53 protein-coding genes (1 of these 53 running past the window's edge) are annotated in these 55,871 nt (G+C 59.3%); 27 read left to right on the forward strand and 26 right to left on the reverse strand.

The window, feature by feature from the left end:
* Nucleotides 1–1,070 precede the first annotated feature (1,070 nt).
* Nucleotides 1,071–2,852, forward strand: coding sequence for an AMP-dependent synthetase/ligase (locus tag ABEA08_RS05265; RefSeq protein WP_425557333.1), 1,782 nt, complete (start codon nt 1,071–1,073; stop codon nt 2,850–2,852).
* A 132-nt stretch (nt 2,853–2,984) separates the two neighbouring features.
* Complete coding sequence (locus tag ABEA08_RS05270; RefSeq protein WP_345334011.1) at nt 2,985–3,329, forward strand: hypothetical protein; 345 nt, start codon at nt 2,985–2,987, stop codon at nt 3,327–3,329.
* 51 nt (nt 3,330–3,380) lie between these two features.
* On the opposite strand, the gene mtnC is transcribed toward ABEA08_RS05270, so the two are convergent.
* Complete coding sequence (mtnC, locus tag ABEA08_RS05275; protein ID WP_345334013.1) at nt 3,381–4,061, reverse strand: acireductone synthase; 681 nt, start codon at nt 4,059–4,061, stop codon at nt 3,381–3,383.
* Between the two features lie 67 nt (nt 4,062–4,128).
* Entirely contained in the window at nt 4,129–5,358 is a 1,230-nt protein-coding gene (hutI, locus tag ABEA08_RS05280) for an imidazolonepropionase (RefSeq protein WP_345334015.1), read from the reverse strand.
* A 101-nt stretch (nt 5,359–5,459) separates the two neighbouring features.
* On the opposite strand from hutI, the gene hutC reads away from it, so the two are divergent.
* From hutC to ABEA08_RS05300, 4 genes are all read left to right on the forward strand, one after another.
* Entirely contained in the window at nt 5,460–6,197 is a 738-nt protein-coding gene (hutC, locus tag ABEA08_RS05285) for a histidine utilization transcriptional repressor HutC (RefSeq protein ID WP_345334017.1), read from the forward strand.
* Nucleotides 6,194–7,870 (forward strand): urocanate hydratase, encoded by a 1,677-nt coding sequence (gene hutU / locus ABEA08_RS05290; protein ID WP_345334019.1) that lies wholly within the window; start codon nt 6,194–6,196, stop codon nt 7,868–7,870. The genes hutC and hutU overlap by 4 nt, the downstream gene beginning before the upstream one ends.
* On the forward strand, nt 7,870–9,417 hold the full coding sequence (hutH, locus tag ABEA08_RS05295; RefSeq protein ID WP_345334021.1) for a histidine ammonia-lyase: 1,548 nt from the start codon (nt 7,870–7,872) through the stop codon (nt 9,415–9,417). The genes hutU and hutH overlap by 1 nt, the downstream gene beginning before the upstream one ends.
* Before the next feature lie 127 nt (nt 9,418–9,544).
* On the forward strand, nt 9,545–10,804 hold the full coding sequence (locus ABEA08_RS05300; RefSeq protein WP_425557334.1) for a mechanosensitive ion channel family protein: 1,260 nt from the start codon (nt 9,545–9,547) through the stop codon (nt 10,802–10,804).
* A 52-nt stretch (nt 10,805–10,856) separates the two neighbouring features.
* Here the strand turns inward: ABEA08_RS05300 and ABEA08_RS05305 are convergent, their stop codons facing one another.
* The 3 genes from ABEA08_RS05305 to ABEA08_RS05315 are packed head-to-tail and all read right to left on the reverse strand — an operon-like array spanning nt 10,857 to nt 13,397.
* On the reverse strand, nt 10,857–11,408 hold the full coding sequence (locus ABEA08_RS05305) for a lysophospholipid acyltransferase family protein (protein ID WP_345334025.1): 552 nt from the start codon (nt 11,406–11,408) through the stop codon (nt 10,857–10,859).
* Between the two features lie 55 nt (nt 11,409–11,463).
* Nucleotides 11,464–12,225, reverse strand: coding sequence for a hypothetical protein (locus ABEA08_RS05310; protein ID WP_345334027.1), 762 nt, complete (start codon nt 12,223–12,225; stop codon nt 11,464–11,466).
* Between the two features lie 8 nt (nt 12,226–12,233).
* Nucleotides 12,234–13,397, reverse strand: a complete 1,164-nt coding sequence (locus tag ABEA08_RS05315; RefSeq protein WP_345334029.1) for a cyclic di-GMP phosphodiesterase — start codon at nt 13,395–13,397, stop codon at nt 12,234–12,236.
* Nucleotides 13,398–13,750: 353 nt separating this feature from the next.
* Between ABEA08_RS05315 and ABEA08_RS05320 the strand changes: the two genes are divergently transcribed.
* Both ABEA08_RS05320 and ABEA08_RS05325 read left to right on the forward strand, forming a co-directional pair.
* Nucleotides 13,751–14,338 carry a YhgN family NAAT transporter gene (locus tag ABEA08_RS05320; RefSeq protein WP_345334031.1) on the forward strand — a complete coding sequence of 196 codons (588 nt, stop codon included), beginning with the start codon at nt 13,751–13,753 and terminating at the stop codon, nt 14,336–14,338.
* Nucleotides 14,339–14,542: 204 nt separating this feature from the next.
* Nucleotides 14,543–15,586: a sensor domain-containing diguanylate cyclase gene (locus ABEA08_RS05325; RefSeq protein ID WP_345334033.1), complete on the forward strand. Its 1,044-nt coding sequence runs from the start codon at nt 14,543–14,545 to the stop codon at nt 15,584–15,586.
* Here the strand turns inward: ABEA08_RS05325 and ABEA08_RS05330 are convergent.
* Together ABEA08_RS05330 and rsmD are read right to left on the reverse strand one after the other, a co-directional pair.
* Nucleotides 15,524–15,790: a DUF1145 domain-containing protein gene (locus tag ABEA08_RS05330; RefSeq protein WP_345334036.1), complete on the reverse strand. Its 267-nt coding sequence runs from the start codon at nt 15,788–15,790 to the stop codon at nt 15,524–15,526. The two genes, ABEA08_RS05325 and ABEA08_RS05330, sit on opposite strands and share 63 nt — an antisense overlap.
* Nucleotides 15,791–15,813: 23 nt before the next feature.
* Nucleotides 15,814–16,416 (reverse strand): 16S rRNA (guanine(966)-N(2))-methyltransferase RsmD, encoded by a 603-nt coding sequence (gene rsmD, locus ABEA08_RS05335; protein WP_345334038.1) that lies wholly within the window; start codon nt 16,414–16,416, stop codon nt 15,814–15,816.
* A gap of 115 nt (nt 16,417–16,531) precedes the next feature.
* Between rsmD and ftsY the strand changes: the two genes are divergently transcribed.
* The 5 genes from ftsY to ABEA08_RS05360 all read left to right on the forward strand — a co-directional run bounded on the left by ftsY (nt 16,532) and on the right by ABEA08_RS05360 (nt 21,095).
* A complete protein-coding gene (gene ftsY, locus ABEA08_RS05340; protein WP_345334039.1) occupies nt 16,532–18,127 on the forward strand; it encodes a signal recognition particle-docking protein FtsY in 1,596 nt (531 codons plus the stop codon).
* A 24-nt stretch (nt 18,128–18,151) separates the two neighbouring features.
* Nucleotides 18,152–18,823, forward strand: coding sequence for a cell division ATP-binding protein FtsE (gene ftsE / locus ABEA08_RS05345; protein ID WP_345334041.1), 672 nt, complete (start codon nt 18,152–18,154; stop codon nt 18,821–18,823).
* Nucleotides 18,820–19,773 carry a permease-like cell division protein FtsX gene (gene ftsX / locus ABEA08_RS05350; RefSeq protein ID WP_345334043.1) on the forward strand — a complete coding sequence of 318 codons (954 nt, stop codon included), beginning with the start codon at nt 18,820–18,822 and terminating at the stop codon, nt 19,771–19,773. The genes ftsE and ftsX overlap by 4 nt, the downstream gene beginning before the upstream one ends.
* A 121-nt stretch (nt 19,774–19,894) precedes the next feature.
* The gene (gene rpoH, locus ABEA08_RS05355; protein WP_345334045.1) at nt 19,895–20,755 is read left to right on the forward strand and encodes an RNA polymerase sigma factor RpoH; all 861 of its coding nucleotides are present in this window, start codon (nt 19,895–19,897) and stop codon (nt 20,753–20,755) included.
* A 79-nt stretch (nt 20,756–20,834) separates the two neighbouring features.
* A complete protein-coding gene (locus tag ABEA08_RS05360) occupies nt 20,835–21,095 on the forward strand; it encodes a YkgJ family cysteine cluster protein (RefSeq protein ID WP_345334047.1) in 261 nt (86 codons plus the stop codon).
* Here ABEA08_RS05360 and ABEA08_RS05365 read toward each other — a convergent pair.
* The 4 genes from ABEA08_RS05365 to gpmM are packed head-to-tail and all read right to left on the reverse strand — an operon-like array spanning nt 21,082 to nt 25,694.
* Nucleotides 21,082–21,843, reverse strand: coding sequence for a divergent polysaccharide deacetylase family protein (locus ABEA08_RS05365; RefSeq protein ID WP_345334049.1), 762 nt, complete (start codon nt 21,841–21,843; stop codon nt 21,082–21,084). The two genes, ABEA08_RS05360 and ABEA08_RS05365, sit on opposite strands and share 14 nt — an antisense overlap.
* Nucleotides 21,791–22,984 carry a S41 family peptidase gene (locus ABEA08_RS05370; RefSeq protein ID WP_345334051.1) on the reverse strand — a complete coding sequence of 398 codons (1,194 nt, stop codon included), beginning with the start codon at nt 22,982–22,984 and terminating at the stop codon, nt 21,791–21,793. The genes ABEA08_RS05365 and ABEA08_RS05370 overlap by 53 nt, the downstream gene beginning before the upstream one ends.
* 38 nt (nt 22,985–23,022) lie before the next feature.
* Entirely contained in the window at nt 23,023–24,153 is a 1,131-nt protein-coding gene (locus ABEA08_RS05375) for a murein hydrolase activator EnvC family protein (protein ID WP_345334053.1), read from the reverse strand.
* A 5-nt stretch (nt 24,154–24,158) separates the two neighbouring features.
* Entirely contained in the window at nt 24,159–25,694 is a 1,536-nt protein-coding gene (gene gpmM / locus ABEA08_RS05380) for a 2,3-bisphosphoglycerate-independent phosphoglycerate mutase (protein ID WP_345334055.1), read from the reverse strand.
* A 349-nt stretch (nt 25,695–26,043) separates the two neighbouring features.
* Between gpmM and ABEA08_RS05385 the strand changes: the two genes are divergently transcribed.
* From ABEA08_RS05385 to ABEA08_RS05405, 5 genes are all read left to right on the forward strand, one after another.
* Nucleotides 26,044–26,481, forward strand: a complete 438-nt coding sequence (locus tag ABEA08_RS05385) for a rhodanese-like domain-containing protein (RefSeq protein WP_345334057.1) — start codon at nt 26,044–26,046, stop codon at nt 26,479–26,481.
* A gap of 146 nt (nt 26,482–26,627) precedes the next feature.
* On the forward strand, nt 26,628–27,116 hold the full coding sequence (gene secB / locus ABEA08_RS05390; protein WP_345334059.1) for a protein-export chaperone SecB: 489 nt from the start codon (nt 26,628–26,630) through the stop codon (nt 27,114–27,116).
* 18 nt (nt 27,117–27,134) lie between these two features.
* Entirely contained in the window at nt 27,135–28,139 is a 1,005-nt protein-coding gene (gene gpsA, locus ABEA08_RS05395) for an NAD(P)H-dependent glycerol-3-phosphate dehydrogenase (protein ID WP_345334061.1), read from the forward strand.
* An 89-nt stretch (nt 28,140–28,228) separates the two neighbouring features.
* Nucleotides 28,229–29,425 carry a BaiN/RdsA family NAD(P)/FAD-dependent oxidoreductase gene (locus ABEA08_RS05400; protein WP_425557330.1) on the forward strand — a complete coding sequence of 399 codons (1,197 nt, stop codon included), beginning with the start codon at nt 28,229–28,231 and terminating at the stop codon, nt 29,423–29,425.
* A 264-nt stretch (nt 29,426–29,689) separates the two neighbouring features.
* A complete protein-coding gene (locus tag ABEA08_RS05405; protein ID WP_345334065.1) occupies nt 29,690–32,110 on the forward strand; it encodes an EAL domain-containing protein in 2,421 nt (806 codons plus the stop codon).
* On the opposite strand, the gene ABEA08_RS05410 is transcribed toward ABEA08_RS05405, so the two are convergent.
* The 8 genes from ABEA08_RS05410 to ABEA08_RS05445 form a co-directional block, all read right to left on the reverse strand.
* Nucleotides 32,104–33,042, reverse strand: a complete 939-nt coding sequence (locus tag ABEA08_RS05410) for an alpha/beta fold hydrolase (RefSeq protein ID WP_345334067.1) — start codon at nt 33,040–33,042, stop codon at nt 32,104–32,106. The genes ABEA08_RS05405 and ABEA08_RS05410 overlap by 7 nt on opposite strands.
* Complete coding sequence (locus tag ABEA08_RS05415; RefSeq protein ID WP_345334069.1) at nt 33,039–33,344, reverse strand: DUF1244 domain-containing protein; 306 nt, start codon at nt 33,342–33,344, stop codon at nt 33,039–33,041. Before ABEA08_RS05415 ends, ABEA08_RS05410 begins: the two co-directional genes overlap by 4 nt.
* A gap of 13 nt (nt 33,345–33,357) precedes the next feature.
* Nucleotides 33,358–35,076, reverse strand: a complete 1,719-nt coding sequence (locus tag ABEA08_RS05420) for a DUF885 domain-containing protein (RefSeq protein WP_425557331.1) — start codon at nt 35,074–35,076, stop codon at nt 33,358–33,360.
* Nucleotides 35,077–35,206: 130 nt separating this feature from the next.
* Nucleotides 35,207–36,577, reverse strand: a complete 1,371-nt coding sequence (hemN, locus tag ABEA08_RS05425; protein WP_345334071.1) for an oxygen-independent coproporphyrinogen III oxidase — start codon at nt 36,575–36,577, stop codon at nt 35,207–35,209.
* Between the two features lie 181 nt (nt 36,578–36,758).
* The gene (locus tag ABEA08_RS05430; RefSeq protein WP_345334073.1) at nt 36,759–37,208 is read right to left on the reverse strand and encodes a DUF2489 domain-containing protein; all 450 of its coding nucleotides are present in this window, start codon (nt 37,206–37,208) and stop codon (nt 36,759–36,761) included.
* 3 nt (nt 37,209–37,211) lie between these two features.
* Nucleotides 37,212–37,742 carry a Der GTPase-activating protein YihI gene (yihI, locus tag ABEA08_RS05435; RefSeq protein ID WP_345334075.1) on the reverse strand — a complete coding sequence of 177 codons (531 nt, stop codon included), beginning with the start codon at nt 37,740–37,742 and terminating at the stop codon, nt 37,212–37,214.
* A 36-nt stretch (nt 37,743–37,778) separates the two neighbouring features.
* Complete coding sequence (locus ABEA08_RS05440; RefSeq protein ID WP_345334077.1) at nt 37,779–38,414, reverse strand: class I SAM-dependent methyltransferase; 636 nt, start codon at nt 38,412–38,414, stop codon at nt 37,779–37,781.
* Between the two features lie 798 nt (nt 38,415–39,212).
* Entirely contained in the window at nt 39,213–39,842 is a 630-nt protein-coding gene (locus tag ABEA08_RS05445) for a c-type cytochrome (protein WP_345334079.1), read from the reverse strand.
* A 171-nt stretch (nt 39,843–40,013) separates the two neighbouring features.
* Between ABEA08_RS05445 and yihA the strand changes: the two genes are divergently transcribed.
* Nucleotides 40,014–40,649: a ribosome biogenesis GTP-binding protein YihA/YsxC gene (yihA, locus tag ABEA08_RS05450; protein ID WP_345334081.1), complete on the forward strand. Its 636-nt coding sequence runs from the start codon at nt 40,014–40,016 to the stop codon at nt 40,647–40,649.
* A gap of 423 nt (nt 40,650–41,072) precedes the next feature.
* On the opposite strand, the gene polA is transcribed toward yihA, so the two are convergent.
* Nucleotides 41,073–43,838 carry a DNA polymerase I gene (gene polA / locus ABEA08_RS05455; RefSeq protein ID WP_345334083.1) on the reverse strand — a complete coding sequence of 922 codons (2,766 nt, stop codon included), beginning with the start codon at nt 43,836–43,838 and terminating at the stop codon, nt 41,073–41,075.
* A 607-nt stretch (nt 43,839–44,445) separates the two neighbouring features.
* On the opposite strand from polA, the gene elbB reads away from it, so the two are divergent.
* The gene (gene elbB / locus ABEA08_RS05460) at nt 44,446–45,102 is read left to right on the forward strand and encodes an isoprenoid biosynthesis glyoxalase ElbB (RefSeq protein WP_345334085.1); all 657 of its coding nucleotides are present in this window, start codon (nt 44,446–44,448) and stop codon (nt 45,100–45,102) included.
* A gap of 150 nt (nt 45,103–45,252) precedes the next feature.
* Here elbB and ABEA08_RS05465 read toward each other — a convergent pair whose 3' ends face one another.
* From ABEA08_RS05465 to ABEA08_RS05475, 3 genes are all read right to left on the reverse strand, one after another.
* The gene (locus tag ABEA08_RS05465) at nt 45,253–45,717 is read right to left on the reverse strand and encodes a GNAT family N-acetyltransferase (protein ID WP_345334087.1); all 465 of its coding nucleotides are present in this window, start codon (nt 45,715–45,717) and stop codon (nt 45,253–45,255) included.
* Nucleotides 45,714–46,370 carry an HD domain-containing protein gene (locus tag ABEA08_RS05470; protein WP_345334089.1) on the reverse strand — a complete coding sequence of 219 codons (657 nt, stop codon included), beginning with the start codon at nt 46,368–46,370 and terminating at the stop codon, nt 45,714–45,716. Before ABEA08_RS05470 ends, ABEA08_RS05465 begins: the two co-directional genes overlap by 4 nt.
* A gap of 152 nt (nt 46,371–46,522) precedes the next feature.
* The gene (locus tag ABEA08_RS05475; protein ID WP_345334091.1) at nt 46,523–47,188 is read right to left on the reverse strand and encodes a 7-cyano-7-deazaguanine/7-aminomethyl-7-deazaguanine transporter; all 666 of its coding nucleotides are present in this window, start codon (nt 47,186–47,188) and stop codon (nt 46,523–46,525) included.
* Nucleotides 47,189–47,419: 231 nt separating this feature from the next.
* On the opposite strand from ABEA08_RS05475, the gene moeA reads away from it, so the two are divergent.
* Both moeA and moeB read left to right on the forward strand, forming a co-directional pair.
* Nucleotides 47,420–48,646 carry a molybdopterin molybdotransferase MoeA gene (gene moeA, locus ABEA08_RS05480; protein ID WP_345334155.1) on the forward strand — a complete coding sequence of 409 codons (1,227 nt, stop codon included), beginning with the start codon at nt 47,420–47,422 and terminating at the stop codon, nt 48,644–48,646.
* Entirely contained in the window at nt 48,646–49,395 is a 750-nt protein-coding gene (gene moeB / locus ABEA08_RS05485) for a molybdopterin-synthase adenylyltransferase MoeB (protein WP_345334093.1), read from the forward strand. Before moeA ends, moeB begins: the two co-directional genes overlap by 1 nt.
* Before the next feature lie 55 nt (nt 49,396–49,450).
* Here moeB and cyaY read toward each other — a convergent pair whose 3' ends face one another.
* A complete protein-coding gene (cyaY, locus tag ABEA08_RS05490) occupies nt 49,451–49,768 on the reverse strand; it encodes an iron donor protein CyaY (RefSeq protein ID WP_345334095.1) in 318 nt (105 codons plus the stop codon).
* An 82-nt stretch (nt 49,769–49,850) separates the two neighbouring features.
* Here cyaY and lptM point away from each other — a divergent pair, with 82 nt between their 5' ends.
* From lptM to xerC, 5 genes are read left to right on the forward strand one after another with little or no spacing between them, the layout of a single operon-like run.
* On the forward strand, nt 49,851–50,006 hold the full coding sequence (gene lptM, locus ABEA08_RS05495) for an LPS translocon maturation chaperone LptM (RefSeq protein WP_425557332.1): 156 nt from the start codon (nt 49,851–49,853) through the stop codon (nt 50,004–50,006).
* A gap of 27 nt (nt 50,007–50,033) precedes the next feature.
* The gene (gene lysA / locus ABEA08_RS05500) at nt 50,034–51,278 is read left to right on the forward strand and encodes a diaminopimelate decarboxylase (RefSeq protein WP_345334097.1); all 1,245 of its coding nucleotides are present in this window, start codon (nt 50,034–50,036) and stop codon (nt 51,276–51,278) included.
* A gap of 34 nt (nt 51,279–51,312) precedes the next feature.
* A complete protein-coding gene (dapF, locus tag ABEA08_RS05505) occupies nt 51,313–52,140 on the forward strand; it encodes a diaminopimelate epimerase (protein WP_345334099.1) in 828 nt (275 codons plus the stop codon).
* Nucleotides 52,137–52,799: a DUF484 family protein gene (locus ABEA08_RS05510; protein WP_345334101.1), complete on the forward strand. Its 663-nt coding sequence runs from the start codon at nt 52,137–52,139 to the stop codon at nt 52,797–52,799. The genes dapF and ABEA08_RS05510 overlap by 4 nt, the downstream gene beginning before the upstream one ends.
* On the forward strand, nt 52,792–53,682 hold the full coding sequence (gene xerC / locus ABEA08_RS05515; RefSeq protein WP_345334103.1) for a tyrosine recombinase XerC: 891 nt from the start codon (nt 52,792–52,794) through the stop codon (nt 53,680–53,682). Before ABEA08_RS05510 ends, xerC begins: the two co-directional genes overlap by 8 nt.
* Before the next feature lie 56 nt (nt 53,683–53,738).
* Here xerC and ABEA08_RS05520 read toward each other — a convergent pair whose 3' ends face one another.
* Complete coding sequence (locus ABEA08_RS05520; protein ID WP_345334105.1) at nt 53,739–54,656, reverse strand: MBL fold metallo-hydrolase; 918 nt, start codon at nt 54,654–54,656, stop codon at nt 53,739–53,741.
* Nucleotides 54,657–54,669: 13 nt separating this feature from the next.
* Nucleotides 54,670–55,871 carry the 3' portion of an alkyl sulfatase dimerization domain-containing protein gene (locus ABEA08_RS05525; protein ID WP_345334107.1) on the reverse strand. Its footprint extends 175 nt past the window's final position, so only the last 1,202 of its 1,377 coding nucleotides appear in the window; the start codon falls outside the window, past its right edge; its stop codon occupies nt 54,670–54,672.

A 55,871-nucleotide genomic window follows, 5' to 3' on the forward strand; every position in this document is an offset into this window, starting at 1 on the left:
GCGCGTTCTCATCCTCGAATCGCTGGCTTTCTTGGCAAGCTGCTTGAAATCGCTGGAAGTATGCATCGTCGGTGCTCGGGTCACTAATCAAAGCACCATTAGATCAAACTTTTAGTGCTATTGGTATAAGTGCTCCTGCCAGACAGACATTTTTGCCGTCCTTGGCGGTCAGCGAAGCAATCGTGCCGAGGGTGGTGTGGCCAGATGGAAAGCGTCTATGTGGCTGCTCGTAAGAACGAGCAGCCACCGCCAAGCGCTGCGCTTGTGAAAGATTAGAGATTGAGGCCCATCCGCAAGGATGGGCCTTTGTCGTTGGTGCTGGGTGACAAAGCGTTGTGATCCCACCCAAGCTGCTCATACGGGTTGGGTGGGTTGATCCTCTGATGGCAGGGCGGCAGTCATGTATGAGCAGATCACCGCCGAGTGCTTGTTCAGATTAAGGCCCATCTTGATGGTTGGATCTGTGTCGCTGTGCTCGGCGGGGGCATAGAGCAGATCGTTGCGCCGGTCGTGCTATGCCTCTTGGTGAGCGGCAGTCTTGATGTGATCCGGGCAGTTTAATGCTGGCTGATCGGCTTGAGGCGATCCGCATGAGCGCTGCATTTACTGTGGCTTGAGTTCGGTGCTGGTAAGGCCTGGGTTAGCTTTGAGCTGGGCAAGGCTCGTCGGGGGCACTCACTGAATTTGTTGTCAGTCTTGGGTTGGGGACGAAGTCTGTCAATGCATCGGTTATTGCGGTCTGAAATGAGGCAGAAATAAAGTAAATTCACTGCTGAGAGGGTCAGTTTAGATGGAGTGCTCTATAAACTTGTGCGAACAACTGTTAACTGACTGCCTTAGTGGGGTTAATTGTGATGAAACATGCGCCAAATGGGCGCTATTTTCGGCGAATGAGCGTTCTTAAAAGTGTGCATTAAGACGCAAATTGAGGGGGAAGGGCTACTAATTTTGCTTCTAATCGGTAAGATTGGCCTCAATAAAGCGTACGGGTGTACGCTAAATCAAATTATCGCTACCCATGGAGAATGGCCGTGAAAACACCGCTTGAGCAACTGCATCTGGTTAAGGTTATGCGTCAACGCTTTGCCGAAATGGGCGACGCCCCGGCTCTACGCCAGAAGCAGAGCGGTCAGTGGCAAGATATCAGCTGGACTGAGTTTGGTCTGCGTGTCGATGCCGTCTCTCGGGCGCTGCTGGCGATGGGCTTGGCGGTGCAGGATAAGGTCGCCATCTTTGCGAACAACTGTGCTGAATGGACTATCGCTGACATTGCGACGGCGCAGATCCGTGGTGTCAGCGCGCCTATCTATCCAACCAATACAACAGAGCAATCCGCTTACATCATTAATGATGCCGGTGCCAAGGTACTGTTTGTGGCCGGAGCAGAGCAATATAAAAAAGCTCAGACGTTACTCAGTGATTGCCCGACCCTAACTGATGTGGTTTTGTTGGATGAAGCGCTTGAACCTGTAGATATGGCTGCGCGTGTCCATCGCTTGGCGGATCTGATCAATGCTGACAATGCCGCGTATCAGACCGAACTTGAGCTGCGCATTGGTGACAGTGCGTTGGATGATCTGTTTACACTGATCTACACCTCGGGTACCACGGGTGAGCCGAAAGGGGTGATGCTGGATTACCGTAATTTTGCGAGCGGTATCAGACAGCATATCGATTTTCTACCGATGGGGGCGGATGATGTGTCTTTGGCATTCTTACCGCTTTCGCACGTGTTTGAGCGTGCCTGGTCACTGTACAGTTTGAGCCAGGGTTCGACGGTGGCGTACATTGATGATCCAATGCAGGTGCAAAATGCGCTTGCGGAGGTTCGTCCACATGTGATGTGCGCCGTTCCTCGTCTGTACGAAAAGATCTTCTCTGCAGTGTTCGAAAAGCTGGAAACCGCTTCTGCGAACAAGCAGCGGTTGTTCCGGTGGGCGCTGGCTGTCGGCATGAAACGTTTTGAGAGTGAGCAGGGGCGTTATACGCTGGGCGCAATGGACAAGCTGCAGCTGCAGATCGCGGATAAGTTAGTCTTGTCCAAGGTGCGTGAAAAGCTGGGTGGTCGGATCCGCTTTATGCCGGCCGGCGGTGCTGCGCTGGATCCTAAGGTCAATGAATTCTTCCAAGCGGTGGGGCTGAGAGTTATTTGTGGTTTTGGTATGACCGAAACTACGGCCACGATCACCGCGAATCATCTGGGTAAGATCGGTATCGGTACCAACGGTCATGCATTAGAGGATGTCCAAGTTAAGATCGGCGATAACGACGAGATCCTTGTGAAAGGGGATACCGTGATGCGTGGTTATTACAATCGTCCAGAAGCGACGGCTGAAACTTTTACCGAGGACGGCTGGCTGCGAACCGGTGATTGCGGACGTTTTGATGAGCAAAATCGTTTGTTGATCACCGATCGCATCAAGGAGCTGATGAAGACCTCCAACGGCAAATACATCGCCCCGCAACGCGTTGAGGGCATGGTCGCACGTGATCCTTTGGTTGAGCAGGTGGCGATCATCGCCGATGCGCGTAACTATGTGTCTGCCCTGATCGTACCGGCCTTCGAAGCGCTCGAAGCTTGGGCCAAGGAGAAAGGCATTCAGTACAAGGACAAGATGGAGCTGGTTGAGCACGCTCAGGTGAAGGCACACTTCGAAGAGCGCCTGAAAGCGGTGCAGTCTGAGTTGGCTCGTTTTGAGCAGGTGAAGCAGTTTACCCTGCTGCAACGCGAGTTCTGCATGAAGCTGGGTGAGATCACTCCGACCATGAAGCTGCGCCGTAAGGTGATTAACGAGCGCTTTGCCGAGCAGATCGAAGCGATGTACCAGAAGGTTCGCCGCGCCCGCGCCTAAGATTCACCTAGATGCGATAGACAAAGCCACTCCTCGGAGTGGCTTTGTTGTGTTTGCGGCCTGAATTCGCGGTTTTTGTGCGCAGTGACTATGGTTCTGATCCCCCCTTTTTTTGGCTGTTGGGAGATCAGAATGAGAGCAGGCTTGATGACATTAGCGGCGGTGCTGATCAGTAGTGGCAGTGCTATGGCGTGTGAAACGGTGTCGTTCACCGATCCGGCCGATGGCTCCGCCCTAGTGACGGCACGGGTGTGTCAGCGGATCAGCAGCGATGGTCAGTTCGCCACCGTGGCGTGGATGAATGATACGGCTGAGCCGCTGTATCTTTCTTATCGGGCGCAATGCGGCGATCAGCGAAATGGTGGCGGAGGTGAAGTGGTTGCGGATGGACGGTTCGGTGAGCGGCAGGCGCTTGGGTTGTGCCGCGAAGCCTGGAGTCGGCTTAAGCTGGACTATGTGTTGATCACCCAGTATTAGATGAAAAAAGCCCTGTTTAAACAGGGCTTTGTGCTATTTAACGTGGGCGTTCTAGCCCTGTCGAACCTGGGTAAAGTCGACCGCGGTTGGGTGACTTCCTTGGCGAACATCGTCGCTACGGACGATCTGGTAGGTATTCAGCCCGGCTTCGCGTGCGGCATTCAGCTCAGCCAACTCGTCGGACAGATACAGTACCTGCTTAGGGCGCAGGCTGATGGTGTTGAGGATGTTCTTGTAGGCCTGTACGTCATTCTTCTGACCCAGCATGGTATCGAAGTGGCCATAGAACAAGCCGCTGATATCGCCTTGATCGCTGTGACGGAACAGCAGTTCCTGTGCATCGGCGGAGCTGGAAGAGAAGCTGTAAAGGCGCTTACCCGAGCTTTGCCACTGCTTGAGCATCCGCACCGCATCGGCGTAAACGTGCCCTTTGAAGTCGCCGCTTAAGTAGCCCTGCTGCCAGATCAGCCCTTGCAGGGTTTTGATGGCCGTTGCCTTGCTGTCGTCGTGGATCCAGGCCACCAGCAGGTCAACCAATTCATCGGTGTTGAGGTCCTTTTTACCGGCCAGTTCCTGCACGTCATCGAGTAGATTAGCGATGGCGAAGTCATTGCGATTGTTAGCGATAAAGGCTGGCATGGCCTGCTCGGAATACGAGAACAGGACTTCCTTAATAAACTGGAAATCCGTAGTGGTACCGGCGGTATCCACGATAATGGCTTTGATCCCCATCTTTCCCTGCTCTTAAAAGTAGTTTGGTTAAGGATAGTACCGTCGGTAAAGCCAGCTGACCAGTCTCTTAACGGTGGGTTATGAACTTGCCCGCCTTCATGACTTCGACCGCCGGTGCCGTACCGTATTGCCAGGCCAGCTCGGCCGGGTGACGGATAGCCCATTGAACCAGATCCGCATCCATTCCGACAGTAATTTGACCAAGCCGGTGTTGCTGACCCAATGCCCGAGCGGCATGCCGGGTGACGCCGGCCAGCGCCTCTTCCGGGGTCAGGTTAAACAGGGTGCAGCTCATATTAAGCATCAGCAGGGTGGAGCACAGTGGTGAGCTGCCGGGGTTGTAGTCGGAGGCCACCGCCATGGGGATACCATATTGGCGCAGCAGCTCGATCGGCGGCTTGCGGGTTTCGCGCAGGAAATAGAAGGCGCCGGGCAGGAGCACCGCGACGGTGCCGGCGTCCGCCAGCGCCGCCACCCCGGCTTCATCGAGACATTCGATGTGATCGACCGAGAGGGCACGGTAACGCGCGGCGAGTTGGCTGCCACCGAGATTGGACAGTTGTTCGGCGTGCAGTTTGACCGGCAGGTTGTGGCGCTGGGCTGCCTGGAAGATCCGCTCAGTTTGGGCGAGATCAAAGCCGATGGTTTCGCAAAATACATCGACCGCGTCCATCAATCCAGCGTCCGCCAGCAGCGGCAACTGGGAGTTGATCACCGAATCAATATAACCGTTGGCATCATCTTTGAATTCGGCGGGGAGGGCGTGCGCGCCCAAGTAGGTGGTGTGGATCTCTAAAGGATGCAGCCGGCCGAGGTGGCGGGCGACCTCAAGCATGCGCTGCTCGGTGGCCAGCTCTAGGCCGTAGCCGGATTTGATCTCCACTGTGGTGACCCCCTCGCGCAGTAGGGCGTTCAGACGAATTCGACCGTGCTGGAACAACTGCTCTTCATCGGCTTTGCGGGTTGCTTGGACCGTCGAGAGGATCCCACCGCCCGCTTCGGCGATCTGTTGATAGCTGGCTCCGTGCAGGCGTTGTTCGAACTCATTGGCCCGGCTACCGCCGAACAGCAGGTGGGTATGGCAGTCGATCAGTCCTGGTGTCAGCCAATTGCCGTCGCCGCGCTGAATGGGCAGGGAAAACGGATCAAACTCCGGCAGTTCACTGCGGGGGCCGACCCAGGCGATCTTGCCATCCTTGATGGCGACGGCGGCGTCTTCGATGGCGCCGTAGGCGGCGGTGCGCGCCGGATCCAGCGTCGCGACATTAATGTCTAACCAGAGGAGATCCCAATCCATGTGCTCATTTCCTGACAGTCTGTTGTTGAACTATTGTGCTGGTATAGTCTTGTCTATACAACCGGTGCGTGACAAGGTATTAACCAGTATGACACTCAGGGATGCAGGTTGTGATCGCGAAATTCGAGGCGATAAAGCGCGCGTTGATCGGGGAGATCGAGGCCGGTCGCTGGTTGGAGCACCAGCAGATCCCGTCGGAAAATGCGTTGGCGGCGCGGTTTGGTTGCAGCCGGATGACGGCGCGACGGGCGCTGACCGAGTTGGTTGAGCAGGGCGTGCTGGTGCGCAGCCAGGGGCTGGGTACCTTTGTCGCGCCGTTTCGCTCGCAAAGCAGTTTATTGACCATTCGCAATATCGCCGATGAGATCCGCGAGCGCGGTCATCGACACCGAGCGCAGCTGTTGGCTCTCGATGCGTGTCCGGCGGACATGGAAACGGCTATTGCGTTGGGGTTGGCGCCACAAGCACCGATCTATCACTCCCGTTTGTTGCACCTGGATAACGACCAGCCGGTGCAGCTGGAGGAGCGGTACGTCAATCCTATCTTGGTGCCGGACTATCTGCAGCAGTCTTTCCAGCAGCAGACACCCCACGAATATCTCTCCAGCGTCGCACCATTGCTGCAGGCGCATCATCAGATCGAGGCGATCGCCCCGACCCCTGAGCAACAGCGGCTCTTACAGTTGAGCCATGCCGAGCCCTGTTTACGGATCTGCCGCCGCACCTGGTCCTCCTTAGGTGCGGTGAGTTTTGCTCGATTGTTGCACCCTGGCAGCCGATTCCGGCTGGGGGGGCAGTTGCCTTTGGGCAACCTATCACTGGAAAAGGAAGCACCATGACACGACACGATCCTACGCGGGTGATCCGCGCACCGCGCGGCTCGCAATTGACCGCCAAGAGTTGGTTAACCGAAGCCCCGCTGCGCATGTTGATGAACAATCTGGATCCGGAGGTGGCCGAGCGGCCGGAGGATCTGGTGGTGTACGGCGGTATTGGCCGCGCTGCGCGAGACTGGGAGTGCTACGACAAGATCGTCGAAGCGCTCACCCGATTGGAAGCGGATGAAACCTTGCTGGTGCAATCCGGTAAGCCGGTTGGGATCTTTAAGACCCATGCCAATGCACCCCGGGTGCTGATCGCCAACTCCAACCTGGTGCCGCACTGGGCCAATTGGGATCACTTCAATGAGTTGGATAAGCAGGGACTGGCGATGTATGGCCAGATGACGGCTGGCTCCTGGATCTACATCGGTACCCAGGGGATCGTTCAGGGAACCTATGAGACCTTTGTGGCGGTGGCCAAGCAGCATTTCGATGGCGTGGCGCAGGGACGTTGGATCCTCACCGGTGGACTTGGCGGCATGGGCGGTGCCCAGCCGTTGGCTGCCACCATGGCTGGCTTTTCCTGCCTGGCGGTGGAGTGCGATGAGACCCGCATCGATTTTCGTCTGCGCACCGGCTATGTCGATCGCAAGGCGCACACGCTGGATGAGGCATTGGCGCTGCTCGATCAGGCCAAGGCGGACGGGGTGCCGCTGTCGGTGGGCTTGTTGGGCAATGCGGCAGACGTGTTTGCCGAGCTGGTCAGCCGGGGCATTACGCCGGACGTGACGACGGATCAAACCTCAGCACACGATCCGCTCAATGGCTATCTGCCCCAGGGCTGGACGCTGGAAGAAGCGAAGCGGCTGCGTGAAACCGATCCCCAGGGCGTGGTGCAAGTCGCCAAACGCTCGATGGCGGTGCAGGTGCAGGCGATGCTGACGCTACAGAGCCGGGGCTCAGCCACCTTGGATTACGGCAATAACATAAGGCAGATGGCGCTGGAGCAGGGCGTGGCCAATGCGTTCGATTTTCCCGGCTTTGTCCCCGCCTATATCCGGCCGCTGTTCTGTGAGGGGATCGGCCCGTTTCGTTGGGCCGCGCTGTCCGGCGATCCGGAAGATATCTACAAGACTGATGCCAAGGTTAAGGAGCTGATCCCGGACGATCCGCATCTGCATCAGTGGCTGGATATGGCGCGGGAGCACATTCAGTTCCAGGGGCTGCCGGCGCGGATCTGCTGGGTTGGCCTGAAGGATAGGGCCCGGCTGGGCGCCGCGTTTAATGAGATGGTGAAAAACGGCGAGTTGAGCGCGCCGGTGGTGATCGGGCGTGATCATCTGGACTCCGGCTCGGTGGCGTCGCCGAATCGGGAAACCGAAAGCATGATGGACGGCTCGGACGCGGTGTCCGACTGGCCACTACTCAACGCCCTGCTCAACACCAGCGGCGGTGCCACCTGGGTTAGCCTGCATCACGGTGGCGGCGTTGGTATGGGCTTCTCGCAGCACTCTGGCATGGTGATCTGCTGTGATGGCACAGAGGATGCGGCGCAGCGGGTGGCGCGGGTTCTCTGGAACGATCCGGCGACCGGGGTGATGCGACATGCCGATGCGGGGTATGAGGTGGCGAAGCGCTGTGCGCGCGAGCAGCGCCTGGATCTGCCCATGCTCGATCAGGAGGTCAACTGATGCTGCAATTACAACTGACTCCGGGCAGCCTGACGCTGCGCCAGCTGCGCCAGATCAGCCGTGAAGGCGTGACGTTATCCCTGTCCGATGCGGCTTACCCGGCGATCGACGCCAGTGCGGCCGCGGTGCAGCAGGTGTTGGATCAAGATCGAGTGGTATATGGGATCAACACCGGATTTGGTTTGTTGGCCAATACCCGCATCGCCCGCGACGATCTGGATCTGCTGCAGCGCTCCATCGTGCTGTCCCATGCGGCGGGCACCGGCACACCGATGGCCGACGCCACGGTGCGCTTGATGATGGTGCTTAAGATCAACTCGTTGGCGCGGGGATTCTCCGGCATTCGACGGGAGGTGATCGAGGCGCTGATCGCGCTGATCAACGCCGAGGTGTTTCCGCTGATCCCGGAGAAGGGCTCGGTGGGCGCGTCCGGCGACTTGGCGCCGCTGTCGCATATGGTGCTGCCTCTGCTGGGCGAGGGCCAGGTGCGCCACCGCGGTGAGGTGATGGACGCCGTGGCTGGCTTGGCGGTCGCCGGGTTGGCCCCCATGACGTTAGCCGCCAAGGAGGGGCTGGCGCTGCTTAATGGCACGCAGGCATCGACCGCGTTGGCGCTGGAGGGATTGTTCCACGCCGAGGATCTGTGGGCGGCGGGCTCGGTGATCGGTGCCACTAGTGTCGAGGCGGCGCTGGGCAGTCGGCGACCGTTCGATCCGCGGGTGCACGCCGTACGCGGACAGCGGGGCCAGATCGACGCGGCGGCGGTATTTCGTCATTTGCTGGGTCAGGACTCAGAGCTTGGCAGCAGTCATGCCAATTGCGACAAGGTGCAGGATCCTTACTCGTTACGCTGTCAGCCTCAGGTGATGGGGGCCTGTTTGACCCAGATCCGCCAGGCCGCCGAGGTGTTGTGGGTGGAAGCCAACGGGGTCACGGACAATCCTTTGGTGTTCCCGGGTGAGGACGGCGGCGCGGCCGATTTCATCTCCGGCGGGAACTTTCATGCCGAGCCGGTGGCGTTGGTGGCGGATAACCTGGCGCTGGCTATCGCCGAGATCGGCGCTTTGGCTGAGCGGCGCATCGCCTTGTTGATCGATCGGACCCTGTCTGGCCTGCCCGCGTTCCTGGTGGACAACGGCGGGGTGAACTCCGGCTTTATGATCGCCCAGGTCACCGCGGCCGCGCTGGCCAGTGAGAACAAGTCGCTGGCTCATCCGGCCTCGGTGGACAGCCTGCCCACCTCGGCCAATCAGGAGGATCATGTTTCCATGGCCACCTTTGCCGCCCGCCGTCTGCGGGAGATGGCTGAAAACAGCCGCGGTGTCTTGGCGGTCGAGTGGTTGGCGGCCTGTCAGGGCCTGGATTTCCGCGCGCCGTTGAAGGCCAGCTCGGTGGTGGAGTCGGCCAAGGCGCGACTGCGTCAGCGTGTGCCGTTTTACGATAAGGACCGTTACTTCGCGCCAGATATCGAGGCGGCGACAGCGCTGATCGGCCAAGCCGAATTGGCTCAATGGCTGCCGGCAGGGATCTTGCCGTCACAAGCCTGAGGGCACACGTCGTGATGTGGGGGCGCCTTGGGGCGCCCCTTTGTGTTTTTGTCGCTCGTTGTACGATAAGCTCAAGCTCTTGTTCTATCAATTATTACGCATATTGGAGTGCACGTTGGAGACTGAGATCCGGGTTGAGATGCGACATAAGATCACGCAGTGGTTGGCTGAGCTGGGCTTGCCGGTTCAAGGCAGTGACTGGCAGGCGACGCTGATCCTGTCGGCATTGGCACTGCTGCTGGCGGGACTGGGTTATCTGCTGTTTAAGCGTGTGGCCGGTCGGGCCTTGACCGCATTAAGCAGTCATCTCGCCGGGCCATGGTCCGGCCCGTTTCAACAGCACCGGGTGGTGGCCAAGGCGGCGATGATCGTGCCTTTGGTGATCCTGGATCTGTTTACGCCCTTGGTGCTGTCGGCTTGGGCGTGGTGGGAGCGGGCGATCACCATCGGGCTCGAATTGTGCATCTTGGTCGCGGTGGTGCGCTTGCTGTTTGCGGTACTGGATACCGCACTGGATGTGGCCAATCTTAATGCCATCAGTCGCCGTTTGCCGGTGCAGAGCATCATCCAGCTGATCAAGCTGTTCCTGTTTGTGCTAGCGGCGATCCTGTTTGCCGCCGTGCTGATGGATCGCTCTCCGATCTACCTGCTGTCCGGCTTGGGTGTGGCCACCGGTCTGTTGTTGTTGGTGTTTCGTGACACCATCCTCGGTTTTGTGGCCGGCATTCAGCTGTCCGCCAATCGCATGGTCAGTCGTGGCGACTGGGTGCAGATGGATAAGTACGGCGCCGACGGGGATGTGTTGGAGGTCAGTCTGACTACGGTGAAGGTGCAGAATTGGGATAAGACCATCACCATGATCCCCGCGCACGCCATGGTGTCGGACTCCTTCCGAAACTGGCAAGGGATGCAGGCGTCCGGTGGTCGTCGGATCAAGCGTTCGTTGTTGCTCGATCTGCATTCCGTCCACTTTGCCGATGAGGCGCTGTTAGCGCGTCTAGGCCAGATCGAGCTGTTATCGGCATATCTGAAGAATAAGGGCGTCGAGCTGCAGGCCAGCAATGCCGAGCTGGCAAACCCACAGCAGCCAGCCAATGGCCGTCGGCTGACCAATATTGGCTGTTTCCGAGCCTATATGCAGGCCTATCTGGAAGCGCATCCACAGATCCATAAGGACATGACCCTGATGGTGCGGCAGTTGGCGCCCACCGAGGGGGGCTTGCCGTTGGAATTGTATTGCTTCACCAATGACATTCGTTGGCCTGTGTACGAAGGGATCCAGGCCGATATCTTCGATCATGCTCTGGCGGTGCTGCCGCAGTTTGAGTTACGGGCGATGCAGCAACCGACCGGCGCCGATTTGCGCAGCTTGGCCGCTTCTGGCTGAGCGCGACTTACCTTGATGATCCCCGCGTTGCGGGGATTTTTTTTGCTGTGAGCTAAGGGCGGTAGTGGGGCAGGGGTTGGGCAAAACGGCCACGATAGCAGCGAAAGAAGCCGAGCAGTTGCGCCATATCGGCGGCTTTGCTCTCACCGGGGATCAGCGGGGGGCCGAGCACGATCCGGCGGTGGCGAAAATCGAAGGCGACCGGCACGATGGGGACATCGGCGCCCTGAGCTATATGGTAAAACCCGGTCTTGAGCCGGGGAACCGGACTGCGGGTGCCCTCAGGTGCCAGCGCCAACACAAAGTCCGGCTCCTGTTGAAACAGTTGGATCACGCCATCGACCAGGTTGTTACTGCGGGTACGAACCACGGGGCGTCCGCCGAGGGCTCGCATGAGCCAGCCTAACGGCGGGCGAAACAGCTGGTGTTTGCCGATAAAGCGGGCGGGGATCTGCAGCACTGTCCGGGCCAGAACGCCGATCACGAAATCCCAGTTACTGGTATGGGGCGCCACGATGATCACGAATTGGCGCACCTGCGGCAGTTGGCCTTCTATCCGCCAGCCCGCCAGGCTGAGCATTCCAGCGGCAATACGTGCAAGCATAAGTCTGATCTCCAAGTTGAACTAAGGATAGATGACGGCCAAGTTGGCGCAGACTTTAGTGTTGGTGGGCGTGATCGTTATCGGGGGCGGTGTGGATGGCGTGATCGTGACCATGAGACAGCATCAGCAAGGTCAAAAACAGCAGACCGAAAGCGCCGCCCAGGTAGTGACCTGGGGTCAGGCGCAGGGTGTGGCGGTGGCTATGATGGTGCTCATGCGAATGTTCGTGAGGGCGATGCAGCAGTACATGCACGATGGAGCCGGTAACAAAGGCTTGCAGCCAGATCATCTGATTGTCCGCTAGGTAGTGCGGCAAATGCTCCCCGAAGGCGAAGCCAAGCAGGGTGCACAGCATCATGGCTGCCAGCATGATGCTGGCGGCCAAACGGCCAAAGGCGGGGCGCAATAACCACCAGACCGCCAGTCCGGCGGGCAGGCGGTGCAAGACGACACCGATGGCCAGCATGCTGCTGTCGGGCGCGTGGGTGGCCAGCGCGACGGCACTGCCATCGGTCAGCGTGTGCAGCAACAGGCCGCTCAGACCCAGCAGCAAGGTGAGATTGTGGGTGGCCCCCTGAAACGGTCGAAACGCTTTTTCTGCCAATGTGGGGCCGGCCAGCCCAAGCAGAACAAAGGGTAAGATCATCGCGCCACCTTGCTGCCACAGCGAAGGCAGGACATCAAACAGCACCAGTCCCAGCAACGCCACGATGATAAAGGCGGTGATCCCATTGCGCACCTTGGGCTGGCGCCGAAAACCGTGGTAGAGCACGGGGCCGACGGCGAGGATCAAGAGGCTGGCGATCAGGTAATGCATGATGATCCCTACAGGTAATTGTCCAACGACAGCTTGTGCTCGCTGGGGTTGACCGCGCGAACGATGGTCTCATGGGACAGGCTGAGATCCCGCTCGGTGGCCATAACGTGGGTGCCGTGACGCGTGTTGTAGACCAGTTTGACCTTAGGGTTCAACGGATCGTGGGCATTGCCTTCTAATACGACGGCCAGCACTCCGCTGCTCAGTTCGACCATGGTGCCGGGCGGGTAGATCCCGATGCAGTTGATGAACTGATGCAGTAATTCCGGATCCAGCTGGACCGGAGCCATAGCCTGCAGTCGCTTCAACGCTTGGGTCGGGGTGAGCCCACTGTGATAGACCCGATCGGCGGTCATGGCGTCGTAGATGTCGCAAATGGCGATCATCCGGCCATAGCGGGTGATCGCCTCGCCTTTTAGCCCGGCGGGGTAGCCGCTGCCATCCAACTTTTCGTGATGCATTGCGGCCACATCGAGGCTGATCTTGCTGATCCCTGGGGTGCGGGCAATGATATCGCGACTGTGCCCGGCGTGGGTCTTCATGATGGTGAACTCTTGCTCGGTGAGTCTGCCCGGCTTGTTGAGGATCGACTCGGGGATCATCACCTTACCTATGTCATGCAGCAAGGAGCCGACGCAGATCTGATGCAATACCCTGTCATCAAACTGTAGGTGACGGGCAAACAGGACCATCAAGATCGCGACACCGATGGAGTGCTCGAGCAGATAGTCATCCTTGTCTTTGATCAGGCGCAGGCAGTTTAGCGCCGAGGCATTGCGGAACACGCTGTTGATGAACTCGTCGGCGGTGTGCTCGACCTCTTTGAGATCCAGACCTTTGCCTTCACGCAGGGAGTCGATGGTGCGTTGCTGCAGCTGGCGGGTTTGCTGGTACAGCTTGCGCGCCCGGGGTAACTCATTGGTGAATGAGGTGTGCTGGCGGGGACGCAATAGACGCTGCGGTGGTGGGGCGGTCGGGTGCGCCAAGGTCGGCCGACTGCGCGAGCGCAGGGGATCGATCAGGACGGTTTTCACCCCCTCTTCCGCGAGCAGGGCCAGGGTGGCCGGATCCCGCAGCATCCCTTGCTGGCGTACGCCTAAATGGGGGTGACTGGGGATCTCAACCACATAGGTGCCTATGGTGACTTGCTCTAGCGGAATAGGCTTTTTCATATGCGCTGTCTGCGAGGGGAGTACTGCATGGTGTCAGTGGCAGAGTTCCGGCCGGTCCAAGTTTCTATAATCTATACGACTTTTAACAAAAAAATAAGTTTAATTAACATGCCGTGTGCCACGGCAAGCGAGCTTGCTTGTTGGTGGTGGCTGCCCTTGTGAGTGGCGGCAGCGGAGTGTGGCAGAGTGGCTCGATTGGGTAAAGCCAGCGGGCGAGTTCGCCATTGGGGATCGGCACGGACGTGCTGCGGCTGCGGCAGAGTGACGCGGTTGTTGTTTCTCGGTCCAGTTGCCAGCCATTATACTTGCCAGATCTGAAGCTCGCTGTTGTTAAACGATTTATTGGACGGTTTATGGAAACGCTTACCGCTGCTGTGATGTTGCTCTTTATTATGGATCCCCTGGGCAACCTGCCGATCTTCAGCTCGGTGCTGCGTCACGTCGCCCCGTCTCGGCGTCGTTTCATTCTTATTCGCGAGTTGCTGGTCGCCCTGTTGATCATGCTGGTGTTCCTGTACGCCGGCGAGAGCTTCCTGAATTTCCTCAACCTGTCGTCGCAAGCGGTGTCGATCTCAGGTGCTATTATTTTGTTTATCATTGGCTTGCGCATGATCTTCCCGGACAAGGGCAGCGTAACTGGCCTCGAAGCCGGCGAAGAGCCGCTGATCGTCCCCCTGGCCGTGCCTTTGTTGGCAGGGCCTTCGGTACTGGCGACCTTGATCCTGTTGGCGCACCAAGATCCGGAGCGAATGGTGGACTGGACCTTAGCGACGGTCGCCGCTTGGGGGATCACCGCAGCCACCTTGATGTTATCTGGGGTGTTTCTGCGGGTGTTGGGCGAGCGCGGACTCAAGGCCATTGAGCGTTTGATGGGGATGATCTTATTGATGCTCTCGGTGCAGATGTTCCTCGATGGGATCGCCGGGATCATCGCCAAGTAGTGGTGTTGATCCTGCCGAGGCTGTGGTAGGGAACGCCGCGATTTATCGTCAGATCTTGGCGGGCTGCGCCATTCTACTCATTGTTTGATCCGAGGTGTGGCAGCTCGATAAAGGGTGACGCACACTGAGGCGGACGCAACCCGCCACGCGGGTTGAGAGTCCGTATGCGGGTGTGGCAGAGCACAAACGGAAAGGGGGGCAAGGATGCGGATCGAAGATGGTGTGGAAGGGTTGGAGCGCCATGCTCAGCAGCAATGGCAACGGCTGTTGGACGTACTGAGCCGATCCTGTGATATGCAGGGGGCCTATCTGGCCCGCTGCACCGAAGTGGAGCTCCATGTTTTGGCCACCAGTCGTGACTGTCCCCAGCAGGTCGGTGCGGGGGAGCGGATGCCGATCTTTGATCTCTATTGTGAGTGGGTGATGGTGCATGCCTCGCCCTTGGCGGTCGAAGACGCCACTCGCAGCACGCAATGGGCCTCGGGACGCGAAGCTCAGGCCGGTGTGTTGGCGTATTTGGGCCTGCCGATCCACGCACCGGACGGGGAGCTGTTCGGCACCTTGTGTCTGTGCCACACCCAACCGATCGCCATTCCCGCGCAATGGCATGATCTGATGATGTCGGTGGTCAGTATCATTGAAAGTGAACTGCGTATGCTGCAACTGACGCGGGAGTACAGCCGACGTGCCCGGACCGATCCGCTCACCGGGCTTGGCAATCGTTATGGCGTGGAGCTGGGGCTGAATTCGTTACTGGATTGGGGTCGACGCTTGTCGGACGGGGCGGCGGATAAGTTGCCGCTGGGGGTGATCCTACTGGAGCTGGACCAGTTTCATGCACTGATAGAGCAGCAGGGCCACAGCGCTTCAGAGCGCGTGTTGCGCTTTGTCGCCGATCTGCTCAAACGCAATCGTATTAATCAGGAGATGGCGGTGCGCTGGCAAGGGCATCGCTTCCTGCTGTTGGTGCCGGCGATCACTAAGGAGGATCTGCTGGCTCGGTCGGAACAGCTGCGGTGCGAGGTGCAACGCAGCGTGATCCAAACCGGCGAGGCGGCACTGGTTGTTACCGCCTCGGTGGGTGCGCTGGGGTGGGACGGCGACGGTGGCTTGCCCTGGGAGCGGCTGCGCCAGTGTCTGCGGCAAGCGCAAGGGGAGGGTGGCAACCGCTGCGTGATCGCCGAGCTAGGGGCGACGTTTACTGGCGCGGTTCCATTCGATGAGGGCGAACAACCCGTACATCATTAGCTGCTGGTATACCGACCAAGGCTGAGGCTTGCCCTGTCGAACCCGAAAGCCGGCGCAATAGGCCAGGTGGGCTGCCAGGGTGATCTGCAATAAGATCTGCAGTGCCAGACTGTAGGGTTGTGGCCAAGGGAAGATCAGGTTGACCAGCATGATCAGCCAAGCGGCAACCATGCCCGCTTTGGCCCAGGAGATGAATTGATCCATTGAGTGTCTCTTTTGGGTTTGGGTTAGGCTCGGCGATACAAGCGGTAGGCCACTTGGCCGGCGATCTTTTCTTTGTGCAGGCTCCAGCTGGCAGGGATCGGCAGCGGGGAGAGCTCGGCTTCGGTTTCGACGTAGATCCAGCTGCCCGGCTTGAGGTAACCATTGCTTTCCAACTGCTCGAGGCAAGGGCTCAGCAAATTTTTACGAAACGGCGGATCGACAAACACCAGATCATAGGGCTCGACGCAGGGCTGACTGAGCAGCTTCAGGGTGTCGCCCTGACACACCTGGGCATTGCTGGCGCCTAAGCTGTGCAGATTGCGCTGCAATTGCTTGGCGACGCCGGTATCAAACTCCATCAAGACCACGTGGGCGGCGTGGCGCGACAGCGCCTCCAGGCCCAGTGCGCCACTGCCACTGAAGCAATCCAGCACCCGCGCACTGTGGGTTTCGCCCATCAGCCAATTAAACAGGGTCTCGCGCACGCGATCCGTCGTGGGTCGCAGCCCTTCAAGATCGGCCACAGGCAGGCGGCGGCCACGCCACTGTCCGCTGATAATGCGGATCTGACCGGGGGATCGTCCGGTCGACGGTTTTTTGCTGTTGCGTCGGGGCGCTCTCGCCATAGTGACCTCGGTTTTTGGTGGAATTCTGGGTACACTACGACCCCAGAAAAGTTCGCTATTTTAGCAAGCCGAGGCCCCCAATGGGCACTCCCGGCAGAGGTATAAGGTACAAAGTATGGCCAAAGGCATGTTTTCCTGGTTTCGTCGCAATAAATCCAAGCCGGAAACCCAAGGTGAAGAGCAGGGAGCGCCGGTGTCCGCGCCGGAAGGGAGCAGTCAGGAGTCCCTCCCTGCCGCCGAAGCCGAGCGCGCCGCCGAAGCCGAGCGGGTAGCCGAAGCCGAGCGGGTAGCCGAAGCCGAGCGTGCCGAAGCCGAGCGTGCCGAAGCCGAGCGTGTTGCCGAAGCCGAGCGCGCCGAAGCCGAGCGGGTTGCCGAAGCCGAGCGGGTTGCTGAAGCCGAGCGCGCCGTCGAAGCTGAGCGCGCCGCCGAAGCTGAGCGCCTCGCCGAAGCCGAGCGGGTTGCCGAAGCCGAGCGGGTTGCCGAAGCCGAGCGTGTTGCTGAAGCCGAGCGTGTTGCTGAAGCCGAGCGTGTTGCTGAAGCCGAGCGTGTTGCTGAAGCCGAGCGTGTCGCCGAAGCCGAGCGCGTCGCCGAAGCCGAGCGCGTCGCCGAAGCCGAGCGCGTCGCCGAAGCCGAGCGTGTTGCTGAAGCCGAGCGTGTTGCCGAAGCCGAGCGTGTTGCCGAAGCCGAGCGTGTTGCCGAAGCCGAGCGGGTTGCCGAAGCCGAGCGTGTTGCTGAAGCCGAGCGCGCCGCCGAAGTCGCGGCTGCGGCGGTTGAGCCGGAGAAAAAGCAGGGCTTCTTTGCGCGCTTGAAGGCCGGTTTGCGTCGCACCAGTGAGAACATTGGTGGTGGCTTTGTTGCGCTGTTTAAAGGCAAGAAGATCGACGATGAGCTGTTTGAGGAGTTGGAAACCCAGCTGCTGCTGGCGGATGTCGGGATCGAAACCACCACGCGGATCATCGATAACTTGACGGAAAAAGCCGACTACGGCGATCTGAAGGATTCCGAGGCGCTGTTTGCCCATCTCAAAACCGAGTTGGCCAACATCTTACGTCCGGTTGACCAACCCTTGGTGTTGGATAACCCGGATGGCCCGATGGTGATCCTGATGGTGGGCGTTAATGGCGTCGGTAAGACCACCACCATCGGCAAGCTGGCGAAGCAGTATCAGCGTGAAGGTAAGAAGGTGATGCTGGCGGCGGGGGATACTTTCCGTGCGGCGGCGGTGGAGCAGCTGCAGGTGTGGGGGGAGCGTAACGCGATCCCGGTGATCGCCCAGCACACCGGTGCCGACAGCGCTTCCGTGTTGTTTGATGCCCTGCAGGCGGCGAAGGCTCGCAATGTGGATGTGCTGATCGCCGACACGGCCGGCCGTTTGCAGAACAAGGCGCACCTGATGGACGAGCTGAAGAAGATCGTGCGGGTGATGCGCAAGCTGGACGTTAAGGCGCCGCACGAAGTGATGCTGACGCTCGATGCCAGCACCGGTCAAAATGCCATCAGTCAGGCGCAGTTGTTTAATGAGGCGGTGGGCTTGACCGGCTTAACCCTGACCAAGCTGGATGGCACCGCCAAGGGCGGGGTGATCTTCGCGCTGGCGGATAAGTTCAACATTCCGGTACGTTACATTGGGGTGGGCGAGGGGATCGATGATCTTCGTCCGTTTGATAGTGATGCCTTTATTGACGCCTTGTTTAGCGAACAAGAGTCCTAACCTCGGTAGCGGAAGAGCCCAATCATGATCCAGTTTGAGCAGGTCAGCAAAGTGTACTCCGGCGGTCGCAGTGCGCTGGATAACGTCAATTTTCACCTCAAGCGAGGGGAGATGGCGTTCCTCACTGGCCACAGCGGTGCGGGCAAAAGTACCCTGCTTAAGCTGATCACCGCGATCGAGCGGCCTACGCTGGGCACGGTGACCATTAACGGCGCCGATGTGGGTCAGCTCAAGCGTCATCAAGTGCCCTTCTTGCGCCGCAACATTGGCATCATCTTTCAGGATCACAACCTGCTGATGGATCGCAGCGTTTACGACAATGTGGCGCTGCCTTTGCTGATCGAAGGGTTCGCTGAGCGTGAGATCGAGAAGCGGGTCGAGGCGGCACTGGATATGGTCGGGCTGGGCGACAAGCTGGGCTATGCGCCGATGCATCTGTCCGGTGGTGAGCAACAGCGGGTGGGGATCGCCCGTGCCGTGGTGGCCCGCCCGCCGTTATTGCTGGCGGATGAGCCTACTGGCAACCTTGATCCCAAACTGTCGATGGAGATCCTGCGATTGTTTGAGGCCTTTAATCGGGCGGGAACCACGGTCTTGATCGCCACCCATGATCTGGGTCTGATCGCGCGGATGCGCTATCGCACGCTGACCCTGAAGCAGGGGCGGATGATCTGCGCGGATGAGGTGGCGGCATGAGTCTGTCCCGCAAGAAGCTGCCGGTCGGGCAACGCATGATCAGCCTGCTGACTCAACATCTGCGTCAACTGCTGGCCAGCTTGGGCGAGTTGTGGCGTACCCCGATGACCTCGTTGATGACCCTGCTGGTGCTGGGTTTTAGCTTGAGCTTACCGGCGCTGCTGTTGGTGTTGGCCAATAACGCCGAGAAGGTGGAGGCGCAATGGCAGAGCGCGGCGGAGATCAGTCTGTTTCTGGATCTGGATATCGCGCCGGTTCGGCAGGAAACCCTGCTGACTCGATTGCGCGGCATGCCCGAGGTGATCGCGGTAACCTTTCAAAGCTCGGAGCAGGCCTTGGCCGAGTTTCGTCAACATGCACAGTTTGGCGATGCGCTGGCCTATCTGGATGATAACCCGTTACCGGGTCTGATCCGGGTGCAGCCATCGGCACGCCATGCTGGTGTCGATGCGGCGCGGAGCCTGCGGGACAGGCTGGCGCAGGAGCCGGGGATCGCCCTGGCCCGATTGGATCTGGACTGGCTGCAGCGGTTAGAGGCGCTTTCTGCCACGGGCCGCCAGGCGGGCATAGCGCTGGGGGTGTTGCTGCTGCTGGCGGTGGTGTTGATCACCGCCAATACGATCCGGCTGTCGATCATGCAGCGCTTTGATGAGATCAAGGTGATGAAGTTGGTGGGCGCGACCGAGGCCTTTATCCGTCGGCCGTTTCTGTACGGTGGGCTTTGGTTGGGGCTGTTGTCGGCGCTGCTGGCACTGGTGTTGGTCAATGTCATGCTGGTGTGGCTCGATGGCTCGATGGCACAGCTGTTGAGCCTCTACCGCAGTCAATTCCGGCTCGATGGCTTGAGCGTGCAACAGGGCAGCGTGTTGATCTTGGCTTCTTGCAGCCTGGGTTGGTTGGGAGCCTGGCTCTCGGTGCGACGTCACCTGCGCGCCATTGAGCCTCAGTAGCCGGTTGTTGGCGCTGATCGCACGGAACCTTTCGGGCCGAGCTGGGGTCTGACACGCATCGGTGATCCCGCACGCCCAGTCGTGCTAGACTGCCCAATCGAGTATTCACACGAGGTTCAGCATGAGCGACGCCAGTAACAATATGGCCTTAATGGTGGTGCCCCAGGGGCATGGCAGTCTGGAGAGTTACATCCAGGGTGTGAACGCCATTCCCATGCTGTCCTTGGAGGAAGAGCAATACTTGGCCCGACAGGTTACCGGTGGCGATATCGATGCCGCAAAACACCTGATCATGTCCCATCTGCGTTTCGTCGTGCACATCGCCCGCAGTTACTCCGGTTACGGCCTGCCCCAGGCGGATCTGATCCAGGAGGGCAACATCGGCCTGATGAAGGCGGTGAAGCGATTTGATCCCGATGTCGGGGTGCGGCTGGTGTCGTTTGCCGTGCATTGGATCAAAGCCGAGATCCACGAGTACGTCTTGAAGAACTGGCGGATCGTGAAGGTGGCAACGACCAAAGCACAGCGCAAGTTGTTCTTTAATCTGCGCAAGGCCAAGAAGCGCCTGGGCTGGTTCAGCGCCGAAGAGGTGTCAACCGTCGCTGCAGAACTGGGTGTCAGCGAGAAAGAGGTGATGGAGATGGAGGCCCGGCTGGCGGCGCAGGATGCGGCGTTTGATCTGGGCCCGGACAGCGACGACGATGAGGGCAGCTACGCCCCGGCGCTGTTTTTGGAGGACAACAGCTCCAATCACGCCGAGGTCATTGAAGAGGCCGATTGGGATCAACAGGCGCAAAACCGTTTGCACGCTGCGCTGAATACACTGGACGATCGCAGTCGGGATATTCTCAGCGCACGTTGGCTGGAGGAGCCCAAGGCGACCCTGCAGGAGTTGGCGGATCGCTACCAGGTCTCGGCGGAGCGGATCCGTCAGCTGGAAAAGAATGCCATCAAGAAGCTGAAGTTGTCGATGGACGGCTGAGCCAAGCCTTACTATCAGTACCATGGACGGGCCCTATCGGGGCCCGTTTTGTTTTTCTTTGCGTGTGTGGGAGTGAGTTATGCAATGTCGTCTGGGCTGTGGGGCCTGCTGTATCGCGCCCTCGATCACCTCTGCTATTCCCGGCATGCCACATGGCAAGCCCGCCGGTGAGCGCTGTATCCAGCTGGGCGATGACAACCTGTGCCGGATCTTCGGTCAACCGGAGCGGCCGGCGGTGTGCAGTGACTTTAAGCCGGACAGCATGATCTGCGGCGGCACCGATGCGGCGGTATTGCAGGTGCTGACGGAGCTGGAGGCGGCCACCCTCAGGGCGAGCTGAGCAGCGCGGAGGCGCGCACTAGGGTGATCCCCTGTTGGCTTAACAGCGGCAGTTGTTGCTGTAAAAACTCCAACGTGTCCGGGTAGGGATGTCCGATCACCACCACACTTCCGTTTGTTTGGGCGAAGTTCAGAGCCCGCCGCCATTGGATCTTGAGGGTCGCTTGGCCGGGCATGGGATCCAAAAATACGTCCCGCTTAAGGCTGGGCAGGCCGGCCGCCCGAGCGGCGGCGTAGGCTTGGCTGTTGGCCACGGTTCGGCTGTCGATGAAGAACTGTTGCTGCCGATGCAGCTCGGCCATCACCCAGCCCATGACCTCGATGTCGCCGGTGATGGCACTGCCCATATGATTGTTGACGCCGACGGTAAAGGGGATATCGGCAAAGGCTTTTTTGACCCGGTACTGCACTTGCCATTGATCCTGATCCGGCCCGATCGCCCAGGGGCCGGGAGACTTGTCTATTGTGGTGGCCATCGGCAGGTGTAGTAGGGTTTCACGCCCTTCGCGCCAGGCTCGCAGTGCGAGCTGGCGTCCCCACGGGGTGTGAGGCAAGAAGGAGAGGGTGACCTCTTGGGGCAGGGCAAAGACCTGAGGATCATCATGGCGGGCCCCGACGTCGTCGATGATCAGCGCCAGTTGAGCGGCCGACAGTGGGCCAAGCAGCCCCCAAGCCAGCAGGCCGCTCAGCCATGAGCTAAGGCGTCCAGGCCTGAAGCAGATCGTGCGCGGCAAACAACTGTTGGTCATCCTTCCAACTCGTTAACTCCTGTATATTGCTCACTATATCTTCAAGTTGCTGTGCGTCCAATTCGATGTGCAGATCCGGCGCGATCCCCTGTTGATCAATGAAGGTGCCGTCCGGGGTGGCGTAGCGCGCGGTGGTCAGCTTGATGGCGCCGCCTTGGCCCATTAACGGGATCAGGCTCTGCACCGTGCCCTTACCGTAGGAGGTTTCTCCGATCAGGATGGCTCGGCCTTGATCGCTTAACGCACCGGCCAAGATCTCGGCCGCGGAGGCACTGCCTTGATTGATCAATACCGCGACCGGTACGTCACCAAACAGACTGTAGCTGGTGGCACGGTAGTCGCTGTTGGCATCGAAAAAGCGCCCATGGGTGGTCACTATGGTGCCCGAGGTGAGGAACATGTCGGCCACCTGCACGGCGGCATCAAGCAGTCCGCCGGGGTTATTGCGCAGATCCAACACCAAGCCTTTCAGGGGCTGTTGCAGCAGTTGTGTGGCGGCCATGCGAACTTCAAAGGCGGTGCGCTGGTTGAAGCTGGAGATCTTGAGGTAGCCGATATCGCCGGGCAGCAGCTCGCTTTCGCTGGAGGCGATCTCGATCTCAGAGGGACTCAGGCGAAACTGCAACGGCGTCGGGGTATCCTCGCGCTCCAGGGTCAGCAGCAGGTGACGGTCGTCTAAGCTGGCTTGTTTGATGTAGGCGATCAGGGGGTCGAGATTGTCGGCATTGGCGATCAGGCTATCGACCTGCAACAGCACATCGCCGGGTAAGACGCCGGCCGCTTCGGCGGATGAACCGCCTAACGGGGTCACCACCCGGATCAGTTGTTCATCGATGGCGACCTCCAAGCCGTAGCCGTAATAGTGGCCCCGGTTGTTGTCACGCAGCAGTTCGAGGGTGCTGGGACTGAGGTAGGTTGAGTGGGGATCCAGCACTTCGAGCATCCCTTTCAGGGCGCCGTCGAGCAGGGCTTGTTGATCGACATCGTCGACGTAATAGTCGTTGACCAGCTCCTGAATGGCATGGATCAACTCTTGGCTGTGTTCTGTAGTCGGCGCTGTCGCGTCCCTGTGAAACTCCGCCTCAGCGAGGGCGACATGAATGCTGAGAAGGAGGCCGACCAGCAAGGATAACAGGCGCATACGCGCTCCCGACTGATCATTTGGGGACGGCTTTGTGCTTAGCCTTTACGCAGGTACAACTTAGGATCCACGGCGCGCCCCCGATGGCGTATCTCGAAGTATAGACCGGGTTTTTCCAGACCACCGGAGTCTCCGCTTAAGCCCACGGTATCACCGGCTTGAACCTGCTCTCCCACTTGGCGGAGCAAGGCCTGCGCATGGCCATACAAACTTAGGTACTCGTCGCCATGATCCACCACCAGCACCAGACCAAAGCCTCGCAACCAGTCGGCAAACACCACCTGTCCCGACGCGATGGCATTGATCTCGCGGCCGGACGGGGCGCTGAGTAACCAGCCGTTCCACTTCAATTGCCCCTGGCGGGGCTGACCGAAGCGGTGGCTTATGGTGCCGCTCAGTGGCCAGGGCAGTTGCCCCTTTTGTTCGCTCAGGCCCAAGTGGTGCTGACTTTGCGCCAGCGCCTCCAGGGCCTGCTCGATGGCCGCGGCCAACACATCCCGGTTTTCTTGCAGTTGATCCAGTTGCTGGCGCCCCTGAGAGAGGCGCTGATCCAATTGGGCCAGCGCTTGCTGGCGTTCACTCTGCCGCCGCTCTAAGGTGCGTTGCTGCTCGGCCTGCTGCTGATGCAGCTCGGCTTGCTGGGCGCGCACCTGTTGCTGTTGCTCGGTGATCTGCTGCAATTCTGCACGGGTCTGTTTGACGGTGTCGATGGCGTCGATCCGGGCCTGGTTCAGATATTGGTAGTACACCATCATCCGCTCCAGTCGGGCGGGATCATCGTTGCCCAACAGCAGCGCGGTGGCGTCTTGATCGCCACTCATCCAGGCGGTGCGCAACTGATTGGCCAGTTGCTGTTGCTCCGCCTGCTGCCGTTGTTGCAGGGTCTGTGCCTGCTCGGCCAACGAGGCCAGCGCGGTATCGGTGCCCTGCAGCGCCTGTTGGCTGCGGCGCACCGATGCTGCGCTGTCTGAGACCGCCTTTTCCGCTTGCCTAAGCGCCTTGAGCTGCTTGTCCTTATTGATCTGGGCCTGGGCCAGTTGACCTTGCTGCTGGCGGATCTGATCCGCCAGTTGCTGCAGCTTGGCCTGCTGACGCTCCACGTCTGGCTCCAATGCCGCAACGGGCGTTGTCAGTAGCAGCAGAGACAGGCTCAGGGCGGACAGGCGCATGGGCTTTAGCCTTTAAGGGTGATCAGTGACTGGCCGGTCATCTCTGCCGGCACATCCAGATCCATCAGCGCCAACATGGTCGGAGCCAGATCGGACAGGGCGCCCCCGGCGCGCACGGTGCCTTCACGACCGACGTAGATCATCGGCACCGGCTCGCTGGTGTGGGCAGTGTGAGCCTGACCGGTAGAGGCGTCTTCCATCTGCTCGGCGTTGCCGTGATCGGCGGTGATGATGCATTCGCCGCCGACGTTTTGCAGCGCTTCGACCACACGGCCGATGCAGTTATCAACGGCTTCACATGCCTTAACGGCGGCGTCGAAGTCACCGGTGTGGCCGACCATGTCGCCGTTCGGGTAGTTACAGATGATCACATCGTGCTCGCCGGCATTGATGGCGTGGATCAGCTTCTCGGTCAGCTCTTCGGAGCTCATCGCCGGGGCCAGATCGTAGGTGGCCACTTTGGGCGAGTTGATCAGGACGCGGTCTTCGCCTTTGAACGGCTGCTCGATGCCGCCATTGAAGAAGAAGGTGACGTGGGCGTACTTCTCGGTTTCACTGATCCGCAGTTGGGTCTTGCCCTGCTTCTCCAGCCACTCACCCAGGGTGTTGGTCAGTGCGTTTGGCGGGAAGGCGCAGGCGGTGTCGATATCGGCGGCATACTGGGTCAGCATCACGGTGCTGATCAGCTTAGGCGTTGCCTGGCGGGCAAAACCGTCAAAACCGGCGTCAACGAAGGCGCGGGTCAACTGACGGGCGCGATCGGCACGGAAGTTCATGAACACCAGGGCGTCGCCATCCTTCATGGCTTCGGCTTGGCCGATCACGGTCGCGGCCACGAACTCGTCGTTTTCATCGCGGGCGTAAGCCGCTGCCAGGGCGGCTTCGGCGTTGTCAGCTTGATGATCACCCTGTGCCAGGGTCAACAGGTTGTAAGCTTTCTCGACCCGCTCCCAGCGTTGATCTCGATCCATGGCGTAGTAGCGGCCCACCACAGAGGCGATGCGACCACAGCCCAGCTCGGCAAACAGGGCTTCCATACGGGCCAGCGGGCCCTCGGCGCTGCGCGGTGGGGTGTCACGGCCATCGAGGAAGGCGTGCAGGCGAATGTCGGTGGCACCACGACCCGCGGCACAGCGGATCATCGCTTCGATGTGATCAACATGGCTGTGTACGCCGCCGGCGGACAGCAGGCCCATGATGTGCACGGCGCCGCCATTGGCTTTGGCACCATCAACCGCAGCGGTCAATGCCGGGTTGTGCTCAAATTCACCGTCACTGATGGACTTACCGATGCGGGTCAGTTCCTGATAAACCACCCGGCCGGCGCCGATGTTGATGTGGCCCACTTCGGAGTTGCCCATCTGCCCATCCGGCAGACCCACGTCCATGCCAGAGGCGGAGATCAGGCCGCTGGTGGCTTCGCTGAACAGACGATCCATGTTCGGGGTGTTGGCGGTGGTGATGGCGTTATCGGCGGTGGCGGCGCGTGAGCCCCAACCGTCGAGGATAAGCAGTGCGAGTGGCTTCTTTGCGGCAGTCATGATGATTCCTTGAACAGTTCGCTGGCAGGGTACCAAGAGTTATCGATATACAGAACTGAAAGTTTACAACATGCTAAAGCCACCCCACCAGCATCGAGCGGTCGAGTTGTGGCCTAAACCTGCCGAAAACCCCGTCGCCACCAGCGCAACGTGATGCATGGCGTGTGTTGCTCAATGCCGGGGCGCCCGACCAGATGATCCATGACGCACCGGCACAGCCCTCACAGGGGCCGTGTTGTGGTAGAGCGGCCGCGAACTCACCGAGATTTAGTGTGACTGGCCACCACCACAGGGTATACTGCTGAGCTTTGATATTGACCCATTTGCTACAAAGAAGACAGGCAAAACCATGCATGAGTTTATTGATTTCCTCACTCGGAATCCGATTTTGAGTCTCGCTTGGGTCGCTCTGGCGGCTCTGTTTATCAGCTCTTTGGTTCAGGGCAAGCTGAGCAAGTTCACCACGGTGGATCACCAAGCGGCGACCTTGCTGATCAACAAAGAAGACGCCAAGATCTTGGATGTGCGTGGTGAAGACGAGTTTAAGAAGGGTCACATCGTTGACGCTTTGAATGTACCGCTGTCTCAGATCAAAAATAATCAGCTGGCGACGGTTGAAAAGCACAAGAACAGCCCCATCATTGTCGTATGTAACGCCGGGATCAGTTCCAGCCAAGCCGCCAACACCTTGGTGAAAGCGGGCTTTGATAAGGTCTACAACCTGAAAGGGGGCATGACCGACTGGAACGCCGCAAATATGCCGGTAGTGCGTGGTAAGAAGCGCTGAGAAGTCTCAGTGTTGAATTCCGGGTGACAGGCAATTTGCCTGACACTAGACCAAAGCGCTCCCGCAGCACTTTGGGCAGCTCCTGAAGATTGCCAGATCGGCGAACGGATGCCCGATACAACAATAGAATTAAAGGTAAATAGACAATGTCTGAAGCAGCAACCAACAACGAACAAGCCGCACCAGCGTTCCAGATCCAACGCGTATTCACCAAAGACATCTCTTTTGAGACGCCAAACTCGCCAGCGATTTTCCAGAAAGAGTGGAAGCCAGAAGTTAAGCTGGATCTGGACACTCGCAGCAACAAGCTGGCGGATGACACCTTTGAGGTGGTTATCTCCATCACTGTGACCACCAAAGTGGGCGATGATGTGGCGTTCCTGTGTGAAGTGCAGCAGGCCGGTATCTTTACCATTGCTAACCTGCCAGACGCGCAACTGGCCCACGCTCTGGGTGCGGGTTGCCCGAACATTCTGTTCCCTTACGCTCGCGAAGCCGTCGCCAACCTGGTTAACCGTGGTACCTTCCCACCACTGAACCTGGCGCCGGTAAACTTTGATGCGCTGTTTGCTCAGTACCTGCAGAAGCGTCAGCAAGAAGCTGGTGCCGCCCAGGGTGAGCAGGCTGACGCCTGATCTTCAGGAGCTTTTCAGTTGACTGAATCTGCCGATATTACGGTATTAGGGGCGGGGTCTTATGGCACCGCCCTTGCCATTTCTCTGGCTCGCAATGGCCATCGCACCGTGTTGTGGGGCCATAATGGCCAGCACATGGCGGATCTCGCCCAAAATCGCAGCAATGAAGCGTATTTGCCGGGTAACCCTTTTCCGGATCCGCTGATCATTGAACCGGATCTGGCCAAGGCATTGGCCGCGTCGCGCAATGTCCTGGTGGTGGTGCCCAGTCACGTCTATGGTGACGTGCTGCGCCAAGCCAAGCCATTGATGCGTGACGATGCGCGTCTGGTGTGGGCGACCAAGGGGCTTGAGCCCAAAACCGGGCGCCTGCTGCAGGACGTGGCCCGTGAAGTGCTCGGAGAGCAGATCCCATTGGCGATCTTGTCCGGCCCCACCTTTGCCAAAGAGATGGCGGCGGGCTTGCCGACGGCGATCTCTCTGGCCTCGACCGATCCTCAGTTTGCCGATGAAATGGCTAAACTGTTGCATTGTGGGACCTGGATGCGGGTGTACGTGAACCCGGACTTCATTGGCATGCAGCTGGGTGGCGCGGTGAAAAACGTCATCGCTATTGCGGCCGGTATGTCCGACGGTATCGGCTTTGGTGCCAATGCCCGGACCGCCCTGATCACGCGGGGTCTGGTGGAGATGTGCCGCCTCGGTTGCTCGTTGGGGGCCGATAAGGACACCTTTATGGGCATGGCGGGATTGGGCGATCTGGTGCTGACCTGCACCGACAATCAATCACGCAACCGTCGCTTTGGTCTGGCCTTGGGTCAGGGTAAAGGGGTGGAGCAGGCGATGACCGAGATCGGCCAGGTGGTGGAAGGCTTCCGCAATGCGGAGGAGGTCTACCAATTGGCCAAGCGCCAGGGCGTGGAGATGCCGATCACCGATCAGCTGTATCAGGTCTTGTACCAGGATAAGCCGGTGGTTGAGGCCGCCAAGGCGTTGCTGGGTCGAGACATGAAGCAAGAGTAAGTCTCTGAAAGGCTTTATAGATTTAAAAAAGGGGTGCGCAAGCGCCCCTTTGTTGTTTGTTCATCGGGGCAACCCGGGGTGAGAAAGTGATGAAGTTTGATGTGGTGGTGATCGGCGCGGGTGCGGCGGGATTGATGAGTGCTGCGACGGCGGCGGCGCGGGGCCGAAAGGTGTTGGTGCTGGATCACGCCAAGCAGGCGGGCAAGAAGATCCTGATCAGCGGCGGTGGCCGCTGTAATTTCACCAACATGGATGTGGTGCCGGGCAACTACCTGTGCGGCAATCCGCATTTCGTAAAGTCGGCCTTGGCGCAATACAGCCACTGGGACTTTATCGGCATGGTCTGTCGCCACGGCATCGCCTACCACGAGCGCGATCATGGCCAGCTGTTTTGTGATGACTCGGCCAAAGAGATCGTGCAGATGCTGCTGAGCGAATGCGATCAGCACGGCGTGCAACTGCGGCTGCGCACCGAGATCCAATCGGTCAGCCACGGGGAGGAGGGATTTTCCTTGGCGACGTCGTTGGGCCGGATCCAGGCTGAGTCATTGATCGTCGCCACCGGCGGCCTGTCGATGCCGAAATTGGGGGCGACGCCCTACGGCTATCAGTTGGCCGAGCAGTTTGGCCTGACAGTGCTGCCGACCCGCGCGGGCTTGGTTCCGCTAACGCTGCGCCCGGAAGATAAGCAGCACTTTGAGCCCTTGTCTGGGATCAGCCTGACCACCTCGATCCAAGCGGGCCCACGGGGCAAGCCATCGGGCCCGGCGTTTACCGAGCAGATGTTGATCACCCACCGGGGCGTGTCCGGTCCGGCGGTGTTGCAGGCCTCCAATTATCGTGGGATCGGTGAGCCGGTCTGTGTCGATCTGCTGCCCTCGGCCGATGTGGCTGAGTTGCTGGCTGAGGCCAAGAGCAAGAGCCCCAAACGGCAACTGTTGACCGTCTTGAGTGAATGGCTACCCGGGCGGCTGGCCGAGGCGCTGATGGCGCGCCAAGCTTGGAGCAATGAGCAGATCGCCCAGCTCAGTAAGGCGCAGATCAGTGAGATCGCGCAGAGCTTGAACGCGTTTGAGTTGAAGCCGGCTGGGGATGAGGGGTATCGCACCGCCGAAGTGACATTGGGTGGGATCGACACCGATCAGATCAGCTCAAAAACCATGGAGTGCAAGACGGTCTCCGGGCTGTTTTTTGCCGGCGAGGTGCTGGATGTGACCGGTTGGCTGGGCGGCTACAACTTCCAGTGGGCCTGGAGCTCGGGTTATGTTGCCGGTCAAAATGCCTGATATTTCAACTTGCTAAGGTGGGTCGTCTGCTTATGGTGGCGCTCAGCCAAAGGATCGGCTGAAGCGGTGGAGCCGGCGTGCTCTGCCCCCCACTTCTGTGATTGAGCCCGAGGCGCCGGACGGGTCGAGGCGCCTTGTCTGCTGGGCTGTTGCGGGTATGCTAGAGAGTCTAAATGGCAGAATAAGGAAGTGACTTTGCCAAGGAGTTTGCGCCGTTTTAGTCGCCGATGGCCGCGCCTTTCCCTCATCTGGATGGTTCCCTTAGTGCTGGTGCTCTGCCTGGCACTGCTTATCGTGATGGATTTTGTGCAGGGGCGGGATCTGATGCGAGGCTATTTGAAGCAGGCGCAGGAGCAGCTGTTGCTGCAGCGTGCCCATCAGATGGAGCAGTTGTTGGTGTCGGCGGGCCCAGCGAAGGCCTCGGAGGTGGCGGAGTCGAGCATGACGCAGTGGGCGCAGGAGGAGGCCCTGCTGGCGGCGGCGATCATCGATCGGGATCAGCGGGTCTTCTTGGGCAGTCGACTGATCTGGCGCGGCGGCCTGGCCAGTCGCTTGCTGGAGGGCTATCAAGGGGAACTGGCGAATCGGGCGCTGCTCAGTGGCCGGCCACTCCTCACCGTGGCACCGCAACGGGCCAGCCTCCAGCTCTATTATCCCCTCGTTCAGTTAAAACCCCACCTCGAGCCCCGATTGTTGTATATGGAGCAGGATCTCACGCCGCTCAACGAGATCAGTCATCAACTGTTCCTCCAGCGCTTGGTAAAGCTGTGGAGCGTCGGTGTCGGCTTGGTGTTGCTGATCTGGTGGCTGAGCCAGCGAATGATGGTGCGTCCCTTAACGGCGCTGCGACAGGAAGCGCGCCGTCTTGGCGAGCCGCAACTGGCGGATGCCCCCCCTCGGCAGCTCAAGGAGATCGATCAGTTGTGGCAGGGCTTCCTGCAGGCCAATCAACGATTGCGTTTGGGTTATAGCCAGTTGGTCGAGAGCGAGCAGCGCTGGTTGTATGCGGTCGAAGGGATGAAGGCTGGGGTGTGGGATTGGCGCATCGATAGGGATCAGGTCTATTTCTCCCACCATTGGAAAGCGATGCTGGGTTATCGGGACGATGAGCTGCTATCCAGCTTTGAGTCTTGGGAGCAACGTTTGCACCCGGAGGATCGGGAGCGGGTGTTGGCTCAGTTGCAGGACTACGTTGAGGGGCGCGCCAGCAGCTTCGAGAACCAGCACCGTTTGTGTCATCGCGACGGGCATTACATCTGGGTGGTGGATCGGGGCATGATCGTCGACTGGGATCCGCGCGGACGGCCTCGTCGCATTGTGGGCAGCCATATCGAGTTGACGGAAGAGGCGAGCCGAGGACGGCGTGAACACCATGAGGTGGTGTCTCGATCCGGCCTGCTCGAGGAGTTGGAGTCGGCATTGATGAGTGACACCGAGCCAGGCGCGGCATTGCTGGCCTATCTGGATCTGGATGACTTCAAGCTGATCAATGACGTGCATGGGCAAGACAGCGGCGATCGCTTACTGGAGCAGGTGCTACAGCGGTTGGAGACGCAGTTCGCCCAGGCGGGGTTGGTGCGGCGCCTTGGCGGGGATGAGTTTGCGCTTTTGCTGATCGGGTTGGATCCGCATCAGCAAGCACTGGCGGCACAGGCGCAGGCCTTTGCTGAGCAGATCCTGGCGGTGGTGGCCAGAGGCTGGTTGCTCGAGGGAAAGCCGGTTCATCTGGGGACCAGTATCGGCTTAGCCCTGTCTCAGCCCGGGGCGCTATCGGGTGCCGAGCCTCTATTGGCCCAGGCCGAGCTGGCCCTGTTTAAGAGTAAGGAGCGGGGCCGGGGCGGCTATTGTTTGTTTAAGGCGGAGTTGCAGCATCAGGTGAGGCAGCGCTTGTGGCTGCGCGATGCTTTGAGTCAGGGGCTGAGCCAGGGGGAGTTTTGCCTCTATTATCAGCCGGTGATGGATGAAAAGGGCGAGATCCACAGTGCCGAGGCGCTGCTGCGCTGGCACCAGTCTCAACGCGGCGAGATCACGCCCACTCAGTTTCTGCCCATCGCCGAGCGTTATGGCCTGTGTTACGACTTGGCCGAGTTGCAGTTGAGTCAGGCTTGCCGCGATCTGGCCGTGATGCGTCGCTATGGCTTGAGCGAATTGATGTTGAAAGTCAGCCCACGGCAGCTGCTATGGCCGCCGTTTGTTGAGCGGCTGAACCACCATCTGGATGAGCAGGGGGTGCCCGCCCGCATGCTGGTGCTTACGCTGGCGGGCGCCGAGTTAACGCCGATCGATCGTGAGCTGTTTGCGGTTCTTACCGATCTCAACACGCTGGGCGTGCGGCTGGCGCTGGATAATTGCGGGGCCGGTTATCTGGCATTGTCTCAGCTGAGTCAGCTGCCGGTGGCGCGACTGAAACTGGATACCCGTGATCTCTGCGCTGGCGGTGCGGCCGCTGCGCCTGCGCGGCCCTTGTTGCAGGCTCAGGCGGACATGGCGGCGGCGATGGCGCTGGAGTGGATGGCGACTGGGGTGGACGACGATGGTTGCTACCAATGGCTGCGAGAGCTGGGCTGTGTGCGCTTCCAGGGCTATCTGTTTAGCGCACCACGACCGTTGGAGAGCTTCTTGGCGCTGCTGCGCACCAAGGGCCGCACTGCGCCATTGGCGTTAGCGCATACCGAGACTCATTGAGCCGCTCGGGCTGCAGCGCTCTGCTGCGGCAGCTCAAACCATTGCTGTAACAGCGTCAGCACTTGGCTGCGGATCTCAGCGCTTTCAATAAACAGTTCGTGTTTGGCGTGCTCGAATCGATGGAGCCGGTGCGGTGGTTGGACGAAGGCCGTTTGCGCTTGGTTGCAGACGACGCTGTCGGCTCCGGCCTGCATCACTAAGATCGGGGTCTGGATCCGTTCGGGCCGGATCCGATCACAAGCGGCCAGCGCCTGTTTGAGCCAGCGGTTGCTGGGATCACCCAGTTGGATCGCTGGGCAGTCGCGATAGAGCTGGCGAAATTGTTGGTATTCCGTGCGGTCCGAGGTGAGTTTATTGCACTCGAATGGGACAGGATCATAGTTATGCCCGCCCAGGATATAGCGTTGTGGCCGCAGCCGGTCACACAGCTCCACCACCGGCTGCAGCAGGGGGCGGGGCAGTGGCAGACATATGCCGAACATGGGGGCCGAAAAGGCGGCGCGCTCGAAATGCTCCGGATAACGGCTCAGGTACAGGGCGGCGATGGCGCCTCCCATCGAGTGCCCCAGTAGCCAATGGCGGGTATGGCCGTCAGGGGCGATATGCTCGCGGTAGAACTGCGCCATGTCCTCGACGTAGTGCTCAAATTGCTCGACGTGACCGATATGGGGGTTGGCCAACATGCGTTGCGACAAGCCCTGTCCCCGATGATCCCACAGGTACACACTGACGCCTTGGGCGTACAAGGCCTCGATTAAGGGCCAGTATTTCAGATAGCTTTCGATCCGGCCGTTGCTGATCACCACGGCGGCGTCGGCGTCAGGATGGCGCAGGATACTGTAGCGAATGGCGATGTTGTCCACACCGGTGAACTCGCCATGCTCAGCCTGGGCCCATAGGGGCCACCGGCTCATCACGTGCGTCAAACTCATTGATCGGCTCTCGCCTTTTGACGTGCCTCAAACGCGGCCAACTGCTCTGGCGTTGCGTCCGGTTGGTGGTTGGCTTTCCATTCGCTGTAGGGCATACCGTAGATCGCTTCGCGCGCGGCGTCGTAGTCGATCGCCTCACCCCGCGCGTTGGCTTCGGCCATATACCACTTTGACAGGCAGTTGCGGCAGAAGCCCGCCAGGATCATCAGATCGATGTTCTGTACGTCCTTATTGTTGTCCAGATGGGTCAGCAGGCGGCGCAGTACGGCGGCCTGGATCTCGGTCTCGGTTTGCGTGTCCATAATGGCTCCTTGATTAGCCTTGTTGCGCGATCCAGCTTTGGATCCGCAGCTCCAGCTCGGTCAGTGGTACGCTGCCGGCCAGCAGCAGTTGATCGTGGAATTGGCGCAGATCGAAGCGATCACCCAGGGCGGTTTCGGCTTGCTCGCGCAGACGCCACAGGGTAAGTTCGCCGATCTTATAGGACAGTGCCTGTCCGGGCCAAGCGATGTAGCGATCGATCTCGGTGCCCACGTTGTGCAGCGACAGTGCGGTGTTGTCGGCGAGGAAGTCGACGGCTTGCTGGCGGCTCCAGCCTTTGGCGTGCATGCCGGTGTCCACCACCAGACGGCAGGCGCGCCACATCTCATAGGTTAAACGGCCGAAGTTGCTGTAGGGATCGGTATAGAAGCCACCCTCGAGGCCGAGCTTCTCGGCATAGAGACCCCAGCCTTCGCCAAACGCACTGATGTAGCTAAAGCGGCGCAGGGGGTGCAGTGCCATCTCCTGGCTGAGGGCGATCTGTAGGTGGTGGCCGGGCACGGCTTCGTGCAGGGTCAGTGCCTCCATCTCATACAGCGGGCGCTTGTCCAGGGCGTAGGTGTTGACCCAGTAGTAGCCGGGTTGGTCATCGTCACTGGGGCCGGCATAGCGGCCGGTGGTGTACTTGGGGGCGATCTCGGCCGGTACGGGCTTGATGCCATAAGGGGTGCGGGGCAGGGTGGCAAAGAATTGCGGCAGCATGGCATCGGCTTGTTTGGCCAGACGAGCGGCGTAGCGCAGCAGTTGCTCTGGAGTCTCGGCGTAGAACTGCGGATCGGTGCGTAGGAAGGTGAGGAAGTCGGCGAAGCTGCCGGTAAAGTCCTGTTGCTGGATCACCTGCTCCATCTCGGCGCGGATCCGGGCTACCTCGGTGAGGCCGAGTTGGTGCACCTGCTCGGCGCTCATGGGCAGGGTGGTGTAGTGCTGGACGCGATTGGCGTAGAAGGCTTCGCCTTCGGGCAGGGCGTGGGCGGCGATGCTGCTGCGGGCGCCGGGTCGATATTCATTGACGAAGAAATCGTAGAAGCGCTGATAGGCGGGGATCACGCCTTGGCGGATCAGCTGTAACCCCTGCTGTTGCGCTGCGGCGTCGTCCAGTGCTGCCAAGGGCGCATAGTAGAGGCTTTGCTCCGGCTCGGTGATGAAGGCACTGATACTGTGCTCGAAGCCGGTCAGCACCGCCTGAGGCACGGTATGGCCGCTTTGCAGGCCTTGTCGCATCCAGTACATCTGCTGGTCGAAATAGCGCGGCAGGGCTTCGAGGCGGCGCAGGTAGGCTTGCTGCGCGGCGGGATCGTCCAGTGTGTTGCCTCGGGCGATCGCGGCAATGTAGGCGTGGAAGCCGCTCTCTGCGGTGATCGGCATGGTATGGGCGCCATAGCGATAGCCATCGATGCGGTTGTGGAGCTGATAGCGCAGGATGGCGAGATCGGCCCGCTCGGTGGGGTTGAGTTGCTCAGGGGCGATCGCCTCGGCCTGACGCAGCAGGGCGAGATCTTGCTGGTGCTGCGCCGCCAGTGTGGCGGGACTGAGATCGGCCAGTTGGCTGGCGGCTTGAGTATCGCCAAAGCGCTGCGCCAGTTGCGGGTTGCGCTCAAGTCGGTACTGCCAGGCCTGATCCATCAGTTGTTGCAGGGTGTCACTGGCGTTGGGGAGCGGGCTGCTGCTGCAGGCACCGAGCATCGCGATCAGGGCGATGAAAATCAGTCTCATACCTCATCCTTGGGGCTCACTGTTTTGGGCGGGACCAGTGTAGCGTGTCGGGCCGGACAAAAAAACGCCGCCACGGCTCGGTATCCGTGGCGGCGTAGTGCTGGGCGAGGGGCGCCCATGCTGGCTTGGGTTAGATCACGCGGCTGAACTGCTGTTGGCGGGCTTTATCGCGGAAGTAGCGATCGAAGCACATGCAGATGTTGCGGATCAGCAGGTTGCCCTGATCGGTGACGCGGATGATGTCGCCTTCATGCTCGACCAGTCCATCTTCGATGAAGGGGGCCAGCAGGGCGATATCTTCGCTGAAGTAATCGTCGAACACCAGATCCCAGTCCTGCTCGATCACGGTTTTATCCAACTCGAAGTGGCAGATCAGCTGCTTGATCACTGCGCGTCGGATGAAGTCGTCTTGCTCCAGGGTGCAGCCTTTCAGCAAAGCGGTGCCGTTCTCGTCCATGGTCTGGTAGTAGTCTTTGAGTGCCACGGCATTTTGGGCATAGGCGTTGCCGATGCTGGAGATGGCGGAGGCCCCCAAACCGAGCAGATCCGCATCCGGTTGGGTGGTGTAGCCCTGGAAGTTGCGATGCAGCTTGCCGGCGCGCTGCAGCTTGGCCAACTCGTCGTCGGGCTTGGCGAAGTGATCCATGCCAATAAACTGATAGCCGGCGTCGACCAGGGTGTTGATGCTGTTTTCCAGGATCTTCAGTTTTTGCGCCGGGCTGGGCAGATCGTCGTCGTGGATCTTACGCTGGGCGGCAAATCGGTGGGGCAGGTGGGCGTAGTTGAAGACGCTGAGCCGGTCGGGGCTGAGCTCTTTGATCCGCTCCAGCGTCTTTTGGAAGCTTTCCGGTGTCTGGTGCGGCAGGCCGTAGATCAGATCGACATTGGTCGAGCGGAAGCCTTTGTCGCGGGCGGTTTGGATCAGGTCAAAGATGAACTGCTCATCTTGCTCGCGGTTGACCGCGGCCTGCACCTGCTTATCGAAGTCCTGTACCCCAACGGAGATCCGGTTAAAGCCCACCTCTTTGAGCACGTCGAGGGTGGTCAGCTCGATCTCACGGGGATCGATCTCGATGGAGAATTCGCCTTCGTCGGCGAAATGGAAATGCTGCTTGAGCAGTGCCGTCAGGCGGCGGATCTGCTCGTCGTTGAGGAAGGTTGGGGTGCCACCCCCCCAGTGCATCTGGGTCACCAGGTAGTCAGCAAAACGCGGTGCCTGAGCTAGGATCTCGCGCTCGAGGTAGTCGAGGTATTGATCGGCCTTGTGGGCGTGGCGGGTGATGATCTTGTTGCAGCCACAGTAGTAGCACAGCTTGTGACAGAAGGGGATGTGGAGATACAGCGACAGATGCTGCTTGTCAGAGCCTTGGATGGCGCTCACTAGTTGGGCGTCGGTGAACCCCGGGTGAAACTCCACCGCCGTGGGGTAGGAGGTGTAGCGTGGCCCCGAGTAGTTGTATTTCTCAATGAGGGCCTGGTTCCAGCTGATCTTATCCTGCACGTTGTCACTCCATAATCCAATCTGTTGGCATTATGCCGCTTTTGTTGGCGGATCCTAGCGTTGTTGAGCGTGATTTTACCGCAATGTTGCGTGGGTGCGATCCCCTTCAACATTTTGCTGATATAAAAAACGGCACCGAGAAGGTGCCGTTTGAGGGAGAAAGGGGGGGATCCTGAGCAGCTTACGTTAGCTGGCCGTCGGCCAGACGAGCGAGATCGGCCGACATGGCTGGGCCCAACTGCTGTTGGGCTCGAGCCAGCTCGAGATCGAGTCGCATGCGCTCCTGACGCTGCAGGGCTTTGCGGGCGCTGAGGATCGGCTGCTCTGCGATCTGATCATACAGGGCGTGCAGCGCGGGAAAGCGCTGACGCCATTGATCCGGATGGCTGCCCGGCAGGCCGCGCAGTAGATTGACCAGACGCAGAGCCCCTTCGGCGGGCTCACATTGCTGTTGGTGACAGGCTTTGGCGATCAGCTGGATCTGAGCTTGCAGTTCGCTGTGACGCATTTGCTCGGCGCGTTGTTGGGCCAAACGCTGCTGACGCAGCTGCCACAGCAAGTACGCGGCATAGCCAGTGAGCACCGCAATGATCAGGCCCGCCAAGAGCACCATACTTCCCTGTACTGTCATGCCTTAGTCCTTGAATTGGTCGAGCAGATCTTCGCCCTGATTGAATGCGTCCAGTAAGGCATCCTCGTCGCTTTGGGCGGCCGGGGCTGGCATAGGCGCGGACTCGATGGCGTCGTCCTCGTCGTGATCTTCGATCCCCAGCTGATCCATCAAGACGGCAATGCGGGCCAGACTGCTGTCGAGCCAGAACTGGTCGTGTTGGGCCAAGACCTCACCGTCTTCAACGCGCTCCAATAAGGTATGCAGGCGTGGATCGTTCTCCAGTTTGGCCAGCTCCTTTTCCGGTGCCAGTGTCTTTGGCTTGGCCGGTGCGGCGCTGGCGACCGTCAGGGCGATCGGCTTTTTGCTGCCCAGACGCGGATCTTTGGCGGCGGCGTCTGGATTGCCTTGTTGTACGGCCTTGCTGCTATGGCGATTGCCGGCCATTTGGCCTTTGCCACGCTTCTTGGTGGCGATCTTCTCTTGTTTCTTTTCCCGCGCTGGCCGTGCTGGGCCATTGCTGTTCACTTTGCGGGATTTCTTTGCTCGGGTCATGGGTCTGCCTCCATTAGGGCCGGCGTTTATACCAGATTATGCCGGTTTTTGCAGCAGAATGACGTCGCTGCCGTGAAATTCCACCGTTAAACCTTGTTGGCGAGCCAGGAAACGGAAGGTCGCCGGGCTGAAAAAGCACACGTGGGTGGGATCGTTTTTGTAGTGCCATTGCGCAAAGGCGTTGGCATTACGCACCATCTTGGTCATTAGACCCAGGGTGCCGCCGGGTTTGAGCAGACTCATCAGCAGCTGCCATTCACGACCGGGCCGGTAGAAGTGCTCGATCGCTTCGGTGCAAGTGACGAAATCGTACTGGCGTCTTAGCGGGGTGCGATCGGGCTGATAGTAGATGTCGTACAGCGCCATGCGGTGGCCGGCCTGCTCCAGCATGCTGGCCAGCACCGGCCCTGGACCACAACCAAAATCCAATCCATCACTGCCCTCGGGCAGGCGGGCCAATAGCGGATCCGCCAGGCGCGACAGAAAGCGGCGGTAGCCTTGATCGGTCGGACTGTTCTGGTGTTGATCGTAGATCTGCTTTTCGGCATTGGCGGGCAGCAAGGCTGAGGGATCAACGAACACTAGCTGGCACTGCTGGCACTGAAAGTAGTGGCGGCGTTTATCCTGATGGTAATGGTGGGATTGAGGGTGCTGGCACAAGGGGCAAAGCATGGATCTTCCTGGCACGTCGGTCGAGAGCACAGTATACCCAATTTGCTGGCTTGGGTGGCGGGCGGCGATCGCAACGGAAAAACAGACAATAAAAAAGGCGACAGGATGTCCTGTCGCCTATTGGGTGCCAATGGACACACCTTTCTATTTGCTAACCAAGAGTTCCGTTCTTGCTCAGTGACGTTCCCGGTCTGTTCCCTTTTCTTTGCAGCGCTTCCATGCCTATCTTTTGTTGTTATAGGTCAACCTTGACGCTTTGTTAGTCGTCCTTTGATGGTTTTCCATAACCATAATGACCACTGTCCTAGTGGCGACCGTCTTCCTGACGAGAGTAACCATCCATGTGGTTCCCATATCCATGGGATCAAGCTCTCCGGCCTGTCTGATCCGTCCAGGATGGCTTCCGGTGCGAATACACACATCCTGTGCGTGCTCCATACTGCCAACGGCAAGTCCATCTCCGTGGCCAACTCCTGTTCGACGCCCACTCTACTCAACTTGAGCTGGATCGCAACTTTTTTAACCGCGAGAATTGCGTCAAAAATAATTGTTAAATCAACAAGCTGTTGATTTAAATGAGTATTGTGTGGGTCTTTGACGTTTCGTTTTGATGATCTCTGTGGGGTATGGGGGTGAATGTCTTACACCGACTCTGGCTTGTGACTGGTATCAAATAGGTTGCGCTGGTGACTTATTTTGTTGGTGGGGAGCGAGGTAGCGTGTTTAAGCTGAGAACTCGGTATTGCTGGCATAAAAAACGGGCCCTTGAGGGCCCGTGCTCGCGCAGCGTTACGACGGTTACGGCATGCTGCTGATGTATTCCGCCAGCACAGCGATGTCGTCATCACTGAGTTTGGCGGCGACGTCGCTCATCATGCCATTGAGGTCATTGTGGCGTGCGCCACTGCGGAATTTTTCCATTTGGGCCTTGAGGTAGCCGGTGTGTTGGCTGGCGAGGGCGGGATAGCCGGCCAGACTCATGCCGCTACCGTCGGTACCGTGACAGGCGACACAAGCGGTGATCTGGCGCTTTGGATCGCCACCCAGATACAGTGCTTGGCCTTGTGCCTGCGCCTCGGCACTGGCGGGTTTACCTGGACTGATGGTTTGGCTGGCATAAAAGGCGGCGACATCTGTGATGTCTTGCTCACTCGCCAACATCATGGCCATACCGCTCATTACGGGATCGTGGCGACCTTCGGCGCCGCCGGTTTGTCCGGCGAGTTTGAATTCGGTGATCTGCTTGATCAGGTAATCCTGATGCTGACCGGCGATTTTAGGATAGAGATCGATCTGGCTGTTTCCGTCCATGCCATGGCAGGCGAGACACGTCGCCGCTTTGGCTTGGCCCGCAACCGGATCGCCTTCGGCGAACGCTGCAGTGGACAATGTGGACAGAATAGCGAGGGCAACAGCATACTTTTTCATGACGTTCCAACTTTTCTTCTTTAGCGTTTCTTTCCCTGCCGCATCGCTCGCCTGTTAAAATGGAGGGAGCATGCTGCGAGCATTTTACACGAAACCAGAGCCAGATCTAAGAGTTAGTGTGTTTTGTGAGCTGAACCACGCTCGTTGAGCCTTGACCTCACGGAGACTTACGTGACAGAACAACATATTGATTTTCGCCTAGCGCAATTTGTGACCAGTGCACCGGACATTACCCATCTGCCGGAAGATATCGGCATGGAGATCGCGTTTGCCGGTCGCTCCAATGCCGGTAAGTCCAGTGCTCTGAATACCCTGACCGATCATCGCGGTCTGGCCCACATCAGTAAGCGTCCCGGCCGCACTCAGCTGATCAACGTTTTTCGTCTGACGGATGACAAACGGCTGATCGATCTGCCCGGCTACGGCTTTGCTAAGGTGCCGCTGGAGATGAAGCTGGCTTGGCAGGAGAAGCTGGCACAGTACCTGGAAGAGCGCCGTTGCTTAAAAGGTTTGGTGGTCTTGATGGACATCCGCCACCCATTGAAGGATCTGGACTTTAATATGATCCGCTGGGGTGTGGCGGCGCAGATGCCGGTATTGGTGTTACTGACCAAAGCCGACAAGTTGAAGCAGGCGGAGAAGCAGAAAACCCTGCGCACGGTGAAGGCGCGTCTGGCGGAAGAGCTGGATGGCGAGATCGTGGTGCAGCTGTTTTCGTCGCTGAAAGGCACGGGCCGAGAGCCAGCCCTAAACGTACTGAATGGCTGGTTCCGCCGTCATGACGACGAGCAGCTCGTCGTTTTGTGAGCAAAAAAAACCGGTGTCCTAAATGGGGCACCGGATAAAGCGTATTCTGAGAAACGGCTTTCAATAAACGATAACAAGACGCTTCAATCGTCAGGATTGAAAACGTGGGATCATCATAGCTCAGAAATCGCACACTTTAAAGCAATTGCTCTATGCTTGAGTCAAAAAAAGGCACAAAAAACCCCGACGATAAACATCGCCGGGGTGCCAAATTTTGGCGATTGCCCAATGGACAATCAAAACAGGTTTGAAAGATAGAACATCTTACCTCTGTACCCTACCGAGCTAGCATAGCGTTGCCTTGTTGGTAGGGAAAGTGTCTTCACTAGTGGATTGTTTATTTTGTGTTGAGCATCACAAAAGAGCGAGGGTAGGCCCCTCGCCTGGGTGTGACCGTCATTCAATTGTGCGGAGCGATCTCGCTCAGTGGGCTTGATCCCAGTTGTCGCCGATCCCGGCGTCGGCGATCAGCGGCACGTCCAATGTCGCGGCCTGCTCCATTAGCTGGCACAACGCGTCTTGATGTTTCTCGACGTCAGACGCCTTGACTTCAAACACCAATTCATCGTGCACCTGCATCAGCAGCTTGATCTCATCGATCGGCTGCTTGGCCAGGTAATCGGCCACGCTGAGCATGGCTTTCTTGATGATGTCCGATGCGGTGCCTTGCATCGGGGCGTTGATGGCGGTGCGTTCGGCCGCTTGCTGGCGCATTTTGTTGCGGGCGTTGATCTCCGGCAGGTGCAGGCGACGGCCAAACAGGGTCTCGACGTACTGATCGGCGTGGGCCTGCTCGCGGGTGCGATCCATGTAGTCCTGCACGCCCGGGTAACGGTCGAAATAGGTGTTGATGTAGTCCTGAGCTTCGCCGCGGGGGATGTGCAACTGCTTGGCCAGACCAAAGGCGGACATGCCGTAGATCAAACCGAAGTTAACCGCTTTGGCCCGGCGCCGCTGCTCTGTGGTGACGTCATCAAACGGGGTGCTGAACACTTCGGCTGCGGTCGCGCGGTGAATGTCTTTGCCAGCGGCAAACGCTTCCAGCAGGCCCTTGTCTTGCGATAGATGGGCCATGATCCGCAGTTCAATTTGCGAGTAATCGATGGCCAGCAGTTTGCTGCCCTCGGGGGCAATAAAGGCCTGACGGATACGGCGGCCCTCTTCGCTGCGGATGGGAATGTTCTGCAGGTTGGGATCGGAGCTGGACAAGCGCCCGGTGGCGGTCACGGCCTGATGATAAGAGGTGTGCACCCGGCCATTGGCCTTGACCAGTTGCGGCAGTTTGTCGGTGTAGGTGTTTTTCAGCTTGGCCAGGCTGCGGTGTTCCAGAATGAGCTTGGGCAACGGGTAATCCAGCGCCAGCTCCTGCAGTACCTCCTCGGCGGTGGAAGGCGCACCTTTCGGGGTTTTCTTGATCACCGGGCAGGACAGCTTTTCAAACAGGATGGTCTGCAGCTGCTTGGTGGAGGCCAGATTGAACACTTCACCCGCAATGTCATGGGCTTCCCGTTCCAGTTGCTCCAACTTTCCGGCGATCTCGCTGCTTTGCTGATGCAGCATGTCGCTGTCCAGCAGCACGCCGTTGCGCTCCATCTGCGACATGATCGGCACCAGTGGCAGCTCGATCTCACGGAAGATCCGTGCCGGGCCTTCCACCTCTTCCAGTCGTGGCAACAGGTGTTGGTGCAGACGCAGGGTAATGTCGGCGTCTTCCGCCGCGTACGGGGCGGCCTGCTCCAGAGGGATCTGGTTGAAGGTCTTCTGTTTGGCGCCCTTGCCGGCGATCTCTTCGAAATGGACGGTCTTGTGGCCGAGGTATTTCAGTGCCAGATCGTCCATATTGTGCTTACCCGCGGTGGAGTTGAAGCAGTAGGACTCCAGCATGGTATCAAAGGCGATGCCACGCAGCTCGATGCCGTAATTGGCCAGCACCGACATGTCGTATTTGAGGTTCTGACCGACCTTTTTGGCATTCGCATCTTCCAGCAGCGGCTTGAACTTAGCCAACACCCGCTCACGGTTCAGCTGCACTGGTGCGCCTTCGTAGTCATGGGCGACCGGCAGGTACGCAGCTTTGCCCGGCTCGACAGCAAAGGACAGCCCGACCAACTCGGCGGCCATGTAATCCAGGCTGGTGGTTTCGGTATCAATGGCAAATAGCTCGGCGCCTTTGAGTTTTTCCAGCCAGCTATCGAGCTGCGCTTCGGTGAGGATCAACTCATGCTCGGTCTGCACCTGAGCACGGGTGCTCGCCGCAGGTGTGGCGTCGCTCGATGCGGTGCCGTTGCCCTTGGGCAACACATCGCCGCCATCCAGTACTTCGTTGAGCCAGCGGCGGAACTCCATCTCGCCGTACAGCTTGGCCAGCGCGTCACGATCGATCTCCCGCATGGCCAGATCGTTCGGGCCCTCATCCAACTCGACATCCAGTTTGATGGTGGCCAGCTCGTAGGAGAGGAACGCCGCATCTTTGTTTTCAGCCAGCTTCTTGGGCATGGTTTTGCTGCCGCGAAAGCCCAGTGGCACTACCGCATCGATGTCTTGATAGATGGCTTCCAGGCTGCCAATGCCTTGCAGCATGGCCAATGCGGTCTTTTCTCCGACGCCAGGGAGGCCGGGAATGTTATCGACCTTATCGCCCATCATGGCGAGCAGATCGATGATCAGCTCGGGGCCGACGCCAAATTTCTCTTTGACGCCCGCCGGATCCAGCGTGGTGTCGGTCATGGTATTGACCAGGGTGACCTTGTCGGTTACCAACTGCGCCATGTCTTTATCACCGGTGCTGATCAGCACATCAAAGCCGGCTTTTTCGCCTTGTACCGCCAGGGTGCCGATCACGTCATCGGCTTCGACCCCGCTTTTGACGATCATCGGTAAACCGAGCGCCTGGATAATGGCGTGTAGGGGCTCGATCTGACTGCGCAGATCGTCCGGCATGGAGGGGCGCTGCGCCTTATATTCCGGGTAGATCTCGTCACGAAAGGTCTTGCCCTTGGCGTCGAACACGACCGCCATATGGGTGGGATCATACTGGCGCAACAAGCTGCGCAGCATGTTGACCACGCCGTATACGGCGCCAGTAGGCTCGCCTTTTGAGTTGGTCAGGTGCGGTGGCGCATGGTAGGCGCGATACAGATAGGATGAGCCGTCGACCAGGATCAGCGGTTTCTTTTCGGACTGGGACATGGGGCCAAATTGGGTTGATAAGTCAGGTGAGTAGGATGCCACGTTGCTGCGCCGAATTGCCAGCGTCTCACTGAGTTACGCACAGCAAAGAGCGCAGCAATTAAGCTGTGGATAACTTTGTGCACAAAGACTGTGGACAACCTAGGCAAGATCCGTGATCTGGATCATTGCAAATCGAGCAAAGCTATAAAGGACGGGGCCTACGCGAGATCTTGTATCGATTACATGGCGTTGCGTTATTGGGTCGGCTCAGTGTGGATAGCTGATCTCGTCCATGAAGCTGTGAGCTAGAGAAAGGGCGTTACTGCATCAGGCTCCTTCCCGATGTACGACGAGTAATTTAGCACAAAAAAGCAGCGGATCTACCCCCACTCGAAAAAAATGTTAAATCAAAGATCCATGCTGACAACCTCGTGTTGTCAGCATGGCTGTATGTCGTCGTATCGAGCGGTTAATTGGTGTGTTTTTTCCTGTTTGCTGGTTTTGTGTCGGGCGCGCTACAGTGCCTATCACAGCCCAGTAGGAAAGGACTGTGGCCTTCAACTCGAAGATCTAACAGGGAACGGCTCGCGATGTTAGCGGTGCCACAAAGCAAAGGAGAGGCAAGATGAAAAAGATCGCAGTGATCCTCAGCGGTAGCGGGGTGTTTGATGGCAGTGAGATCCATGAGGCGGTACTGACCCTACTGGCACTGGCGCGAGCCGGTGCTCAGGTGCAGTGCTTTGCGCCGGATCGGCCGCAGATGCACGTTGTGAACCATCTGACCGGCGAAGTGGAAGCGGACGACACCCGTAATATCCTGGTGGAAGCGGCGCGCATTGCCCGTGGCGAGATCCTGCCATTATCGGCATTGGATGCGACCGAGTTTGATGGGCTGATCTTGCCCGGCGGCTTTGGTGCCGCGAAAAATCTGTGTGACTTTGCTGTGGCGGGCACGGAATGCCAAGTGGCGGACGATATGATGCTGGCGGCCCGCCAGTTTATTGAGGCGGGCAAACCCAGTGGCTATCTGTGTATTGCCCCCATCATGTTGCCGAAGATCGCTGGCAAAGGGGTGAAAGGCACCATAGGCACGGATGGGGAAACCGCTCAGGCCTTTAACCTGATGGGCGGTGAGCATCGGTCGTGTCCGGTGGATCAGATCGCCGTGGATGAGGCCCGCAAGATCGTCTCCTCTCCAGCCTATATGTTGGCGGGTAATCTGCTTGAGGCGGAGGCCAGCATTAATGCGTTGGTGACTCGGGTGTTGGAGTGGATCGACTAACGGGTTTCGGGCAAAAAAATGGCCAGCACGGCGCTGGCCTAAATTGTGTGAGCAATGTGCGTCAAGACGGGAGTGAGCATCCCGTCCCATTGGAACGCAAATAAACGATAATCAATATCATTTGCATTGGCAAGTTTTTGGCCAATATTTTTATTCGGCGTGTGTTATCGGCTTGGAAAAATGGATGCGGTGATCCAGCGAGGTATCGCCTTTGGCTTCACAGTCGATGATGTGAAAGCCATTGCTCAGCAGCAAGTGCAGCATGGCCGGATAACGGTTGCGGCTTTTGACGCTGAGGCGCTGATAGCCATGGGCTCGGCCCCATTGCATCTGTTGATCCAATAGCCGTTGGGTGCTGCCCAGAGTGCGAAACTCTGGCAGGGTGCCCACCATCCAGACGTAAAGTTCCTGCGCAGAGCGGGCGTAACTGACGTTAAAGCCAATGGCCTGATCGCCCAACTGGGCGATCAAGATGCGGTGTGCCACACCCGCCAATCGCTGTTGGTAAACGCCAAGGCCATAGGGCTGATCGAACTCCGGCACCTGCTGGCTCAGCGCCACCACTTCTTCCATGCTGCCCAATCGCCATTGCACTTGTGTCACCTTGGTCTTCATGCGGATCTCAGCCCCAACTCGCCTTTTAGGGTGGCCATAAAGGTTTCAATATAGGCCCAGCGGCGCTGTCCTTCCGCCTTGCCGGCGTCGGTGCTCAGTTGGCCGGGCAGGTGTTGCAGCTTGACGTAGAAGTGATCCAGGCAATAGGTCGAGTCATCCAGTTCGCGCTGCTCGGCGAAGGGATCGTCGCTGTGATACAGCTCATTGCCGAACTGGCCACCCAGCATCAGGCAGCGGGCGAGGCCGATGGCGCCGATGGCATCGAGCCGGTCGGCGTCCTGTACGATCTTGGCCTCTAACGTCTCGGTGGCGATCCCCGCCGACCAGCTGTGAGCGGCGATGGCGTGGTGGATGGCGTCGATATATTGCTCTGGGTAGCCGTACTCACGCAGCAGCTCGATCGCTTTGTCAGCGGCCAGCACCGAGGCCTGACTGCGGCGCGGATCGCGCTTGTCGATCAGCACCACATCGTGCAACCAGGCGGCCGGCAGGACGACGGCCAGTTCGGCATTTTCGCTGATGGCCAGCTGCTCGGCGGCGGCCACTACCCGCTCGATGTGTGCCAGGTTGTGCGCGCCATCGCTGCCGGCGGCTTGTGCCCATTGACGGCATCGTTGTTGCCAAGACTGATCGAATACAAACGGTTGGGTCATGCCAGATCCTGATACTGCGTATAGTTAGGCGGCCGATTTTACTCCGCCGCTTTGCCATTTCAAGACGGCTTGGGCCGGTATCGGGTAATAAAAAAGCGCTGTTCGCGGGGGGCGAACAGCGCTGGGTGTGCGTCGGCGATCTCCCTCCGGGATCAGCCGAGCTGGGTCTGGCGCTGCGCCGTGCCGCGCAAGATGCTATCGCTCAGCAGCTTAAGCAGGACGCCATAGGCTGGCAGGAACAGCAGCAGGCTGATGGCCAGTTTAAAGCCGTAATCGACGGTGGCGATCTCGACCCAGTGCTCCGCCATAAAGGGATCGGCGCTGGCGTAGAAGGCGATGGAGAAGAACACCACGGTGTCCACCAGGTTGCCGACCACGGTGGATCCCGCCGGAGCGACCCACCAAGCCGCTTGCTTACGCAGTTTGGCAAAGACCTTGATGTCCATCAGCTGGCCCACCAGATAGGCGGTGAAGCTGGCCAAGGCGATACGGCCGACAAAGCTGTTGAACTCGCCCAGGCCGGATAGGCCCTGATATTCACCTTGATACCAAAGTACGGAGATCAGGTAGGACAGGATCAATGCCGGGATCATGGCACCAAAGATAATGCGTCGGGCCGCTTGGGCACCGAAGATCCGCACCGTCAGATCGGTCGCCAGATAGACGAAGGGAAAGGTAAAGGCACCCCAGGTGGTGTGGTAGCCAAACAGCTGAAACGGCAGCTGTACCAGGTAGTTCGACGCCGCAATAACGGCAATGTGGAAGCTGATCAGGATCAGCAGGGCGCGCTTGATCTGCGCCGCACTCAATTGAAGCATGTTGTCACCTTTTTGATGTTCGGGGTGAGGGAACCCGTACGACTGATTTGGTTCTTTTGGCGCGTGCATTGGCCAAAAAGAGGGCGGAATTATAGGCAGCGATGAGAGCAATGCAAGGCTTTCGTGATCCATCGCCTCTCAATCTGCTCAGGGAGTGGCATAATTAGCTCCAATATTCGCTCAAAAAGGATCGTCAAAGTGAGTCAAGATTGCTGCAGCCAACCTGGGCTGATGTTGCCTGAGCAGGCGTTGGAAAAGATCCGGGCCGCCGTGGTGCCGTTCTCCACATTGGAGTGGGTGGCGCTGGAGCAGGCCGCAGGCCGGGTATTGGCCCAGGACATCGAGTCCACTTTGGATCTGCCTCTGTTTGCCAACTCCGCCATGGACGGATATGCGGTGCGCAGCGTTGAGGTGGCGGCGGGCACGCAGATGCCCATCGCCGGCAAAGCCTTCGCCGGTGTGCCGTTTGAGGGCGAGTGCGGTCCCGGCGAATGCGTGCGCATTATGACCGGTGCGCTGTTGCCGGAAGGGCTGGACAGCATTGTGATGCAGGAAGTGGTGGAGAGTGACGGTGAGACCGCGACATTCTCTGAGGCGGTGCGTCACGAGGCGTTTGTTCGCGGCCGCGGTAGCGAGCTGAAGGCGGGCACTCAAGTGCTGAGCGCCGGCACCCGTATCGGCGCGGCGGAAGTCGGCGTGTTGGCCACCGTCGGCGTAGGGCAGGTACCTGTGTATCCCCGCATCAAGGTGGCGCTGTTTTCCACTGGCGATGAGCTTAAGGCGCCGGGTACCGAGCTCAAACCGGGGGAGATCTATGACTCCAACCGCCACGCGCTGCGTACCATGCTGCAAACCCTGCACTGTGAGGTACTGGATCTGGGCGTGATCCCGGACGATCTGGATCAGATCCGGGCCGCGTTTGCCAAGGCCGATGCCGAAGCCGATGTGGTGGTCACCTCCGGCGGCGTTTCGGTCGGTGAAGCGGATTACATCAAGTTGGTACTGGATGAGCTGGGCCAGGTCAATTTCTGGAAGCTGGCGATCAAGCCGGGCAAGCCGTTTGCCTTTGGCAAGTTGCCCAATTCTTGGTTCTGCGGCCTGCCGGGCAACCCAGTCTCCTCCATGGTGACCTGCTACCAGCTGGTGACGCCACTGCTGGCGCACCTGGGCGGTGAACAGCGCGCGCCAGCCTTGACCCTCAAGGCGACGCTGCAGCACGGGTTGCGCAAAGGCCCGGGCCGACAGGAGTACCAGCGCGGTGTGCTCGGTAAGAATGCCGAGGGCGAGCTGATCGTCAGCACCACCGGCGCGCAGGGCTCGGACATGACCACCTCGATGAGCCGCGCCAACTGCTACATCGTATTGCCAAGGCAATGCGGCGATCTGGACGCGGGCGCTGTGGTCACGGTTGAGCCCTTTAACGCCAGCCTGAATGGCAACCTGGGCGGGGGCCTGTGATGGAAGACATTCTTTCCGATCCCGAACTGATGCGCTACAACCGCCAGATCGTCATTCGCGCGTTCGATATGGACGGGCAGGAGGCGCTGAAGCAGTCCAAAGCCTTGATCCTCGGTGTGGGCGGCTTGGGCTGTGCCGCCGCGCAATATCTGGTGACCGCAGGCATTGGCGCGATCACCTTGGTGGATTTTGACCACGTCGAGTTGTCCAACCTGCAGCGTCAGGTGCTACACCGCGACAGCCGTATCGGCGTCAACAAGGCGGTGTCCGCGGCGGAAGAGCTCAAGTCACTCAACCCACATGTGGCGATCTCGGTGATCGACCGTCTGCTGGATGAGCCCGAGCTGGCCGAGCAGGTGCAAGCGCACGATATTGTGCTCGACTGCACCGATAACCTGATGATCCGCGAGCAGCTCAACCGCTTCTGCTTTGCCGATAAAACCCCGTTGATCTCCGCCGCCGCCATCCGCATGGAAGGCTTGGTGACGGTATTTGATTACTTGGATGACAAGCCGTGCTACCAGTGCTTCGCCAGCCTGTTTGGCGAGCAGCAGTTGTCTTGCGTCGAGTCCGGCATTCTCGCCCCTGTGGTGGGCATGGTGGGCTGTTTGCAGGCCACTGAGGCGGTCAAACAGCTGTCGGGCATGGGTAAGACCCTGTCCGGTCGCATTTTGATGATCGACGCCATGACCATGGAGTTTCGCGAGATGAAACTGCCTAAGCGGCCGGGCTGTCCGGTCTGCGGCTGAGCGCGTAGCAAAAAAACGGGAAGCCTAAGGCTTCCCGTTTTTTATCTGAAGGGCATTAAAAGCGGATCTGCTCGCCGCCTTGCTTGGCCACGGACTCGGACAGGAAGGCAAACAGCTCGTTGCCGCTGCGATCGCAGATCCACTGACCGTCGACGTAGTTGTAGTGATAACCGCCAAACTTGGTGGCCAGCCACAGCTGGTGCAGTGGCTCCTGCTTGTTCAAGATGATGTGGCTGCCGTCGATGCACTCGATCTCGATCACGTTGCCGGCTTGATCGTAATCCAACTCCAGCTCGGAATCGTCGATCACTTCGGTGATCCGCTCGATCGCGGCGTCGGCCAACTGATGATAAGTGCTGCTGTCCATGGTCATAACCGGGTCTCTTTTGCATTTGTCTGGGCTTGAGGCGATTATACGGCCATCTAAACAAAAATAGGCACTGTTAAGGAGCCCCATGCGTCCGATCCCTCTTTTGCTCCTATTCTTCCTGGGCCTGGCTGGCTGTGGTCAAACCGGCCCACTGTACTTGCCGGAAGCCCCGGCAGAGAATCAGGCCGAGCAGAGTCAAAATGAGCAAGAAACGCAGAAGGACGACTCGGACTCCGAGTGAGCGTGCGACAACACATAAGGACAGACGTTGGATCATTTCACCTATCAACAGGGTCATCTGTACGCCGAGAGCGTAGCGGTGGCCGAGATCGCCGCCCAGTACGGCACGCCTTGTTACCTCTATTCCCGGGCCACCATCGAGCGTCACTATCGCGCGTTCGATGAGGCGGTGGGCGCACACCCCCATCTTATTTGCTATGCGGTGAAGGCCAACTCCAACCTCGGTGTGCTCAATGTACTGGCTCGATTGGGCAGTGGCTTTGATATCGTCTCCGGTGGCGAGCTGGCCCGGGTGTTGGCGGCGGGGGGCGATCCCGCCAAGGTGGTGTTTTCCGGCGTGGGCAAAACCAGCGAGGAGATCCGTCAGGCGCTGCAGGCGGGCATTCACTGCTTTAACGTCGAGTCCGAGCCGGAGCTGGATCGGATCCACCAGGTAGCCGAGCAGCTGGACTGTCAGGCGCCCATCTCCATTCGGGTTAATCCCGATGTCGATGCCGGCACCCATCCTTATATCTCCACAGGCCTGAAACAGAACAAGTTTGGCATTGCCATGGAGCGGGCCGAGGCGGTCTATCAGTACGCTGCCACGCTGCCGCATCTGGACATCAAGGGCGTGGATTGCCATATCGGCAGTCAACTGACCGAGCTGGCGCCGTTTTTGGATGCGCTGGAGCGCTTGCTGGGGTTGATCGATCGCTTAGCGGCGCAGGGGATCACCCTGTCTCATCTGGATGTCGGGGGGGGCCTTGGCGTTAACTACGATGACGAGAAGCCGCCGTTACCGGCCGAGTACGCCGCAGCACTGCGCGAGCGGCTGGGGGATCGCTCTCTTGCGCTGATCCTAGAGCCGGGTCGCGCCATCATGGCCAATGCGGGTGTGCTGATCACCCAAGTGGAGTTTCTCAAGCGCGGTGAGGATAGGGATTTTGCCATCGTCGACGCGGCGATGAACGATCTGCTGCGCCCGGCGCTCTACAGCGCCTGGCAGAACATCATCCCGGTCAGCCCGCGCGAGGGCACGGCCCGTCGCTACGATGTGGTCGGCCCGGTGTGTGAAACCGGGGATTTTCTCGGCAAGGATCGCGCGTTGGTGCTGAGTCCGGGCGATCTGCTGGCGGTGCGCAGCGCCGGGGCATACGGCTTTACCATGTCCTCCAATTACAACAGTCGGCCGCGTGCGGCGGAGGTGCTGGTGGATGGCGACGAGGTGCATTTGGTGCGTGCGCGTGAGACGGTAGAACAACTGTGGCAAGGGGAACGGCTTCTGCCGTAAACTAGCCGAATGCGAAAAGTTTAAGGCGATAATTTTGATACAGTTTTCCAAAATGCATGGCTTGGGCAACGACTTTATGGTGGTGGATGGGGTGACCCAGAGCTTCTATTTGTCGCCGGATGCCATCCGTCGCCTGGCTGATCGCCATACCGGGATCGGCTTTGATCAGCTGTTGCTTGTGGAGCCGCCGTACGATCCTGAGCTGGACTTCCACTATCGGATCTACAACGCCGACGGCAGTGAGGTCGAGCAGTGTGGCAACGGAGCCCGCTGTTTTGCCCGCTTTGTGCAGATGAAGGGGCTGGTCAATCGCGACGAGATCTCGGTATCTACTCAGCGCGGTAAGATCACCCTCAAGCTGGAGGGCGAGGATCGGGTTAACGTCAACATGGGCGTGCCGGACTTCGAGCCCGCTTCCTTGCCGTTTCGGGCAAAGAAGGCGGAGAAGACCTACCTGCTGCCGACCGAGGCGCAAACCGTATTGGCCGGCGCCGTCTCGATGGGCAACCCGCACTGTGTGCTCAAGGTGGATGACGTCGATAGCGCGCCGGTTGAGACGCTGGGGCCTTTATTGGAGCGGCATGAACGCTTTCCCAAGGGGGTCAACGTCGGCTTTATGCAGGTGATCAGCCGTGATCATATCCGTCTACGGGTGTTCGAGCGTGGTTGCGGCGAAACCCAAGCCTGCGGCACCGGCGCCTGTGCTGCCGTGGTGATCGGTCATCATCAGGGCTTGCTGGCCGACAAGGTTCGGGTCGATCTGCCCGGCGGCACCCTGATGATCCGCTGGGAAGGCCCGGGCTCACCGGTTCATATGGTGGGACAGGCCACCCATGTGTATGACGGACAGATCGAACTATGAGCCAGAATAATCTCACGCATCTCAACGACGTCGATCCCCTGCTGGTGCGGGAGTATCTGCTGGATCACCCAGAGTTCTTTGCGCGTTATCCTGAGCTGTTGCTCAGCTTGCAGATCCCCCATCAGGATCGCGGCGCGGTCTCCTTGGTGGAGCGGCAGCAGAGCATGTTGCGTGAGCGGATCGGTCAGTTGGAGGAGGAGATCACCTCGCTGCTGAGCGTGGCGGCGCGTAATGAGGAGATCTATCGTTTTTACAGTGAGCTGCTGTTTGATCTGCTGGCACTGGACGATCTGGAGCAGGTGCAGCGAGAGCTGGCGGCACGGCTGCGGGCGCAATTCCGTTTTACCCGGGTGCGGCTGATCGCCGCCGATAGGCCCGGTCAGTTTGAGCTTGAGGCGATCGCCCCCATCTTGCGTCATCGCTTGGATGGTCGTGGCTATTACTTGGGACGCCTGCCGGCGGTGGAGGCCCGCTTGCTGGTGGGGATCGAGACCGGCTCGGTGGCACTGATCGGTTTGGGCAGGCCGAACGCCTGGGTTGGGGTGTTGGCCATCGCCTCGCACGATCCCAGTCACTTTGTCCCGGAAATGGGCACCATGCTGCTCGATCAGCTCAAGCAACTGCTGACCTTCCGCCTGCAACAAGCGCCCAATGGATAAGGTGATCCCGCGCTTTCTGCGCTACCTGCAGAGCGAGCGCCAGCTGTCCGAACACACCCAACGAAACTATCAGCGTGAGCTTGAGCGCGCGCTGCCCATTCTGCAGGCCCAGGCTCTCACCGATTGGGCGCAGTTGCGGCCGGATCACTGCCGGGCGCTGTTGGCCACCCTGCATCGGCAAGGGCTGTCGCCTCGTTCGCTGTCGCTGACCCTGTCGGCTTTGCGCCAGCTGGTGCGCTTCTTGTTGCGTGAGGGGCAATTGAGTCAGGATCCCACCACCGGCGTCAGGCCACCGAAACAGGCACGGCCGTTGCCGAAGAACCTTGATGCCGATCAGATTGACGGCTTGTTGGCGATCGACGACACCGATCCGCTGGCGGTGCGGGATCGGGCGATGATGGAGCTGTTTTATTCTTCGGGATTGCGATTGGATGAACTGGTTCAGCTCGATTGTCAGCGGCTCGATCTTGCCGAGGGTACGGTGCGGGTGCTGGGTAAAGGGGGCAAGGAGCGATTACTGCCGGTGGCGGGCATGGCGCTGCGTTGGTTGCGTCAGTACCTGACGGTGCGCGCCAGCTTGCTCAAAGGGGAGGATCCGGCGGCGCTATTTCTGTCCAGCCGCGGCACCCGCTTAAGCCGGCGCAGTGTGCAGCAGCGCATGGCGCAGTGGGGTCAAAAACAGGGCGTAACGGCGCGGGTGCACCCGCATAAGCTGCGTCACAGCTTTGCCACCCATATGCTCGAATCGAGCGGCGATCTGCGTGCGGTGCAGGAGCTGCTCGGCCACGCCAATCTCTCCACCACCCAGATCTACACTCACCTCGATTTCCAACATCTGGCTGCGGTGTACGATGAGGCCCATCCCAGAGCGAAAAAAAAATAAGGCCACTCGTTTGAGTGGCCTTATTGGTTGGGGAGCCGGAGTGAGCGGCGAAGGGGTTAGTCTGCGGCGCGTTGTTCACGCAGCATCGGTGCCACTTTTTCTATGTAGAACTTGCTGGCAATGTCAGCCAACGGGTTGGCCTTGAGCTCAGGGTGCGCTGCAATCATGGCCGCTTTCAAGGTCTTATAGTCAGCATGTTGATGCTGTTCACGCAGGCGCTCGGCGGTTTCCAGATAGGCGATCTGATCCAGGATCGCGTTGGCGCGCAGCTGCACTGGTAGGCCGTGACCGGTAAACAGCACCTGATCACCTTTCTTGGCTTCCAGCTCGGTGAGGTGGGTGCGCCAGGTGGCCAGATCCCGCGCGCCAAAGAAGGCGTGGGCTTCGGACGACACCATATCCTGGACGAACATCACGCCCAGATCCGGCAGCGCGATCAGGGTTTGGGCCGGGGCTTCGCCCCCCTTGAGCAAGGTAAACTCGTAGCGCAGGCCGGCGATGGTCTCCTCATTGGCCAGGGCGCGACCGATCTCGATGGCATAGTCGATCACCATCTCTGCGCCATACTCCTGTGGCTTTTGTTTCAGGTAAACCGGCGCCATCCGCTTGTGGTTGTCGATGACGGTTTGTTGTGCGGCCACCTTCACATCGGGGAAGTATTCCAGCCCCATCCAGTGATCTGGATGGTGGTGCGACAGCAGTACCTCAACCATCGGCTTGTCCAGTCCGTCGACATAGTCGCGGAACTGTTTGGCGTAAGGGCGCAGGAACTGGCCGTCGATCAGCACCAATCCTTGGTCGCTTTCTACCACATGGCTGCTGACCATGGAGCTGTCTTCCGGTGCCGTTAGGCTGTGGACGGTGACGTCGCCGAAATGAGCGATGGAGACGCTGATCTGGCCTTGGCCCACAGCCAGCGCCAGGGGACTGCATAGAGCACACAGCAGGGTGAAAGAACGGTGTAGCATTTTCATGGGGAGCTCCTGGTTATTCGCTGTCTGCGATCTCTTTGCGCAGCTGTTGGGCCACGGTCAGGTAATAGTTACGTCCGGTGGCGGTGAGCATCTCGTCGGCTATGGTCTCCAGTGCCACGGCTTTGATGAACTTGGCGTCGCGGTCATCGGGATTGATCACCAGCAGGTGATCCGCCAACTGCGCTGCCCACTGGACATCCCCAGCCGCGAGGGCGGAGCCTGCGTGCATGCGGTAGTTCTCTTCACCGCCCGCCAGGCGCAGCATCAATTCGGCTTCGCGTTTGGGCGGCAGGCTATCGAGCTGAGTTGGGTTGCCGTCAAACCAGCCCATGTAGCCTTGGAAGATGGCGCGCACGCTCCAGCGCACATTGCCGTAGTACTCTTGCAGATAGTCCAGTTTGGCCAGGTGCGCTGGTAGCTGAACGTCTTCAACCAATTGGTTGGGGGTTTTGCCCTGGTTGATCCCTTCGATGGTGGCGTTGAAGACGTGTTCCATCGCATCGCGATAGTTGGTCAGGGTGGTGATGGTTTCCTGCTCGCCGACCAGTGGCGGGGTGTGTCCGCCAACAGCATGAATGGGTTTCTCTGCCAGCATCTTGTCGAGGCTGGCGATCCAGTCCATCACGTTGCGATAGCCGGTGCCGCGAATGGCGTAGGTGTTGGGCCAGGAGCGATAGAAGTTATCGCCGGTAAAGACGATGCGCTCCTGCGCGTCCCAGACGTAGAGCTGATCCTCGGTTTCACCCGGGGCGGCCACCATTTCCAGCGTCACGCCGGCCACCTCGAGGGTGAGGCGCTCATCATCGAACAGCTCTTTGTGATCGCCAGCGCCGCCGCCGTCAAACACTCGGCCCTTGCGCGGGGGATACACCGCTGGGGCGATGCCGTTATTAATGCGTTTCTCTGGTGGCAGCAGGAAGCCGCCCTGGCGGGCACCGCGCATTTTATTGATGGTCACGCCAGCGCCCTGGAACCACTGGCCTTCGGTGTTGAATGGCAGGCGCGCATACACCAGCGGTTTGCTGCCGTCGGTCTGAGTGCGAGTGAAGGCCGGCAGGCCACCGGTGTGATCGCCGTGACCGTGGGTCAGGATCACCGCCTTGATGGGCAGTGTGCTGATCTTGCGAAATTCAGTCAGGATCGCGTCGGCGTGGTCGATCATCATCGACGCATCGACGATGATCAGCCCGTCGTCACCGACGATCATCGACACGT

The organism is Ferrimonas pelagia (assembly GCF_039543565.1).
In the GTDB taxonomy this organism is placed as follows: domain Bacteria; phylum Pseudomonadota; class Gammaproteobacteria; order Enterobacterales; family Shewanellaceae; genus Ferrimonas; species Ferrimonas pelagia.

Bases quoted from the DNA above. Each gene is read 5' to 3' on its own strand.
- hutI (WP_345334015.1), bottom strand. From the start codon at position 5,358: ATGGATTGGGATCTCCTCTGGTTAGACATTAATGTCGCGACGCTGGAT.
- rpoH (WP_345334045.1), top strand. From the start codon at position 19,895: ATGAGCGACGCCAGTAACAATATGGCCTTAATGGTGGTGCCCCAGGGG.
- hutC (WP_345334017.1), top strand. From the start codon at position 5,460: ATGCAGGTTGTGATCGCGAAATTCGAGGCGATAAAGCGCGCGTTGATC.
- ABEA08_RS05510 (WP_345334101.1), top strand. From the start codon at position 52,137: ATGAGCCAGAATAATCTCACGCATCTCAACGACGTCGATCCCCTGCTG.
- hutH (WP_345334021.1), top strand. From the start codon at position 7,870: ATGCTGCAATTACAACTGACTCCGGGCAGCCTGACGCTGCGCCAGCTG.
- ABEA08_RS05475 (WP_345334091.1), bottom strand. From the start codon at position 47,188: ATGCTTCAATTGAGTGCGGCGCAGATCAAGCGCGCCCTGCTGATCCTG.
- ABEA08_RS05265 (WP_425557333.1), top strand. From the start codon at position 1,071: ATGCGTCAACGCTTTGCCGAAATGGGCGACGCCCCGGCTCTACGCCAG.
- ftsX (WP_345334043.1), top strand. From the start codon at position 18,820: ATGAGTCTGTCCCGCAAGAAGCTGCCGGTCGGGCAACGCATGATCAGC.
- elbB (WP_345334085.1), top strand. From the start codon at position 44,446: ATGAAAAAGATCGCAGTGATCCTCAGCGGTAGCGGGGTGTTTGATGGC.
- yihI (WP_345334075.1), bottom strand. From the start codon at position 37,742: ATGACCCGAGCAAAGAAATCCCGCAAAGTGAACAGCAATGGCCCAGCA.
- ABEA08_RS05270 (WP_345334011.1), top strand. From the start codon at position 2,985: ATGAGAGCAGGCTTGATGACATTAGCGGCGGTGCTGATCAGTAGTGGC.
- ABEA08_RS05440 (WP_345334077.1), bottom strand. From the start codon at position 38,414: ATGCTTTGCCCCTTGTGCCAGCACCCTCAATCCCACCATTACCATCAG.
- ABEA08_RS05465 (WP_345334087.1), bottom strand. From the start codon at position 45,717: ATGAAGACCAAGGTGACACAAGTGCAATGGCGATTGGGCAGCATGGAA.
- ABEA08_RS05370 (WP_345334051.1), bottom strand. From the start codon at position 22,984: ATGCGCCTGTTATCCTTGCTGGTCGGCCTCCTTCTCAGCATTCATGTC.
- ABEA08_RS05315 (WP_345334029.1), bottom strand. From the start codon at position 13,397: ATGAAAAAGCCTATTCCGCTAGAGCAAGTCACCATAGGCACCTATGTG.
- moeB (WP_345334093.1), top strand. From the start codon at position 48,646: ATGGAAGACATTCTTTCCGATCCCGAACTGATGCGCTACAACCGCCAG.
- ABEA08_RS05375 (WP_345334053.1), bottom strand. From the start codon at position 24,153: ATGCGCCTGTCCGCCCTGAGCCTGTCTCTGCTGCTACTGACAACGCCC.
- ABEA08_RS05445 (WP_345334079.1), bottom strand. From the start codon at position 39,842: ATGAAAAAGTATGCTGTTGCCCTCGCTATTCTGTCCACATTGTCCACT.
- moeA (WP_345334155.1), top strand. From the start codon at position 47,420: ATGTTGCCTGAGCAGGCGTTGGAAAAGATCCGGGCCGCCGTGGTGCCG.
- ftsE (WP_345334041.1), top strand. From the start codon at position 18,152: ATGATCCAGTTTGAGCAGGTCAGCAAAGTGTACTCCGGCGGTCGCAGT.
- ABEA08_RS05410 (WP_345334067.1), bottom strand. From the start codon at position 33,042: ATGAGTTTGACGCACGTGATGAGCCGGTGGCCCCTATGGGCCCAGGCT.
- ABEA08_RS05330 (WP_345334036.1), bottom strand. From the start codon at position 15,790: ATGGATCAATTCATCTCCTGGGCCAAAGCGGGCATGGTTGCCGCTTGG.
- ABEA08_RS05365 (WP_345334049.1), bottom strand. From the start codon at position 21,843: ATGACCAACAGTTGTTTGCCGCGCACGATCTGCTTCAGGCCTGGACGC.
- ABEA08_RS05420 (WP_425557331.1), bottom strand. From the start codon at position 35,076: ATGAGACTGATTTTCATCGCCCTGATCGCGATGCTCGGTGCCTGCAGC.
- ABEA08_RS05430 (WP_345334073.1), bottom strand. From the start codon at position 37,208: ATGACAGTACAGGGAAGTATGGTGCTCTTGGCGGGCCTGATCATTGCG.
- ABEA08_RS05470 (WP_345334089.1), bottom strand. From the start codon at position 46,370: ATGACCCAACCGTTTGTATTCGATCAGTCTTGGCAACAACGATGCCGT.
- ftsY (WP_345334039.1), top strand. From the start codon at position 16,532: ATGGCCAAAGGCATGTTTTCCTGGTTTCGTCGCAATAAATCCAAGCCG.
- ABEA08_RS05360 (WP_345334047.1), top strand. From the start codon at position 20,835: ATGCAATGTCGTCTGGGCTGTGGGGCCTGCTGTATCGCGCCCTCGATC.
- cyaY (WP_345334095.1), bottom strand. From the start codon at position 49,768: ATGACCATGGACAGCAGCACTTATCATCAGTTGGCCGACGCCGCGATC.
- hutU (WP_345334019.1), top strand. From the start codon at position 6,194: ATGACACGACACGATCCTACGCGGGTGATCCGCGCACCGCGCGGCTCG.
- rsmD (WP_345334038.1), bottom strand. From the start codon at position 16,416: ATGGCGAGAGCGCCCCGACGCAACAGCAAAAAACCGTCGACCGGACGA.
- mtnC (WP_345334013.1), bottom strand. From the start codon at position 4,061: ATGGGGATCAAAGCCATTATCGTGGATACCGCCGGTACCACTACGGAT.
- polA (WP_345334083.1), bottom strand. From the start codon at position 43,838: ATGTCCCAGTCCGAAAAGAAACCGCTGATCCTGGTCGACGGCTCATCC.
- ABEA08_RS05305 (WP_345334025.1), bottom strand. From the start codon at position 11,408: ATGCTTGCACGTATTGCCGCTGGAATGCTCAGCCTGGCGGGCTGGCGG.
- gpmM (WP_345334055.1), bottom strand. From the start codon at position 25,694: ATGACTGCCGCAAAGAAGCCACTCGCACTGCTTATCCTCGACGGTTGG.
- ABEA08_RS05520 (WP_345334105.1), bottom strand. From the start codon at position 54,656: ATGAAAATGCTACACCGTTCTTTCACCCTGCTGTGTGCTCTATGCAGT.
- ABEA08_RS05325 (WP_345334033.1), top strand. From the start codon at position 14,543: ATGCGGATCGAAGATGGTGTGGAAGGGTTGGAGCGCCATGCTCAGCAG.
- xerC (WP_345334103.1), top strand. From the start codon at position 52,792: ATGGATAAGGTGATCCCGCGCTTTCTGCGCTACCTGCAGAGCGAGCGC.
- secB (WP_345334059.1), top strand. From the start codon at position 26,628: ATGTCTGAAGCAGCAACCAACAACGAACAAGCCGCACCAGCGTTCCAG.
- ABEA08_RS05415 (WP_345334069.1), bottom strand. From the start codon at position 33,344: ATGGACACGCAAACCGAGACCGAGATCCAGGCCGCCGTACTGCGCCGC.
- lptM (WP_425557332.1), top strand. From the start codon at position 49,851: ATGCGTCCGATCCCTCTTTTGCTCCTATTCTTCCTGGGCCTGGCTGGC.
- ABEA08_RS05400 (WP_425557330.1), top strand. From the start codon at position 28,229: ATGAAGTTTGATGTGGTGGTGATCGGCGCGGGTGCGGCGGGATTGATG.
- ABEA08_RS05385 (WP_345334057.1), top strand. From the start codon at position 26,044: ATGCATGAGTTTATTGATTTCCTCACTCGGAATCCGATTTTGAGTCTC.
- ABEA08_RS05310 (WP_345334027.1), bottom strand. From the start codon at position 12,225: ATGCATTACCTGATCGCCAGCCTCTTGATCCTCGCCGTCGGCCCCGTG.
- ABEA08_RS05320 (WP_345334031.1), top strand. From the start codon at position 13,751: ATGGAAACGCTTACCGCTGCTGTGATGTTGCTCTTTATTATGGATCCC.